The organism is Phascolarctobacterium faecium DSM 14760, assembly GCF_003269275.1.
Lineage (GTDB): Bacteria > Bacillota > Negativicutes > Acidaminococcales > Acidaminococcaceae > Phascolarctobacterium > Phascolarctobacterium faecium.
Genome location: NZ_QLTS01000001.1, coordinates 115,344 through 173,014, shown reverse-complemented (window position 1 = coordinate 173,014; position 57,671 = coordinate 115,344). Strand labels below are relative to the sequence as shown.

Genomic DNA, 57,671 nt, shown 5'->3' with positions numbered 1-57,671 from the left:
AATTTTATGCTGCGGCCGACTATCGCCAACGTCGATCTGATCATCGTCGCATTTGCCTGTATCAACCCCGATTTCAGCTACCTGCTGGCCGATAAGCTGCTGGTACTGGCAGAGCAGGCTGGTATCCCGGCCGTTATCTGCCTTAATAAAATCGACTTGGCACCGGCGGGGCTGGTGGCCGAGATCGAAACTGTTTATAAACGGGCTGGCTACGAGGTCTATGCGATCTCTGCGCAGCAGGGAATCAATGTTGGCAAGCTGAAAGATCGGCTGTACGGTAAAATAACTGTATTTGCCGGACCTTCCGGCGTGGGCAAGTCATCGACTCTCAACGCTATCGAACCCGGTATGCAGCTGGTGACAGGCAGTGTCAGCGAAAAAATAGGGCGGGGCAAACACACCACGCGCTTTGCACACCTGCTGCCTTTTGCCGGCGGTTATCTGGCAGACACTCCCGGTTTTGGCAATTTGAATTTAGAAGAACTGGACGATAAAAAACTGGCGGCATGTTTCCGCGAATTTGCAGGCTTTGAAGATGGATGTAAATTTACGCCCTGCACACATACGCACGAACCGATATGCGGCGTCAAAGATGCGCTGGCAGCCGGAGAGATAGCGCAGTCGCGTTACGAATCGTACCTGACTATTTTAGAAGAAATAAAATCCAAAAAGGAAAAGGACGGAAGAAAATGATCAAAGTAGCGCCTTCAATCTTATCTGCCGATTTTGCTTATCTGGCAGACGAAATCAAAAAAATCGAAACTGCCGGGGCCGACTGGGTGCATATCGACGTGATGGACGGTGCCTTTGTACCGAACCTGACCTTTGGCGCGCCGGTCGTTAAAAAGATCCGTAAGGTCACCGATCTCTTTTTTGACTGTCACCTGATGGTCAACAATCCCGAGCAATATATCGATGATTTTGCCGATGCCGGCGCGGATATGGTAGTAGTACACGCCGAAGCTACCAAACATCTGCACCGCTGTGTGCAATACATCAAAAACAAAGGTATGCAGGCCGGCGTCGCTTTGAATCCGGCTTCGCCACTATGCCTGGTGGAAGAGATTCTGCCGGATGTGGATATGGTGCTTTTGATGAGCGTCAACCCCGGTTTTGGCGGTCAAAGCTTCATTGAAACCACAGTACCAAAGATCGCCCGGCTGCGGAAGATGATCAACGATGCAGGCCTGAACATAGAGATACAGGTAGACGGCGGCATCAACGATAAAAACTCCAAACTGGTACGTGAAGCAGGTGCGACTGTACTGGTTGCAGGTTCGTATGTTTATGGCGCTGCTGATACCAAAGCGGCGATTGCCAGTTTAAAAGCATAATTAAAAAGCTAAAAACAAAAACACTGCAAATTTTGCAGTGTTTTTGTTTTTAGTAAAGTTTTTCCTCCTTTAAAGCAGGAAAAACTGTTTCTGTAAAATAAAATACCCCTAAAGCAGCTTAGAAACCTTACTTTAGGGGTATTAGCTGCTGCCTATAACATATTTTAAGGACGGTAAACCTTACAGGGAGCCATACCCATGTACTTATTGCAGGCTTGGCGTATGAATACGAATTTGGAGGCGAAGCAAAAACAACGGTCAAAGGTCTGAGCACGCCGGCACTCAGTATCAAAGGCAGTAGCGGTATGTTGGAGCTGGGTTATATCATTCAAAATAAAGATGTGAACGTGCCTGCTGTCTACATTGGCTTGCAGGGCAGTCACGGGTAAAAAGCAGGCGTCTGCCAGCAAGTGCAAGGCGGCGTGAACAGCCGGTCGCTGCCATTCCTAAACTGAATGACAGCGATAGTTTTTTGGAAATTCCGAAAACGCATATCCTTGCGAACTAACTGAATTGCTATTAGGAGCAGTCAGTTCTAGTATATAGACAAGGGGTAAACCTTACCAAGTGAAACGATGACAAAGGAGGTCAAAAACATGGCAAAAGTTTACAAAGATTTGAGAGAGTTTTTAAAAACATTAGAAGAAGAGGGGCAGCTGATCCGCGTTAAAGATGAGGTCGATCCGGAACCTGATATTGGCGCTGCCGGACGTGCCTGCGCTAATATGGATAAAAAACCGGCTGTTTTGTTTGAGAAGGTGAAAGGTTATAAATATTCTGTTGTAACCAACGTTCACGGTTCCTGGGCTAATCATGCTTTGATGATGGGAATGCCTAAAGACACTCCTGTAAAGGAACAATTCCATGAATTGAACCGCCGCTGGGACAAATTCCCGGTACCGCCAGTAATTCTTCCACGTGAAAAAGCAATGTGTAAGGAAAATACCATCAGCGAAAATATCAATTTATTTGATGTTTTGCCTCTTTACAGAATCAATGATCAGGACGGTGGTTTCTTCCTGTCTAAAGCAGCCGTTGTTACCGGCGATCCGGCTGAACCTGATAATCTGGATAAGCAGAATGTCGGTATTTACCGTATCCAGGTCAAAGATATCGACCGTATTGGCATCCAGGCTTTGCCTTTTCATGATATCGCCATCCAGCTTGCTAAGGCAGAAGAAGTCAACGAGCCTTTACCGGTAGCTATCGCTCTGGGCAATACTCCGCTTGTAAGCTTTATGGCAAGCACTCCTGTTAATTACGACCAGAATGAATATGAATTCGTCGGCGCCTTGCAGGATGGTGTTCCTACTGAAATTACTAAAGCTGATACTGCTGAGCATTTGTATGTTCCTGCTCATGCTGAAGTTATTCTGGAAGGCTACATTATGCCGCGCGTTCGTACCTGCGAAGGCCCGTTCGGCGAGTTCCCTGGCTCTTATTCCGGCGCCAGGAATCAGTGCGAGATCAAGATAACTCATATCACACATCGTACCAATCCGATATTTGAAAACTTGTATCTTGGTATGCCCTGGACTGAGATCGATTACCTGATGGCTCTTAATACCAGTGTTCCTCTGTACAAACAGCTGAAAGCTACTATGCCTGAAGTGCAGGCAGTCAATGCTATGTATACTCATGGTATCGGCGTTATCATTTCTACGAAGGTCCGTTACGGCGGCTTCGGTAAGGGTGTTGCTTTCCGTCTGCTGTCTACTCCGCATGGTATGCCTTATTCCAAGGTCATTATCGTTGTCGATGAGTTTGTCGATCCGTTTAATCTGGAGCAGGTTATGTGGGCGCTTACTACCCGCGTCAAACCCAGTAAGGATGTTGCGATCATCCCGAATTGTGCAGGTATGCCGCTTGATCCGTCTTCGGTACCGGCAGGTATGCATGACAAGCTGATCATCGATGCAACTACTCCGGTCGCTCCGGAACCGAATCCGCGTTCTGTTGAATTGTTGAAACCGTCTCCGGCTACCCCGAAATGGGAAGCTATTTTCAGAGACTTTATGGCTGCACAAAAAAATCAATGATAATTTGAGGTATAAAGGAGGCAGATTTTTATGAAATGTCCGCGTTGTGATGCTGATACAGTAAGAGTTATGACTAAATCCCCGGTTGGCGATGTTTGGGAAGTTTATGTCTGCGATACCTGCAGTTATTCCTGGCGTTCTACCGAAGAAATCCATGTACATGATGTATTTAAACTAAAACCGGAAGATATTCCTAATTTACAGCCAATTCCGCCGGTTCCACCTTTAAAGAAATAAATGGCTGCTTGGGGCTTGGACAAGTCCTTGATTGGCGGGGGAGTTAGCTCCCCCGCTTTTTTTATATAATTGCGGGGTGAAAAATTATGGCAGAGCTGAAAACACAGCTTGATCTGCAGCAGATACCAAAAATAGTAGGCGAGGATGGGACGCAGCTTTTGGCACGCTGCTACGCGGTGCTTGAGCATACCAGGTGGCCGCTTTATATCGTGGGACCTTCGGGCAGCGGCAAAAGTATTATCGCGATGAACCTGGCCAGGCAGTATGCGCTGGCTAAAAATGTGCCAGCCTATTATGTGCAGCTGAGTCCAGAACAGACGAAAACAAGCCTGATTTTGGGACTAAGGCTGGAAAACGGCAGTCTGGCAGTTAAGAACGGAGTTGTGGCAGATTGTATGGAGCGTGGCGGCATTATCATCGTCGATGAGGCGACACATTCGGTACAGGAGATTTTACTGATGTTCAACAGTATACTGGACCGGACTTCGGTAACGGCGATCGGCGATAAGATGATTTATGCACACGAGGATTTTCGGATCGTATTCTGTTCGAATGACAGCAGATATTCCGGCAACGTTAAGCTGCCGCAGAGCTTTGCTCAGCGTCTGGTTTCATTTTATTTCGATTATCCGACGGCGGAAGATGAGCTTTTGATAGTTGAACAGATAGTAGCGGAGGAGTACCGTGCCAACGATGTTGTACCGGTAAGCCTAAAGCGTTATATTATTGAGTTGATGCGCGAGGTACGCAGCAATACTTATCCACTGTCGGTACGCAATGCGGCTATTGCCGTAGTTCTGTGCAATTTGGAGCTTTTGCGGCGCCCAGAGTGGCGGCAGACGATGATAGATTCTTATTTTTATGATAATCGGAATGTTGAAAGCATCAAGAGGTATCTGGCAAAAAGGGTGTTGGGCTGTGAGGCGGCAAGCGTTACTGATTTGACAGACAGGCGGATCATGGAGCTGGAGCAGGCCTTGAGCGCGATAGGAATCGGAACTTTTAAAGAGATCATTTTGCAGAGCTTTATGTATTATCTGGATGTAGACCTGGGTTTTTATGATTTGCAGATGGTGAAGGAGAAGCTTGAGTCTTCAATTATTTAAGGTGGCTGTTATGGAAAATTTTGCGGTATTATGCCCGGAACTGGCTTTTAAAATAGAATATTATGCTGATGCAGCTGCATATCAAGACTCTGTTGGCACAGAATGCGGACAGCTGTGCTGCTGTACTGGAAGTCGTGAGGACGGGTATGTGCTGGCTGTCAACTGCGAATGTTTGCTGGAGGCATGGCAGCATTCAGCTTTGCATGGGCTACTGTCGTCAGAGAGTTTTACTGATGCATTTGTTATAAGTGAACTGAGTGTTTTGCGGTATGAAAATACGGCGTTGTTTACGGGGGCGGAGGGGTACAGGCACTTGGAGCGACTTAAGAAGGATATTTTATACCGATGCATCTATAGAAGTCTGTTTAGGACGTTCTGTGAGTATAAGCTGGCGCGTGAGCTGCCTGAGTTTGGCAAGCTGCTGACACTGCTGAATATGACGACACAGGATGTGGAGTTGGAGCAGCTTGTGAAGTATTTGCCGCAGCGTGGTCAGCTGGAAGCTTTACAGGTGTTTTTGAAGTACGGTATCATCGAGCCGCAGGGTGACAGTAGTTTTTATGATTTTATGGTACCTCTGGCCTTGACTGCGGTACGGACGGAGCTGCAGAATTTGATCGTGGTGACAGATTTGCTGACAGAATGGCTGCAGGGATTGCGGATGACGTCAGAAATCACACCTGTGTGGGAGCAGAAAGCTGCTGCGGCAGGAACTGCCGGCTCTATGTCGGTGCTGAAGGTGTTCAGCGAAGAAGAATTATACGAGATTGTACGGAAAGAGCATATCCGTGAACTGAAAGCAAAAATGCAGAATGCCGCATCACAGACAGGTAAGCTGGCAGGCGTAGGGCGTATGGTAAGCAGGTCGGGCGACACTTCACAGTTCTTTTTGGATACAGTACGGAAATACAGGCGCGAGATCGGCGAGCTGGAATATATTTTTAAGCAGAGCTTTACGTCGATGAAGATCATTGGTGCTTATGACGGCGACGTTAACCTGAAAAAGCAGCAGGAAGCGTATCTGGCCTCTAAAACAGCGGAGGAAAGCAGGGTTTATCAGTATTACTTGCGGCGTAAGGTATCGGTAGATATTATGATCATACGCGATGTTTCGGGCAGTACGTACCGATTTGAACGTGAATATGCAGAAGCGCTGATCGAGATTTTGGCGGCAGTTAATAATTTTGACGGTATCAGAACACTGATAATAGATTTTGAGGGCGGGGGCAAAGTACGTAAAAGTTTTATTGATAAAGCCGAGCAGACTTCGATCGTACCGTTGTCTGGAGGGGGGACTAATCTGCTGCCGGCGGTGCGGTTGCTGCAGGAACAGGTGCTGAAGGGGAAGCGGAGATTGTTGTTTCTATTATCGGATGGAGAGATCAACGACCGTGAGCAGGCCGAAAGGGAGTTGAACGATTATTGCCGCAGGAATCAGATTGAGATGGTGAAGATAACTTTTGACGAAGAGGATAAATATGGCTATGAGCATACGACAATCATAAATCTGCACAGGTTTCTTGCCCGCAGGATTATCGAAAAGGGGGCGACATACTGATATGGAAGGTTTGTTGAAGTGCCCGCATGGCCTGGTTACAGGCTGCGAGGAGCGGCAGGGGTTGAAAATCTATCGACATCTGCAGGACGGTGAGGCGTGTGGATTGCTGAATGGGTTACAGTTGACGCCGGAGGAAATTTTGCTGGAAATGGGTCAGACTTTTGTGAGCAGCGGCAATTTCGCAGCTTTAGCACCATATGTGCGTGGTGGTGAACTTGCTGAGGGATATGTACCGCCGCAGTCCAGCACAGCGCTGAACGAATTTCTTTTGTTTTTTCACGCCAGTGCAGCGGTACGGAGTTTGATTTATGAAACAGTACTGACGGCTGCCGTAAGCGGCGACGATATTACTTTTAAGGAGCTGCTGGAGCTGGCGCTGTTTGCTTTGTGTTATGCTCGCTTTCAGGAGGAGACCAGGACGTATAAACGGAAAGTAAAAGAGTTGCTGCCATATTTTGGCGCCGGTTTGTTGGACGTTTTAGCAGCGTTAAAAATAGACTATTCGCGGCAATCTGCTGTCAGCTGTTTTTATGAGGAGTATTTCTTCCAGTTGAAGTATGAATTTTGGGACAGGGAAGTAAGTCCGGAGAGACACAAACAGTGGCAGGCAGTGAAGCTGCTGGCATTAGGTATACAAAAGAAAAATACCTGAAGCATAAATGCTTCAGGTATTTTTCTTTTACTATTATTTTTTGAATAATTCAGGAACCCATTTGGCTGGATCGACTTCTTTAAATTTGCTGCGCTGGAAGTGCTCTTTAAGCCCGAAAGGTACGGTGCAGTCAAAAATAGTTTTGCAGGATATACCTACATCGCGGATCGAAGGCGAAAATTCGGGGGATTGGGAAGGATCGAGCGGATGGCAGCGAACGCCTGGGATAGTGATAACGTCGACATCGCCCTGGAAACGGGTATTCAAAGCCCACAGTACGTCGTCGGTATCAAACAGATCAACATCGTCGTCTACCAGGATAACGTGTTTCAGTTCCGAGAAAGCAGAGAAGGCTAGCAGAGCAGCCTGTCTTTGACGGCCTTCATCAGGCGGAGCTTTTTTGACGAATTGGATAACGGCCATATATTTGCCGCCGCCGGAGCAGTGGGCATATACGTTTTTGACATTGCCTGGCAGTGCTTTTTCCGTCATGCCGAGGATAGATGCTTCAGTCGGTATACCTGCCATATTGACGTGTTCTTCGGAAGGACCGATGCAGGATTGCATGATTGGGTCGCGGCGGTGGGTAACTGCTTTGACTTTGATCAGCGGGATTGCTGGTTTCATAGCGCCGGTATAGCCCGGAAATTCCGGCATTGCTTTACCGGTATTGCTGTTTTGGTCTTCGCGGACGCGGACATCAGGCAGCAGTTCGCCTTCGATAACATATTCTGCACGGGCGATAGCCTTTTCGTTGATAGTTTTGCACTGTACCATTTGCACGCCTTCGCCCCGTATACTGCCGGCTATGCTCAATTCATTGAAGCCGAGTGGAGTTGTAGGTGGTTCGAAGCAGGCGGCGATCTCGATGGCCGGGTCAACGCCGATACTGATGGAGATCGGCATCGGTTTGCCGGCTTTTTCGTATTTTTGACGGAATACGTCTAAGTGACGGCCTGGAACGAAATACATGGATATTTCGTCTTTGCCCTGCAGGCAGAGGCGGTGGATAGTAATATCGGTATCGCCGGTTTCAGGATCGGTGCCGTAGCAAAGCCCCATGGTTACATATGGGCCGGCGTCTTCTTCAGTATTGGTAGGGGCTGGGATCAGCTTGCGGATATCAAAGCCCTCTTCTGTTGCCAGATGCACTACTTCCTGACAGGGTGCCTGGTCAGCACTTACAACTACCGGAGCGATCGGGGTGGATACGGAGTCTTTTAAAAGAAAGCCCAGCTTTTCGGGTTCACATCCCAGCAGGTGCCCGACACGGGCACGGCTTGAAAGTACGCCGATAGCGACTTTAGCGCCGGGATGGCCTTTAACATTATTGAAGATCATGGCAGGTCCTAAGCGAGTCGGGCGTTTAACGGTGCCTTTGGCACCAACATAGCGGTAAATACCGGAGATCTCGGCACGTGGATCGGCCTCGACGTTGGTTTCCACCAACTGTCCGGGGATGGTACGCAGATAGTCGAGTGCGGAACGTAAATCATTGATTTTAGTAGTCATAATAAAGCCTCCTTAAATATACTGTACTGTGAATGGGAAGCTGCTGCCTGCAAGAAAGTAGAATCATTTTTGCGGAGACTGTTTTTTGCAATATCTAACAGTTTTCAGCTGACCGGTTTCAGAGCTGCACCAACTGACACCGGTGTTCAAGCAGCATTTCCTCTTAGGAACATCATAATACGAGTGGGAGTTTGAAGGCTATTCTAAATAGCAAAGCTGTTTTGACATATTGGAAAGATATAACCAATAGTTTGCATTAATAAACTTTTAATTCTATAAAGGCAAGACGTTATGCTCTATTGGAATACGAAAAAGCCTGCTTTTACCGTATAATCGTAGTAGATAAGCAGCTTCAGGCTGGGCAGAGTGAAAGCAGGTGAGAGAAATGAATTTTAATCAGTTGAGATATTTTGTCGCTATTGTCAAGCATGGCAGTTTTTGGTCGGCAGCACTGGAAGAATACATTTCTCAGTCTTCGCTGTCCAAGCAGATCAAAGCTTTGGAAACCGAGCTTGGGGTAGTGTTGTTTAACAGGACCGGTAATAAGATTACTCTGACGGAAGCAGGCCAGTGTTTTTATGATTATGCGCTGCAGCTGCTGGAGACAAAAAACGAAATGCACCAGGAGCTGATGGCTTTTGAAGATACGCCGATCGAAGAAGTGAAATTCGCTTCGATTCCAATCGTCAGTTCCTATAAGATATCAACGCTGCTTTCTGAGTTTCAGAAAGTCAATAAAAATCGCAGGCAGGTCGTTAATTATAATATTCTGGAAGAAGAACAGAAAGACGTACTGATGCTTTTAAAAAACGATAAGGTGGATTTTGCTTTTGTGCGCGACGGTTTTGACCAGCTGCCCGAATATGAGCATCGGCTGTTTATGACAGACGAGATCGGCCTGATTTGTTCGCAGGAAAGTGAGCTGGCACAGCTGCAGGAATTTGATTTTTCGATGCTGCGGGATGAAAAAATCATTCTGATTTCTCCTAAATCGGAAATTTACCGGATTTTAATGGAAAAGCTGCGTAAAGTGAACAAGGAATGTAATGTGGCGGCAACGATGACACGGCATAGGAATGTGTTTTCGATGGTGGCCAATAATGTTGGTATTACTTTTTTTACAAAACGGATGCTGGAGGAAGGACACAGCATTGAAGGGCTGAAATATGTCCCTCTGACGATGCCAATCTACAGTAATGTTTACATCGTTAAACGTAAGGAAAAAACTTTGAATGCGACGACAGAAAAATTTTGGAAGTTCCTTTGCGGTAAATATCAGGAATATCAGCAATAAAAAACCACTGCTGAGCAGTGGTTTTTTATTTATTGCATTTGAAAATATTTTTGCCAATAGATCCAAAAATCCTTGGTAATTTTATTGAGGCGGCGTTTTTTGAGTTTTATCAGCGCCACATCGCTTGTGAGTTCTTCAACTAGAGGAACGGTACAGAGATGAGGGAAAAGTGTCAGGTCAACGAGACTGAGCGGCAGCAGCGAAATATTTGGCGCCGTCTGCAGGATCTCCATAAGGATCTTGTGCCTTGTTGTCAGACATTTTGTTTTTTTCTCGATGCCGTGGCGTTCAAATGCTTTTATAACGATCGTATAAATGACCGATGAGGTATCTAAAAGTGAAAGTGGGTATTTTATCAGGTCATTCAGGGAAACAGCTTCTTTTGTACTTAAAGGATGATTTTGATTGCAGACCAGAACAAAAATATCTTTCTTATATGGAATACAGTCAAAGACATCTACTTCATCAAGATAATCAGTACGTATCAGCGCAATGTCGATGGCTCCGTCAAACAGCTCTTTCATAACTTCCTGCTGGTTGGTCTCGTGCATATCGATAACGACGTTAACATCGGGTTTATAGTTGGTTGTAAATTGGGCTATCTGAGCGCTGATACCATAGGAGGATACTACAGGTATTGACCCAAAACGAATAGTATTAGACTTCTTGGTAGCAAATTCATCTAAATAAAGCAGCATATCGTTGTGTTGTTTGATGGTCATTTCAGCATATTTGGCAAATTCCGCACCTATTTCAGTCAGATAGACCTTGGAATGTTCGCGTTTGAAGAGATCGACACCCAGTTCTGTTTCCAGGGCTTTTATCTGTTTGGACATTGACGATTGGGAGATATACATATCATCGGCAGCATTTGAAAAGCTACCTGTTTTGACAATGGCCAGAAAGTATTTCAATTGATTAAGATTCATAAATTCAATCCGCCCTTCTGTGCAAATTAAAACACGATAGCAAATAGTAAAAAAATGAGATTTGTTTTAAAATCTTTACCTTCTTCATTTAAATTATATTCGATTTTGCTATATACACATATTCGAGAATGGAATACAAGCTTTCACCTTTGGAAATTCCTAACAAGAATGACGTGTTTATTTAACTGAATTGCCTTTTAGACGGGCTGGTTCTATGATGAAAAGCAAGAAAGAGAATTGCTGGAGACGAAAGGGAAGGAGGGGAAAAAGATTTTTAGGAGCTGTCAAAAAGCTCTTGCTCATTAGCATAAGGATACTCCATAACTTAATAAATTACAATAATTAAATTTGCTGCACATAAACTTAATTGTTAAAATAGATATTTTATTGGTTGTGGATGTTCAAAAGTTGTAAGAGATAGGAGGTTTTATTTGTGGGAATGAATAAAGCGAGAATAGGGTTTATTTTAGGCATTATCGTAGCACTGTTGATCGGCACGGCCGATATCCCAGGACTTGCAAGAAATGGTCAGATATGTATGGCGCTTTCTTTTATGACCGTAATTTTCTGGGGCTTTCAAATCACTCAGCCGGGTTATACTTCCGGTCTTTATCTATTACTCCTCGCAGTTTTTGGGGTTGAAAAACCTGCTCTCATTTTTTCGACCTGGACTGGTCCAATGATGTTTTTGATTGTAGGCGCTTATTTGATTGCCGGTGCAGTTAAAGAATCTGGACTTGGCGAACGTATCGCTTATAAATTTATCATTTCTTATGTAACTTCATTTAAGAGTATTATCGTGGCGATTTTTATTCTGACTTTTATCCTCAGTCTTTTGATTCCGCATCCCTGGCCGCGTGCTTTCCTGATTATGTCAGTTATGGCGGTCGTTATTAAAAGTGCGAATATTCCTCGTGTGGATGCAGTTAAAATAGGCTTTACTGTTTTTGCCGCTTCTGTTCCGGTTTCCCTGATCTTTTTGACTGGCGATGCTACTATCAGTCCGCTGGCAGTACAATCATCCGGTGTTTCTCTAGGTTGGCTTGGCTGGTTTAAATTGATGGGACCACCCAGTATTATCGTAAGTATTATTACCTGCTTTATGATTTTGTTCCTATTTAAGCCAACTCAGGAAGTACAGGTCAACAAAGAGGAAATGCGTGCTAAATTAGCAGCTATGGGTCCAATGAGTGGGAAAGAGCTTCGGACTGCCTTTTGGGTAACTTTAGCGATCATTCTTTGGATGACTGATACTCTGCATGGCGTCGATATCGGTTGGGTAACCTTGTTTATCGCAATGGCAATGAGCCTGCCTTTGGTTGGCGAAATTCTGACGCCGGCAAGCTGGAGCGGTGTTCCTCTGCATGTACTGATTTTTTTGACTGCTGCTGTTGCTATCGGACGTGTTGGCGGCGCTACCGGTATGAATGCATGGATAGCCCAGACAGTATTGCCTGGTACAGTTCCGTCTGATCCATATATCCTGGCAGCGTTTATCGCAACTATTTCAATTATTATACATATGCTTTTGGGCAGCGTTATCGCAGTTATGGGTATCATTATCCCAGCTATGATCACCTTTACCAGCCAGATGGGTATTACGCCGCTTGTTCCGGCGCTGCTCGCTTATTCGGCAGTTGCTTCTCACTATGTGCTGCCTTTCCAGCATTTGAACATGCTGGTCGGTTTGGGTGAAGATAACGGTATGTATTCACAGAAGGAAACGATCCGTTTGGGTATTCCGTTCATTATCGTTATCTATGTTATGACTGTACTGATTGAAGTTCCGTACTGGTCGATGTTAGGCTTGTTTGATAAATAATCTGCTGAAGGAGGGCTGGAGATGCGTCTGATCGTTGGTATTTCCGGAGCCAGCGGGGTCATTTTGGGCTATGAGATGTTGAAAGCTTTAAAATTGCTCCCAGATTGTGAAGTTCACTTAGTTGTAACTGAAGGTGCAGTTAAAAATTTTGAGTGCGAAACGGATCTTACCGTACAGGATGTATGCGCTCTGGCCGATGTTGTGCACAGCAATAAAAATATGGCTGCCAGTATTTCCAGCGGCTCGTTTAAAACTGATGGAATGATCGTAATACCCTGCAGTATGAAAACAGTCGCCGGGATAGCAGCCGGCTATACAGATAATCTGCTGCTGCGTTCCGCTGACGTTTGTCTAAAGGAGGGCAGGAAGGTAGTTATCGTACCGCGCGAAATGCCTTTGAGCAGGCTGCATCTGCGTAATATCAAGGAAGCTGCTGATTACGGCTGCGTCGTTGTGCCGCCGATGCTGACTTTTTACAATGGGTCAAATTCGGTGGAAAAGCAAATGCAGCATATCATCGGTAAGGTCCTGATGCAGTTTGGTATTGATTATAAGCATTTTGTGGCCTGGAAAGGGGAGGAGTAAAATGCAGGCAAAGTCTTTTTCCTTGGGAGCGCAGGAATATTTGCTGGAAGCTGTGGCAGTACGCTGTGGTGATGATCTGACGGTCGTTATCGGCGGCGGTGAAAAGCAGCATATCGGTGCTGTCGCCGTAGGCGTACCGCGCCCCAGCTTAAAAGATAAAAATATAGTTTCTTCTTCGGCATCGGTACTGTGCCTGACAGGGCATAAGGAAGACCTGCTGGCACGCAAAGCCGCCTTAGAACTGGCCAGGATGCTTGGACATACTGTTACAGTGACCGTAGGCCTGCATATCGATGATGCGTCGGCTGAGGCGATAGCGATGCTGGAAGCTAATTTTCAAGAGCTGTTACGGCAGATTTGCCTTTGGGCTGCTGCCTGACAATAAGACGAGTTTACACTCATTCCTCCATCTTTGGAAGCGGGCGGGAAGAGCAAGTCCGCCTGCTTCCAAAAAAATAGTTGGTGCCAGAAGGCATACTGTTTGTTCACAGGAAGTTCGCTTTTAAGAAATTGACGCTTTGAATATTTTGTGCTATATTTAGAAAGTAATTAAATACGGTAGCCTTTGGGGCAGGGTGTGATTCCCTACCGGCGGTTATAGTCCGCGAGCTTCTTTGTGAGCATGATCCGGTGTGATTCCGGTACCGACAGTATAGTCTGGATGAGAAAAGGCGGCTATGAGTTTGTTTACTGAGCCATAGACAAAACCCCAAAAGGTTTTGCCTGTGGTTTTTCTAATTTCAGGGCATATCGTAAGCTTACTTGAAGAAGGTGACTTGATGGACGATGAATTATATATGCGGCAGGCGCTGGCTTTAGCCTGTCTGGCTGAAGGTGATACCAGCCCCAATCCTATGGTAGGTGCAGTTATCGTCAGTGCTGATGGAGAAGTTGTAGGCGAAGGCTATCATCATAAGGCAGGGCAGCCTCATTCCGAGATCAATGCGTTGAAGGAAGCAAAAAAGCTGGCCCGTGGCGGAACGATATATGTAACACTGGAGCCCTGTTCGCATTTTGGACGTACCGGACCCTGTTGCGAGGCGATTATTGCTGCCGGACTGAAACGTGTGGTTGCGGCGGTCGAAGACCCGAACCCCAAGGTTGCCGGCAACGGTTTTAAGCGTTTACGCGATGCGGGGATCGAGGTTACTGTGGGCGTGTGCGCAGAAGAGGCACGTCTGCTTAACGAGAAGTTTTTCCACTGGATCGTAACCGGCAGACCCTTTGTTTCGATGAAATATGCAATGACTTTAGACGGTAAGATAGCTACAAGGACCGGCGATTCGAAATGGATCACCGGCGAGGACGCCAGAGCTTATGGGCACTATTTGCGCAAGGCTCACGATTGTATCCTGGTCGGTAAGAATACGGTGCTGGCAGATGATCCGGAGCTTACTACCAGGTTGGTAGAGGGGCGAAACCCGCTGCGGATAGTGTTGGACAGTAACTGTGAAATACCCATGACTGCGAAGATTTTTGACGGCGAGGCTGAAACATTGCTGGTCACAGGCACTTGTTTACCGGGCGCCAAGCAGGCCAAAGCAGAAGCGCTGCAGGCGCTGCCGAAGGTAGAAGTGCTTCAGCTGCCTGCGGTCAATGGCAAGCTGCCTGTAGCGTTGCTGCTGCAGGAGCTGGCTGGGCGTAATCTGACCAGTATTTTGGTTGAAGGAGGCAGTACAGTGCACGGTGACTTTTTAGAAGCCGGCTTGGTGGATCGTATTTATGCGTTTATCGCACCGAAACTGATCGGCGGCAAAGAGGCGTTGACTCCGGTCGGCGGCAAAGGTTTTGCACTGATGGAGGATTGTTATGTTTTGAAGGAGATAGAAACACTGCCTTTGGGAGCAGATATTTTGCTGACTGGCAGAGTGGAAAGGAATAAATGCTGATATGTTTACTGGATTAGTTGCAGAGCTTGGCACTGTGCGAGGGTTGAAGAGAGTGCAGAACAGTTATCATCTGACTGTAGCCGCTAGAAAAGTGCTGGATAATTTAAAAATAGGCGACAGCGTTGCAGTGAACGGCGTTTGCCTGACAGTAGTTGTTTTGGGCAGCGGTGAGTTTACGGCTGACGTGATGCCGGAAACTGTGCGTTTGAGCAATCTGCGTGATCTGCGCAGCGGCGACCGGGTCAATCTGGAAAGGACGCTGCGGTTGATGGATGGCCTGGACGGACATATCGTCAGCGGTCATGTGGAGGGGATCGGTGTGATCGCGAAATGCCGGCAGGACGGCATAGCTAATGTGGTAACGGTAAAAACGCCGCCGGAGTTGATGCGTTACATCCTGCATAAGGGTTCTATTGCTATCGATGGTATCAGTCTGACGGTAACGGATGTCACCGAGGATACTTTTTCAGTATCGCTGATCCCGCATACCTCGAAGGAAACTACTTTAGGCTTTAAGACCGTTGGCGACGAGGTCAATCTGGAGACAGACATTATCGGTAAATATGTTGAACAGATGCTGAAGTTTGGCAATAAGGCAGAGAAAAAGGATGAAACCAGCGTTTTGAGTAAAGCTACTTTATTCGAAAACGGTTTTATGTAAATAAGGAGGCTATGAAAATGGAAGAGTTCAAATTTAATACAGTTGAAGAAGCGATAGCAGCTATCAAAGCCGGTAAAATGGTTTTGGTAACTGATGACGAGGATAGGGAAAACGAAGGTGATCTGATTATGGCTGCCGAGCTGTGTACGCCTGAGGCAGTAAACTTTATGGCAAAATACGCACGCGGTCTGATCTGTATGCCGGCAGCTCCGGAGATCATGGATAAGTTGCAATTTGGCGCGATGGTAGCTAAAAATACTGATAATCACGAAACTGCGTTCTCCGTATCTATCGATCACGTCGATACTACTACGGGTATTTCGGCGCACGAACGCGCATATACGATGAAAAAATGTGCTGATGATAACGCGCAGCCTGATGATTTCCGTCGTCCGGGACATGTTTTTCCGCTGCGTGCACGTGAAGGCGGCGTACTGCGCCGCACAGGGCACACCGAGGCGACTGTAGATCTGTGTAAGCTGGCTGGATTGAAGCCAGTCGGTATCTGCTGCGAGATCATGAGCGAAGACGGCAATATGGCTCGTACTCCTGAATTGAAAGAATTTGCTAAAGAACACGGGTTGGTTTTTATTACCGTTGCTGCTTTGGTCGCTTACCGCAAGGCGCACGAAAAAATGGTGCATCGTGCGGCTGAAGCCGCGCTGCCGAGTAAATACGGCAATTTCCGCGCTGTAGCTTACGAAAATGATCTGGATGATCTTTGCCATGTTGCCATCGTTAAAGGTGAGGTGTCCGGTAAAAAAGATGTCTTGGTACGCGTACATTCAGAATGTCTGACCGGCGACGCTTTCGGTTCCCTGCGCTGTGATTGCGGCGATCAGCTGGCAACAGCGCTGCGAATGATAGAAAAAGAAGGGTGCGGTGTAGTACTGTATATGCGTCAGGAAGGACGTGGTATCGGTCTGGCGAATAAAATCAGGGCTTATGCGCTGCAGGATCAGGGTTATGATACCGTTGAAGCCAATGTTAAGCTGGGCTTTGCTCCGGATCTGCGTGATTATGGTATCGGAGCTCAGATCCTTTCCGACATGGGCTTGACCAGCATTCGTCTGATCACTAATAATCCTGCCAAACGTGTGGGGCTTTCCGGCTATGGCATCACCGTAAGCGAAAGAGTGCCTATCGTTATCGACGCTAACCCTTTTAACGAGTTCTATCTGGAAGTCAAAGAGGAAAAAATGGGGCATGAGCTGCACGAAGGTCATGAGCATAAACACTGCAACTGCTGCAGCTGATATAAAAATCAAATTAACTTAAAATGGAGGCAATGAATATGAAAACTTTAGAAGGTCAATTAACAGCACAAGGTATGAAAGTGGCTATTGTTGTAGCCCGTTTTAATGAATTTATCACCAGCAAGCTTTTGAGCGGTGCTATCGACTGCCTGGAACGTCATGGGATGGACAATGAAGATATTACTGCAGTTTGGGTCCCAGGAGCATTCGAGATCCCTTTGGCAGCGCAGAAGCTTGCAGTGAGTGGCAAATATGATGCTGTTATCTGTTTGGGTGCGGTTATCCGCGGTTCTACTCCTCATTTTGACTATGTTTGTGCCGAAGCTTCTAAAGGCGTGGCGCATGTTGGTCTGGAAACAGGTGTTCCGGTAGCTTTCGGCGTTCTGACTACCGAAAATATTGAGCAGGCTGTTGAACGTGCCGGTACTAAAGCTGGCAACAAAGGTGTTGATGCTGCAATGACTGCTATCGAAATGGTCAATCTGTTGAAAAACATCTGATTTTTAAACGTACGTTAATCGTAGATTCTAAGAGGTATATATAATGAAAGATATTTTGACTAAAGGCACGGCTGAAGGTGTACGAATTTATGCGCTGTGTACTACTAATCTGGTACAGGAGGCTGCTACCAGGCATCATACTTCCCATTTGGCTAGTGCCGCTTTGGGCAGGGCGATGAACGGAGCCCTGCTTTTAGCAGCTACTATGAAAGATAATGAACGCATTGCCCTGCGTTTAAAGGGTGACGGGCCGATCGGCGAAGTCGTTGCCGATGCAGAAGGCACGCATGTGCGTGGTTATGTAGGTGATCCGGATGTATTTTTGCCGCTGAAAAACGGCAAGCTGGATGTTGGCGGCGCTATTGGAGCCGGCAATATTATTGTGACCCGTTATCTGCAGAACGCTGAACCTTTTACCGGCTATGCCGAACTGGTTGACGGCGAGATCGCCAGTGACCTTACTAATTATCTATACACGTCTGAACAGACACCGTCTTCTGTGGCGTTAGGCGTATTGGTCAATAAAGAGGGGCAGGTCATAGCTTCAGGCGGGTACTTTATTCAGGCAATGCCAGGCTGCGCAGAGGAAACGCTGGCACAGCTGGAGGAAAACATCAGTTTAACTCCTTATGTTACGCAGCTGCTGGAGCTGGGTTATACTCCAGAAAAGATGATCGAAACTATTGCCCGCGGTCTAGATGTAACAATTCAGGAGAGCATAGAGCTGAGTTATAAATGCCGCTGCAGTAGAGAAAAGATATTGGGAGCATTGGCGACTTTAGGGCAGGAAGATATCTCGGCCATGAGTCAGGATGAGGAAACAGAGGTGCATTGCCAGTTCTGCAACGAAACCTATAAATTCAGCGGGGAAGAAATTGCCCGGTTGCTGAAAAAATAAATAAATCTTGACACCTCGAACAGTTGTTTGTATACTATTTGTAGATAGTAATTGACAGCAACGAAACAGGAGGCTTGATCAAATGAGTACGGAAAAACTGAACGCTGAAAAAACAAAAGCGTTGGAAAATGCAATGCGCCAAATCGAAAAAGATTTCGGTAAAGGTTCGATCATGAAATTGGGCGAAGCCAGCGCTAAAATGAACATAGAGGTTATTCCTACAGGCGCTTTGTCTTTAGATATAGCTTTGGGAGTAGGTGGCATTCCACGCGGCAGGGTCATCGAGATCTATGGTCCGGAATCTTCCGGTAAAACTACAGTTGCCCTGCATATGATCGCTGAAACACAGAAAATCGGTGGTTATGCGGCGTTTATCGACGCTGAGCATGCTTTGGACCCTGAATACGCACGTAAGCTGGGCGTCGATGTCGACAATCTGCTGATTTCGCAGCCTGATAACGGCGAACAGGCATTGGAGATCGCTGATGCTTTAGTACGCAGCGGCGCTATCGATATCATCGTTATCGACTCCGTAGCGGCTTTGGTACCGCGTGCAGAGATCGAAGGCGAGATGGGTGATTCTCACGTTGGCCTGCAGGCCAGGTTGATGAGTCAGGCTCTGCGTAAGCTGACCGGTATCATTTCCAAGTCTAAATGTGCTACTGTTTTCATCAATCAGATCCGCGAAAAAGTCGGAGTTATGTTCGGAAATCCAGAAACAACTACCGGCGGCAGAGCGTTGAAATTTTATTCCACTGTCCGCATGGATGTACGACGGATTGAAACTCTGAAAAACGGCAACGATATGATAGGCAACCGTACCCGCGTGAAAATCGTTAAAAATAAAATCGCTCCGCCTTTCAAACAGGCAGAATTTGATATTATGTACGGTGAAGGCATTTCCCATGAAGGCTGCATCGTAGATCTGGGTGCAGAGTTTGACATCATCAATAAAAGCGGCGCCTGGTATTCCTACGGCGAGGTTCGTTTGGGACAGGGCAAAGAAAAGGTCAAAGATTTTCTCAAAGAAAATCCGGAAATGGCTGCTGAGATCGAAGCCAAGATCCGCGAGCATACTATTGCCAAATTAGTAAGCGCAGAAAGCGGTGTAAGCGATGCTGAACCGGTCGTCCAAGAACTTAACGACTGAGCAGGAAGCGTATGATTATGCTTTAGATATTCTGAGCTATCGTGATTACAGCCGTAAGGATATGGAACTGAAGCTGAAACGTAAAGGCGCAGATACTGGCATCATCAAGAGTACTATCCAAAAACTGCTGGAATATGGTTTCTTAGATGAAAAACGTTATGGACAGAGGGTTTTTGAAGCCTGGCTTTCTAAAAAATACTATGGCAGATGTCACCTTCGGCTGGAGCTGCAGAAAAAAAATGTGGCCGAACGTTATATAAACGGTATTTTAGCGCAGTTTTCTGAAGCTGAGGAACAGGAACGGGCGGAGAAGGCTCTGCAGTCTTGTTTAAAACGTAATCCTAAAAAATATGATCCTGCTACGCAGGAAGGCCGGGCCGCTATTGGCAGGTACCTGTATGCGCGTGGCTTTGCAAGTAAATATATTCAAAAAAGCATTAATAATATACATGGTTCTGTGATATTAATGGATGACTGCTAACTTGACTTTTATATAAAATCCATTTAAAATTATAGTATCCAATCGTGTTAATAATTAATGAATGAATGTTATCCACGAGGCGACAATAGTTTGTTGCCTCATTTTTTTTAAAAATTAATAAGGAGGTGAAAATCATTTTAGAACTTATCGGTATTACTATCGGTGCTGGTGCCGTTGGTGGTGCGATCGGTTATTTAGTACGTAAAAATGTTGCTGAAAACAAAATTGCTACTGCTGAAGAAACCGCTATTCGTATCATTCAGGAGGCGGAACAGACCGGTGAAGCTAAACGCAAAGAAGCGTTAGTAGAAGCTAAAGAAGAAATCCACCGCATGCGCAGTGAGATGGAACGAGAAAATAAAGAGCGTCGCAGTGATATCCAACGTCAGGAAAGACGTCTTTTGCAAAAAGAAGAAAATCTTGACCGTAAGATAGAGTCTTTTGAGAAAAAAGAGGAACACTTAGCTGTTAGAGAGACTTTCCTCAGTGACAGTCAGGCTAAAGTCGATGCATTATATCAAAAACAATTGGGTGAACTGGAACGTTTGTCCGGTTTATCTACCGAAGATGCTAAAAAAGAACTTCTTCAATCTGTTGAAGAAGAAGTGAAACACGAAACCGCAATGCTCATTAAAGATTTGGAGCAGCAGGCGAAAGAGGAAGCAGACAAGAAGGCCAGAGAGATCATTTCTCTGGCGATTCAGCGTTGTGCGGCCGACCACGTAGCAGAAACTACTGTTTCTGTAGTAGCCCTGCCTAATGATGAAATGAAAGGCCGTATCATTGGCCGTGAGGGCAGAAATATCCGGACACTGGAAACTTTGACCGGTATTGACCTGATCATTGACGATACGCCGGAGGCGGTAATTATTTCCGGTTTTGACCCCGTACGCCGTGAGGTTGCCCGCGTTGCTCTGGAAAAACTGATCAACGACGGTCGTATCCATCCGTCCCGTATCGAGGAAATGGTTGAAAAAGCACAAAAAGAGGTCGAACAAAAGATCAAAGAAGCAGGCGAGCAGGCTACTTTTGCGGTAGGTGTGCATGGTTTGCATCCTGAACTGATAAAATTACTGGGCCGCTTGAAATATCGTACCAGCTATGGTCAAAATGTCCTGAATCATTCTGTTGAGGTTGCTCATCTAGCAGGCTTGATGGCCTCAGAATTGGGCGTTGACGTAGTTTTAGCCAAACGTGCTGGTTTACTGCATGATATTGGTAAAGCTATCGATCACGAGATGGAAGGTTCCCACGTTGAGATCGGCATGGAAATTGCTAAGAAATATCGTGAATCTGAATTGGTACTCAATGCTATCATGGCCCATCATGGCGATGTAGAGCCTAAGAGTGTTGAAGCAGTTCTGGTAGCTGCAGCTGATGCTGTTTCTGCCGCAAGACCTGGCGCGAGACGCGAAACATTGGAAAGCTATTTGAAACGGTTAACTCGATTGGAAGAGATTTCTGAATCTTTTGAAGGCGTTGAAAAATGCTTTGCTGTCCAAGCAGGACGCGAAATTCGCATAATGGTAAAACCTGACCAGATCGATGATGCTACATCTATTTTGTTAGCGCGCGATATTGCTAAAAAGATTGAAGCCGAGATGGAATATCCCGGTCAGATCAAAGTCGTCATCATTCGTGAAACACGCGCTGTTGACTACGCAAAATAATAAGGTTGAAAATAAATCCCCAAGCCGTCAGGTTTGGGGATTTTTTACATAATTGTTACGATTTATTCGTTTAAAGCACTGCGATTGGCGTTTATTTTATGTTATAATATGAGTATTAATTTATTATCTAAAATTTTCTGGAGGTCAGCTAATGAGAATTGATGGTGCCGGCGGTTGTTTTGATAACCGTATTTACGAAATAAACAATAAAAGCGCTTGGAATCTGTTATTGCTTACAGTCAATGAAATGGGTGTGACGGTTGATTCCCGTGATGATGAAAATGGCATTCTTGAATGCCATAATGATAAAAAGGTTATGCGTTTTTCGGCACAGGCGATGGACGAAGAAACTACTCAGGTTTTTGCTGATGTTCATGGTAAGAGGATTCAGGTTTATAACTGGAAGCCACAGGATAAAGAAGTCAATCTTTTTTACGACTTATTTGAAAACAAGCTGCGTGAATACCGGGCCTTTATCCTTTGTCCCAGCTGTAAGGCCAAAATCAGTTCGCTTGTAAAATTTTGTCCGGAATGCGGTGTACCGGTAAAATAAAAATAAACCAAATACCGTTAGGTATTTGGTTTATTTTTAATAATCATAAATTAGATAGCGCGGGTAACTTTACCGGAACGCAAGCAACGAGTGCAAACATTAACGCGTTTTACAGATTCGTTAACAATAGCCCTTACTTGTTGAATGTTCGGTTTCCAAGCACGTTTAGTATGTCTATTGGAATGGCTGACGTTATTGCCAGCGAGAGTACCTTTGCCGCAGACTTCGCAAATGGATGCCATGAGTCCCACCTCCTTAACGTATTACGAGCATTAGTTACAAATTTAACAAAAGTATCATACCATAGACTGTAGGTAAAAGCAAGTAAATTTTATAGATTGGCAGTGATTTTATGTGGTGGCGTGAGCCTGTTACCAGTTTAAAAGGTATAGGGATAAAAAAAGCTTTAGAATTTCAGAAATTGAATATAGAAACGGTCGGTGATCTACTCAACCGGTTCCCGAGAATGGACAGTTATCTTGATTATTCTAAAGTGAAACGTATCGGAGAGCTGACTACTGATAACGAAAAACAGCTTTTTACAGGGGAAGTGTTTCGAGTTTCAGATAAATATTCAGGCAGAGGGAAACGCTATACTGTTATCACAGTTCAGGACGATGGCAGTTACGCCGATATTTTTCTGTTTGCAGCGCAGCGGTATCAGGCCCGTAAATACAAATCAGGTATGCGTCTGATTGTTATTGGTAAAGTACGCCGCGGTACAACGGCAAAATTTGTTTCCGAAGCGTTTATTCAAATTGCCGACAGTAATGAAAGTATCAATGCTTTAGGAATTTTACCTGTTTATAGTCTGACAGGCTCTTTGACACAGGTAGCGGTACGCACAGCAGTCAAACAGGCACTGGCAAAGGCAGAACAATATTTGCCGGAAACATTGCCGGCAAGTATTATAACGGAAAGGCAGCTGCCGGATCGTTATACTGCATTGAAGAATATTCATTTTCCTGGCAGTTTTGCTAAACTGGCAGAAGCTAAAAAAAGATTCATTTTTGAAGAATTGTTTCTACTGCAATGCGGGCTGCTCTATTATCGCGATCGCATTAAAGAGGTGAGGCAGGGCATCAAGCACGGCGTGGACGGCAAGCTTGTTACAGCGGTGAAAAACTCACTGCCGTTTGAACTTACTGAAGCGCAGCAGAAGGCCTGGCAGGAAATATCACTTGATATGCAGGATAACAAGCCGATGCACAGGTTGCTGCAGGGTGATGTAGGCTCTGGCAAGACTGTTGTTTCGGCTCTGGCGCTGGCTAAAACGGCTGAAAACGGATATCAGGGCTGTATTATGGTGCCGACAGAAATTTTGGCACAGCAGCATTTTGAAACCCTGACAGAATATTTGGGCAAACAGGGGTTAAGAGTCGAGCTTTTGACAAGCAGTGTCAAAAAAGCTAAACGTCGGGAAATTTTAGAAAATCTGGAGCTGGGAGAGATTGATGTACTGGTTGGCACGCATGCCCTGATCCAGGACGATGTTGTTTTTGCCAGATTAGCGCTGGTGGTTACTGATGAACAGCATCGTTTTGGTGTAGATCAGAGGGCGAAATTATCCAATAAATCACAGTTTGCCCCAGATATTTTAGTTATGACTGCTACTCCGATCCCGCGAACCTTAGCTTTAACTATTTATGGTGATCTTGATACTTCCATGATGCAGGGAAAACCTGTTGGACGTAAACCGATTGAGACTTTGTGCTACACCGGTGAGAAGCGTAATGCCGTATATGCTGGACTGGTGCGTCAGGTACAGGCCGGACATCAGGCTTATGTTGTCTGCGCTCTGATCGATGAATCTGAAGGTGTAGAAGCGCGCTCGGCAACAGAAGTTTATACGGAACTGCAGGCAACGTATTTAAAAAATATTCCCTGCGCTCTGCTGCACGGACGTTTGAAAAACCAGGAAAAAGAAGAAATTATGAGCCTCTTTGCCGCAGGAGAAATCAAAGTGCTGATTACGACGACAGTTATTGAAGTTGGTGTCAATGTTCCCAATGCAACGCTGATGATCATCGAAAATGCTGACAGATTCGGGTTGGCCCAGATGCATCAGCTGCGCGGCAGGGTAGGGCGCGGCAAGGATCAGTCGTACTGTGTGCTGCTTACGGATAATGACAATAAGGAAACACTGGAACGACTGCAGGTATTGCGCGACAGTGATAACGGGTTCTTTCTGGCAGAAAAAGATCTGGAGCTGCGCGGTGCCGGGCAATTATTCGGTTTGCGTCAGCACGGCTTGCCTGATTTATATATTGCTGATATACTGCAAGATATAGGCGTTTTGATAGAAGCACGTGAATTAGCGAAAAAAGCGTTCAAGAACCCGCAGATGCTGCGAGAGATCGAAGATGCTCTTAGCAGTCAATTTGACGAACGGTTCCAGCGTATTTTTTATTCGTAATATTAAGGGAGTTTTAATGGAGAATAAAACTAAATGGTATCGTGCCCCTGATGTCATAACTAAAATCATTGCGGTGGCTTTTTTGGTGCTGCTGGGATGCTGTATACATTTTTTTGCTCAGGATTTTTTTGATAAAACTCTTAAACTGGCTATCAGCGGTAACGTCAATGCTTTGGCTGAATATCTGCGGTCTTTTGGGCCCTGGGCAATTGTAATCAGTTTTTTACTGGATGTGTTCATCAATGCGGCCAGTATTTTTCCTTCAATTTTTCTTTCGACGGCTAATGGTTTGATTTTCGGTCTGCCACTGGGAATACTGATTTCCTGGCTGGCGGAAACTGTCGGTGTTGTGATCAGCTTTCTGCTGATGCGTTATTTATTCAGAGGTACTGCTGAAAAGATCATTGCTACAAGTAACAGCCTGAAAAATATCGACGAAGCCAGCGGTAAGAACGGTTTGCAGTGGATGGCATTTGCCAGAGCGCTGCCTTATTTTCCTTCGGGAATTTTAACTGCCATCGGGGCTTTGAGCAAAATCAGCGTCAGAGATTATATTATTGCCAACCTGATCGGTAAATTTCCTTCGACGGCATTAGAAGTTGTTATTGGGCATGATATTGTAAATTTTAAGCAAAACAGTATGCGTTTGACAGTATTGGTTATTGTTACGGGCATCGTGTTTTTTGCTTATAAACGTTATAAAAAATAGCAGTGTGCTTTATTTACTCATATCTAATGCGGCAGTGGCGATGAGTTTTATACTTTTGAATAAATTTATATGGACAGATAAAATAACTGCGTTACGGCAGTTATTTTTTTATCTGCAATTAGGATAATAATTTTCTTTTAGTATCTATTGCAAGAATAATTGAGAGCAGTTATAATAAAGGCAGTGATAAAAGAGGAGGGTCTTTTATATGAGTAAACATCAATTTACAGATATCCGTGTTGCTATTGAACCGGATAATCCTGCTGTACAAAGGTTGGAATTCAAATGCATCAAATGCGGTTCCTGTAAAGCAGTCTGCACCGATTATATCGGTGTCTGCGGTACCTACGATCTCAAGGCGACCGGAGATGTGCCTATCTGTATAAACTGCGGGCAGTGCGCTAATGTGTGCCCGGCAGACAGTATTACTGAAAAGGTTGAGGCTTATGAAGTAGCAGCAGCAATGCGCGATCCTGAAAAGATCGTTATTTTCAGCACTTCTCCTTCTGTGCGCATTGCTTTAGGTGAAGAATTTGCTATGGCAGACGGTAGCTTTGTTGAAGGAAAAATGGTAGCGCTGCTGAAAAAACTGGGGGCAGATTATGTGTTGGATACTAATTTTGCTGCTGACCTTACGATCATGGAAGAAGCCAGTGAGTTGGTGGAACGTATCACAAAAGGCGAAAAACCGCTGCCACAGTTTACCAGTTGCTGTCCGGCCTGGGTCAAATTTGCTGAAACCTATTATCCGGAAATGCTTCCGCATATTTCCAGTGCTAAAAGCCCGATAGGAATGCAGGGGCCAACAATCAAAACTTATTTTGCAAAAAAAATGGGACTTGATCCCCGAAAAATAGTTAATGTGGCTGTTACTCCCTGTACAGCTAAAAAATATGAAATCCGCCGTGATGAAATGAATGCTGCTGCAAGGCATTTAGGTATTAACGGTATGCGTGATATGGATTATGTTATTACTACGCGTGAACTGGCTATGCTGGCCAAAGATGAAAATATTGATTTCACAGCATTGGAAGACAAGGCATATGATGACTTTATGGGACTGGGGTCAGGTGCCGGCGTGATTTTCGGTAATACCGGTGGCGTTATGGAAGCTGCAGTACGCAGTGCTTACACTTTTGTAACGAAAAAAACTGTTCCGGCAGCACTATATGATCTGAAGCCCGTACGCGGCCTGGAAGGTATCAAAGAAGCTTCCGTAGACATTGACGGCTTGAAAGTAAAGGTTGCTATCGTCTATGGTACTGCTAATGTCCGTAAATTGATCGAAAAAATCAAAAGCGGCGAAAAAAGCTATCATTTTGTCGAAGTAATGACTTGTCCGGGCGGATGCATCGGTGGGGGCGGTCAGCCTAAAGACAGGGAATATAAAGGTGATGCGCTGCGTGCCAAGCGTATCGAAGGCCTTTATAAACGTGACGATTCGATGCAGCTGCGGTTAAGCCACGAAAATCCTGAAATCATTAAATTATACGAAGAATTTTACGGTGAACCCTTAAGTGAGCTGGCAGAACAGATGCTGCATACGGTGTATTTTGACAGAAGTGCTGATTTGGGAGGAGTTTATATCGCTCCGACAGAAGTTCAGTCTGCAGCAGGTTTAAAACAATTTCGCTGCAAGGTTTGCGGCTATATTTATGAAGGTGCAAGCCTGCCCGAAGATTATATCTGTCCTACCTGCGGTGTGGGTGCGGAAATGTTTGAAGAAGTGCGCTAAAGTCTAAATAAAAAGCTGAAACCAAAAGGTTTCAGCTTTTTATTATTTATCCAGTAATTTATAAATCTGTGGGAAGGGTTCAACTGTGCGTTTTAAAATACCGTTGATATAGGCGATTGTGATACCGTAATTGGTGAAAGGTATGTTTTGGTCCGCAGCACATTTGATGCGGTACTGCATTTCACGTTCGTTCAGCATACAGGCGCCGCAGTGGATAATAATTTTATACGGCGATAAGTCCAGGGGAAATTCCGTGCCGCTGGTAAAAATAAATTCTGGATTTTTACCGGTATATTCTTTGATCCAGCGTGGCAGCTTAACGGTGCCGATATCATCGCATTGGCGGTGATGTGTGCAGCCTTCGCCGACAAGAATTTTATCTCCGTCCTCAAGGCTTTCAAGTGCGGTAACGCCTTGAACGGCAGTCTGCAGATTACCTTTATAGCGTGCAAACAGGATCGAAAAAGAGGTCAGAAGAATATCAGCCGGCGTTTCAGCAGCAACTTTTTTAAAGACCTGACTGTCGGTGATAACCAGTTTGGGTCGTTTACCTAAATTTTGCAGTGTGTTGGTCAGTTCGTTTTCTTTAACTACAATAGCGGCAGCATCTGCTTCCAGAATATCGCGGATCGTTTGCTGCTGCGGCAGAATCAGTCTTCCTTTAGGGGCGGCAGAATCGATGGGCACTACTAAGACAACGAAGTCCGAAGGCGACAGCAGATCAGCAACTATCTGTGCTTTATTTTCATCTGCAGGTACGGTTTGGGTGATTGCTTCTTTAAGCTCAAAAATATTGAGCTTCTGTTCAGCACTGACAAATAAAAGTTTCCTATTTGGCAGCAGAGCTTGATAAGCAGTTTTTTTATCTTCATTTATGGTTTCACATTTGTTGATAACGATGAGCAGGGGGATTTTTTTTGCATTGATCCGTTTTATCAAACGCAGATCTTCAGCAGAAGGGCCAACTGCAGCGTCAATAATTACAAGCGCGATATCGGTTTTGTTGAGTACCTGATATGCTTTTTGAATGCGCAGGCTGCCCAAAACGCCTTCATCGTCGATACCCGGAGTATCAATGATCATTACTGGTCCCAGCGGCAGCAGTTCCATAGCTTTATAAACAGGATCTGTGGTTGTACCTTTGGCTTCAGAAACGATTGCTAAATTTTGCCCGGTGATCGCGTTGATAAGGCTTGATTTGCCGGCGTTACGTTTACCGAAGATACCGATATGAACGCGTTCAGAAGAAGGGGTAGCATTTAAACTCATAAAATCACTTCCTTTTATATAAATTATATACTAAAATAGTGCGATTATAGTACAGATAAGTTTTCTGAAAAATATACAATATCACACTTGTATACAAAAGTGCTAAATTTATGTAACAGTTATTGACGATGTTGTTAGTTTTAAAGTATATTATATATGCGTGTGGAATAATTCACAACCAAACCAAAATAAAGGAGGCGTATGAATGAGTACTAATAATGATTCAACGCAGCATGTTCAAATCGCAGTAGCCGACCCTACACCCTTGGGACTATTTGGTCTGGCCGTCGTAACAATGGTGGCTTCTGCACAAAAATTAGGTATCGTTGAAGGAGTATCCTGGGTTTTGCCGTGGGCTCTTTTCTGCGGATCCTTCGCCCAGCTGTTGGCTGGTTATTTTGACTATTGCCATCGCAATATTTTTGGCGCAACAATTTTCAGTGCTTTCGGCTTTTTCTGGTCTGCAGTAGGTATGAGCTGGATGATTAAAGCAGGAACCTTTGGTCCTGGTCTTGCTGCCGGTGTGGATCCTAAAGCTATTGGTTTTGCATTTTTGGCCTATTTTATATTTGCCTGCATTGGTACCATTGCTGCGTCCTCTGCAAGTCTGTTCTTATTCGTAGATATGGTTTTCATTGATATCTTACTTTTAGGTTTAGCTTTAGACGGACTTGGTATCGGCGGTCATTTCCCGCACACCATGGCTGCTTATGCTGAAATGGCAGTAGCGCTTATTTCCTTATATGGCGCCGGAGCCGGGTTCCTTAATAATTTCTATGGTCGTCAGTTCTGGCCTGTAGGAGCTCCGCTTGGTATCTGGAAAAAATAATCTTGTTTGATAAAAAAGCACTGTGAGAATCTCACAGTGCTTTTACTTTTTTCAAAATTACTTAACAAGTTCCAGCCGTGGGTTGGGAAGATGTACTCGTCCTGCTTTAGCGCATTCTTTGCCGTCTACCATAACGATATCCGCTGTAAAGTTGATATTACCGTCAAAAAGGCTGGATCCTACTGCATAAGTATCTACAGGAACCTTTAATGCTTCAAACTCTTTGATACGTTCGGCGTCAAATCCGCCGGAAACGATAATTTTTACATAATCGAAACCTTCTGCATCAAGTGCTGTGCGTACATTATGTACTAGTTCCTTGCAGACGCCTGTCGGTTTGAACATACCCATTTGGCTGAGCAGGCTTTTATCTACCATAGTGCCGGAGGTATCCAAGCGGACTCCTGCTAATTTGCGGCCAAGTTTGCGTGCTACCTGTAAAGTCGTACCAACACAGTCATTATCAAAGTCGACCAGGGCAATACGCGCGATATCAGGCGCTACATATTTATCAAAGGCGCTGGTTGCTGCCAGCGTGTCGCCGTTATATGCTGCGATCAGGGCGTGGGGAATAGTTCCCAGACCTTTGCCATTGCTGGCTAAGGCGTTGGCATCAGTAGAGAAACCTTTGATACCGCCAATCATAGCAGCATAGCCGTCAGATTCCTGGGTTTGATAGGTATCATACCGGGCAGGGAAAAAGAGGACCGGTTTGCCGTTTGCTGCTTTGACAACACGGCGTACATTAGTAGCGATACGGCTTTGCCGCGCCAGAAAACCAAGATAGATAGTTTCCAGATGGGCAAAGTCTGCCAGATCACCTTCGATCGTCATTAGTGTTTCCCAGGGGGCAACCTCATCTCCGTCATGTAAAGCATGGATCGTAATATTTTCAGGATTATGTGCGCAGGTTTTGATCAGGGCGATAGTTTCATCGATGCCGCAAACAACTACCGGTTCACGGGTAAAAAGCTGCATAATTACTCTAGGATGGTGATTATCGCCATTCAGTATCTCCTCGGTACGCAGAAAATAAGCGTCGGTGTAATAACCGGCTTTGATTTTTTCTACCGGAAAATGAAAATGTTCAACTGGTAAACGATTTTTCATGATAACCTCCATCATTAATATAGAATAAATTAGCTCTTGATATTGTGCTAATTACATTTTATGATACAATAATAGCGCTACAGGTTCAAGTTTTTTGATAAATTTTTCTTAAATGGAGTTTATAAATGGCATCTTGTGAAAAAAAATATACAATATTATTATTGTCGGCTCCGATAGGTTCAGGGCATAAGCTGGCCGCTCAGGCTCTGGAACAGTCTTTTGCACTGTCAGATAATGTGCAGGTAGTGCACGGAAGTATTTTTGACTTTTTTCCGGGCAGTATCGGCAATGCTTTTTTACGTTTTTATTTATGGGTACTCTCATATTGTCCCTGGCTGTATGAGCTGGCTTATAAATGGGGAAACCGTCAGAGCGGGTCGCTATGGCTGCGTAACTTTATTAATGGTACCTTAGCAGGTTTGGCACAGGATTTTATCGTCAGGACCAACCCCGATGCTGTAATTGCCACACATGCTACACCGGCAGGTATCATGGCTATCTATAAAAAAAAATTCAAGCCGGATTTGCTGTTGGGAGCGGTGGTTACTGATTATACTGTACATAAATGGTGGCTTTGCGAAGGCGTTGATGTGTATTTTGCAGCATCAGAAAATCTGCGTGCACAGTTTGATGGGACTGATGCTGAGGTTTTACCGACGGGAATACCGGTTCGGCGGCAATTTTACCAGGCATATGATCGTCAGGAGCTGCGTCGTAAATTTAATTGGTCTGAGCAGGATATAGTATGTCTGTTGATGGGCGGCGGCGAAGGCTTGTTACCGATGGAGAGCATAGTTAAAGCTTTCCACGGTTATTTGCCACAGCGTTTGAAAATAATTGCGGTCGCAGGACATAATGAAATTTTGCAGCACCGCCTGGAAATTTTTAAAGAAATACCACTGACTGTTTATGGATTTACGGATGATGTACCGGAGTTATTGCTGGCTGCTGATATTGTCGTAACTAAAGCCGGTGGTTTAACGGCGGCTGAAACATTGATTGCGGGCTGCAATTATATTATTTATAAGCCGCTGCCTGGTCAGGAAACAGGTAATGCTGTTTATTTAGAGCAGTATTGCGGTGCACAGGTAGCCGGTTCACCTCAGGAAGTAAAAACGATGGTCTGCCGATATGCGGATGTCGACTCCCAAGTACGCTTGCTTCAGAAGCAGCAGCGCAGCTTGAAATATGGTAAACCTGGAGCTGCAGAAGAAATAAGCAATTATATTTTAAAAAAACTTGAAAAATAAGTAAAAGCTTGACCGTTGACTAAATCAACTCTATAATGAAATGGATTTGGGAAAAATAATATTTTGCGACACCCGGTTTTCGTGTGGATGCCTGCAATTTATCGGAGGCATTGCTGTGGAGCGTTATTATTGGGGTGCTTTAAGCGCTGCTGTCGGATTGGGCAACAGTAAGCTTGAAGCTTTAGTTGCGGTGTTTGGCAGTGCGCGTAGTGCGTATCTTGCTGATAGACAAGAGCTTTTGGCTGCCCGTGTTTATAAAGAGGCGGCCATTGATAAGTTCTTAAAATTTAGAAATCTTGCGTTACCTGAACAGCTGCAGAATTTTTGCGAGCGGCAGCAGGTGCGGCTGATGATAAGCAGTGATGCGGACTATCCGGTCTCATTAAGGCATATCGCATTACCGCCGAAGGTTTTATATATCAAGGGTAATTTGCCCAGGCTTGATTGCAGTATCGGTATCGTTGGTTCACGTCGAGCTTCTACTTATGGGTTAAAGGCGGCGGGTGACTTTGCTGCTGATCTTGCTTCAGCGGGGCTGGTTATTGTAAGCGGTGGAGCTAAGGGTATTGATAGTGCTGCTCACAAAGGTGCTTTACAGGCTGGGGGAAGTACGATTGCCGTACTTGGCTGCGGTATAGATGTTGTTTATCCGCGTGAAAATACGGCGCTTTTCGAGCAGATATGTTCAAATGGGGCGATGGTAACAGAATTTGCACCTGGAACAGAACCTCTTGCTGCTAACTTCCCGTCGCGCAACAGAATCATCAACGGAATGACGAAAGGTATACTGGTAGTTGAGGCAGCTAAAAAGAGCGGTGCTATGATAACGGCTGAATTTGCCGCAGATGAAGGGCATGAGGTATATTGTATTCCAGGAAGTATTTATCTGCCTAACAGTATTGGCTGCCATAGTCTGATAAAATCTGGAGCACAGCTTGTAGATAGGCCGGAAGATATTTTGAATGATCTGGAATTGAACTTCGGCAGTAAGCAGAAAATAGAGAATTTATCGTTGTTTGCCAGTGAAGGAGCAGAGGCCGTTTCAGAACTGGCTAAACAATTGATGGATATAATGACACAGGAACCGGTTACGTTAGAGGAACTGGTAGAATTAAGCGGTCGCTCTCTGGCAGAGATCAGCGGGGAACTGCTGGATCTGCAAATGCAAGGTAAACTTGGCCTGGCAGATGGGCGCAGGTATTACCGAATTTAGGAGGACTTATTATTATGACGAAAAATTTAGTAATCGTGGAATCACCTACTAAGTCAAAAACTATTGAAAAATTTTTAGGGCGCAATTATACTGTCCGCGCTTCAATGGGACATTTGCGCGATTTGCCAAAAAGTTTGTTTGGCGTTGATATCGAACATGATTTTGAGCCTAAATATATTAATATTCGCGGTAAAGGCGAATTGATTAAAGAATTGAAAACTTTGGCCAAAAAAGCTGATAAAATTTATCTGGCAACTGACCCTGATCGCGAAGGCGAAGCTATTGGCTGGCATTTAGCGCATATCCTTGGTGTTGATCCGGAAGCAAACTGTCGGATTGAGTTTCATGAAATCACTTCTGGTGCCATAAAAGATGCTTTGAAGAATCCGCGCCCGATTGATTTGGATAAAGTTGATGCTCAACAGGCACGTCGTATTATTGATCGTATCGTAGGCTATCAGCTTAGTCCTTTGTTATGGCGTAAAATAAGAAAAGGCTTGAGTGCCGGACGTGTACAATCGGTAGCAGTAAAAATCATTGCTGACCGTGAAAAAGAAATCGCTGATTTCATTCCTAAAGAATATTGGACTTTGAATGCTAAACTGCGTGAAAAAGCTAAAGCTCCTATTTTTGAAGCAGAGGTTATCAAACATCTGGGCAAAAAACTGGAAATACATACTGCTGAGGAAGCGGATATTGTAGAAAAAGCTTTGGCTAAAGCTGCTTATATCATTGAAGAAGCAACAAAAAAAGAGCGTAAACGTAATCCGCTGCCTCCGTTTACTACCAGCAGCCTGCAGCAGGAGGCTGTTAAACGTCTGAATTTTACTACCAAAAAGACGATGATGGTAGCTCAACAGCTGTACGAAGGTGTTGCTGTGGGCAAAGAAGGTTCTGTCGGTTTGATTACTTATATGAGAACCGACTCAGTACGTATTGCTGATGTTGCTGCTGCTGATATCCGCAGTTATATTGAAAGTGAGTTTGGCAAAGAATTCAGGCCTTCACATGCAAACAGCTATTCAAGTAAAAAAAATGCCCAGGACGCACATGAGGCGATCCGCCCCACAAGTGTACATCGTACACCGCTGGAAATGGCAAAACATCTGAATAAAGATCAGCTTAAGCTCTATTCTTTGATTTGGAACCGTGCTGTTGCAAGTCAGATGGCATCGGCTGTTTTTGATGTTACTACTTTGCTGATCGGCGCCGGCGATTACCAATTGCGTGCAACGGGCTCTGTTTTGAAGTTTGAAGGCTTTTTAAAGCTAAGCGATAAAAAAGACCTGCTCGAGGATAAGGATAAAACCGTTCCTTATCTGGAGGCTAAAACGCCTGTAGAATTATATAAACTTTTACCGGCTGAACAGCACTTCACCGAACCACCGGCGCACTTTACTGAGGCGACACTGGTAAAAGAGCTGGAAGACAAAGGTATTGGACGGCCGAGTACTTATTCGCCTACTATCCAGACTATTCTGGACCGCGGTTATATTGCTAAGGAAGGCAAAAAACTGATGATTACCGAGCTGGGGCTCATGATCGTCGATATGCTGACTAATTATTTCAAAGATATTATTGATATTCCTTTTTCTGCTGAATTAGAAACAGAGCTTGATGAGATTGCTGAGCATAAAGCTGATAAGACTAAAATACTGGAAAAATTCTATGTGCCGTTTTCAAAATTGATGGAAAAAGCCGACAAAGAAATTGAGGCAGTAGAAGCTCCTGTAGAAGTCAGTGATGTGAAATGCGAAAAATGCGGACGTATGATGGTAATAAAGCAGGGGCGTTTTGGTAAGTTCCTGGCATGTCCCGGTTTTCCGGAATGCCGCAACACGAAGCCGATTTTGCATAAGATCGGTGTTAAGTGCCCTGAATGCAGCGGTGAAGTTATCGAGCGCAAGACAAAAACGCGCCGTATTTTTTATGGCTGTGCCAATTATCCGGAATGTAAATTTACATCATGGGACAGGCCAACAGAAGAAAAATGTCCGAAATGCGGTAAAGTGATGCTGGAACGAATTGAAAAGAACGGCAATAAGAAACTGTACTGTTCTAATGAAACCTGTGAAAATGGCTTGCATATAAAAAAAGGAAAGGCAGGACGCAAAAGTGCTAAAAGCAAATAAACCGATTCATGTTATCGGCGCAGGTTTAGCCGGCTGTGAAGCAGCATATCAAATAATTAGATATGGCATTCCTGTAATTTTGCATGAAATGCGTCCGGTAAAGTCTGACGAAGCGCATAAAACTGCAGACTTTGCGGAACTTGTTTGCAGCAATTCTCTGCGTGCCAATAATTTGGAAAATGCTGTCGGTCTTCTTAAAGAAGAGATGCGCCGCCTTGATTCTCTGATCATGCAGCAGGCTGATAAACATCAGATTCCAGCCGGCGGAGCCTTAGCTGTCGACAGGGAAGGTTTTGCTCAGGGAATTACGGAAATTATTAAAAATCACCCTTTAATTACTGTGGTTTATGAAGAAGTAACAGATTTGCAGCAGTTGGAAGGTTATGTTGTAGTTGCCAGCGGGCCTTTGACGTCAGCAGTATTGGCTGAAAATATCAAAAAGCTGGTAGAAGCAGATTATTTTCATTTTTTTGATGCCGCTGCGCCTATTGTGACCGCAGAGTCCTTGAATTATGAAAAAGTATATCGTGCCTCACGTTATGATAAAGGTGATGCAGATTATTTGAATTGCCCGTTTGAAACCAAAGAAGAATATCTGGCGTTTTGGGAAGCTTTACGAACAGCAGAGCTGGCTCCGGTCAAAGAATTTGAAAAAGAAGTTTTTTTTGAAGCCTGTATGCCTATTGAAGAAATGGCTCGCCGCGGTGAAGATACCATGCGCTTCGGTCCACTAAAGCCTGTTGGACTGGTAGATCAGAGAACTGGTAAACAGGCCTACGCCGTGGTCCAGCTGCGTCAGGATAATGCTGCTGCTTCGCTGTATAATCTGGTCGGATTTCAGACTCATTTAAAATGGCCTGAGCAAAAACGTGTTTTTGGTATGATTCCGGGGCTGGAAAATGCAGAATTTGTCCGGTATGGTGTAATGCACAAAAACTCTTATATCAATTCGCCTAAATTATTGAATGATAAGTTTAATTTTAAAGCGATGCCGAGATTTTACTTTGCCGGGCAAATGACAGGTGTAGAAGGCTATGTGGAATCGGCTGCTTCTGGTTTGATGGCTGGTATTCATACCGCTCGGGCTTATTTAGAGCTTCCCGATATTACCTTCCCTAAAGAAACAGCTCACGGTGCATTAGCACATTATATAAGCAATCCTGAAATCAGGGATTTTCAGCCGATGAATGTTAATTTTGGACTGCTGCCGTCTTTAGGTAAAAAGATACGTAATAAAAAAGAGAAAAACGCTCTGATTGCAGAGCGCTCATTGAATGCTTTGCAGGATGTACTGCAAATAATCAAGTAAGCTGTGATGAACTGGAAAGACAAACATAACTTGTTTTTTAAACTGCTGCGGCTGCACTTTGGTCTGGCACTGTATTCCATTGGTTTGACCCTTGGCATCCAGGCTAATATCGGCTTGGCGCCATGGGAAGCCTTTGGTATCGGTGTTTCCTATGTTACAGGATTGACCTATGGGACGATCAATGTTTTGAGTGGGCTTTTGATTTTAGTAGTGACAGTTGCTATGGGTGAGCGGTTTGGATTAGGTACGATTCTTAATGCTGTATTGATCGGTTTTGGTGTTGATGTTCTTCAGTACTATCATGCTGTACCTTTAATAGAAAATTATTGGCTGGGAATCATCGTAATGTTTTTAGGGCAGTTTTCCATCAGTCTGGGCACTTATTTTTATATCAGTGCCGGACTTGGCTCTGGTCCGCGCGATTCTTTGATGATCGGGTTAAAACGTCGGCTGCCGAAAGTTCCGATTGGTATGATCAGAGGCCTTATAGAAGGCAGTGTTTTGCTGGCTGGCTGGCTGCTGGGAGCGAAGGTTGGTTTAGGTACTATAATAGCTGCGTTTGGCATCAGTACTATTTTGCAGTTGACTTTTAATTGGCTGCACTTTGATGCAAAATCAGTTCAGCACGAAGGCATCTGGCAGACTTTAGGCATAAAAAATTAAAATATTAAGAGTAGCGGCACATTAAATTGGCCGCTATTTTTGTTTATATTCAGATTTTTACACATTTTTGTGTATTCAATAAAAAATTCAAAAAATTTAGTACTTGGTTATTGAAATAGCTTCCTGGTTTGTGATACTATAAGTCTACATAAGAAGAAGGGATTTATTATGGCAGAGTCAATATCGCAATATCCTATGGTTGATAAGTTTCTCAGGTATCTGCAGGTTGAAAAAAACACGTCGCCGCTGACTGTTAAAAATTATGCCGCTGATATAAGTTTATTCAGTAATTTTTTAGCAGAACGGCTGGGGAAAGATTTTCAATGGCAGAAGATCGGAGTTTTGGATATTCGTGCCTATTTAGCGCTGCTCAATAAAGAAAAGTATGCGCGTACGACGATTGCCAGGCGGATTTCTTCGCTGCGTTCTTTTTATAAGTTTTTAATGCGAGAAAATTATGTGGAGCAAAATCCTTTTATTAAGGTAAGAACGCCAAAGCTGGAAAAAAGATTACCTGTATTTTTGGAAGAACTGGAAATCAATGAGATATTAACCTTACCGGATAAAGATACGCTGGGATTAAGAGATCAGGCGATATTAGAATTACTCTATGCCACAGGTTGCCGTGTTTCCGAATTGGTGGGACTTATGGTGACTAATATAGATCTTGGCAGCCAATATGTTTTGCTGCTGGGCAAAGGCAATAAAGAACGTATCGTACCGATAGGGCATACCTGCTGCCAGGCTGTACGGCAGTATTTGCAAGTTACACGCGGAGCTTTGATGGAAAAGAATAAAACAGAGGCGCATGACAAGGTTTTTGTTAATAGCAGGGGAGGTCCGCTGACGGATCGCAGTGTCCGTAGGATCTTAGATAAATATATAACCCAACTGGCTATGCAGAAAAAAGTCAGTCCTCACACGATCAGGCATACTTTTGCCACACATCTTTTAGATCATGGTGCTGATTTAAGAGCTGTTCAGGAATTGCTTGGACATGCTAATCTGTCCACAACGCAGATTTATACTCACATTACGACTGAACGTATTACTTCTGTATATCAGAAAAATCATCCGCGTGCTTAAAATTTGAGGGAGGAATCATCATGGAACTTTTGGAGAAAACAAGAAAAATCAACAAATTGCTGCAAAGAGGGGAAAAAGTAGAATATAACGCTATCGCACGTCTGCTGCGTGATGTTATTGGCGCTAACATTTATATCGTTGGGCGTAAGGGCGGCGTTAAAGGCAGCGCTCTTCAGGATGATTTCGAATGTGATATCATGCGCGAACAGGTTTTGGATGTCAAAAACTTCCCGCAAAAATATCTGGATTTTATTATGGACGCGAAAGAAACAGTTTCAAATATTGAACATAAAAATCAGGAATGTTCCTTTGTTAAAGGTACAAAATGCTTTTTTGATCAGAAAAAAACTACTATCGTGCCTATTTACGGTAACGGCGAACGTATTGGTACTTTGATCGTAGCTAAATATGATAAACCCTTCGACGATGAAGACCTGCTGCTGGCAGAATATGCTGCGACTGTTATCGGCGTTGAGATTCTGCACGAGCGCGCAGCTAAAGTAGAAGAAGAAGTGCGTAAGAAAGCAATGGTTCAGATTGCTTTTTCAACGCTTTCTTATTCCGAACTGGAAGCTATTGTCAATATTCTCGGCGAACTGAAAGGCATGGAAGGCTTGCTTGTAGCTTCTAAAATTGCTGATCGTGTCGGGATTACACGTTCTGTAATCGTTAATGCTCTGCGTAAATTCGAAAGTGCCGGTTTAATCGAAACGAAATCGCTTGGGATGAAGGGAACATATATACGGATTAAAAATGAGTTCCTGCTGGAAGAACTGCGTAAAAATAATTCTTAAATAAAAAATGACCGGATTGCTGTAATGTTGCAGTAAATCGGTCATTTTTAGTATCTTTTAAGGTTCCTAAACAAGATATTGTAAAAAAAATTACAGAAACTACTTGATTTTGTGTAATCACTGTGCTAGTATAGTAAAAATATTTCAAAGAAGAAGGGAGTTTTATAATGCGTACAGACAAATTTGCAAAAGAAGGTTTAACTTTTGATGATGTGCTTTTGGTTCCGGCAGAATCTGATGTTTTGCCGCGTGATGTAGATGTTTCCACTTATTTGACTAAAAACATTAAATTGAATATTCCTCTGATCAGTTCTGGTATGGATACTGTTACAGAATCAAAAATGGCGATTGCCATTGCCCGTGAAGGCGGTTTAGGTGTTATCCACAAAAATTTAACGATTGAAGAACAGGCAGGAGAGGTTGCCAAAGTAAAGCGCAGCGAGCATGGTATTATCGTTGATCCTTTATTTCTGGCTCCTGATAATATTCTTGCAGATGCCGTAAAAATGATGGAGCATTATCATATTTCCGGTGTTCCTATTTGTGATCCTGATGGTAAGCTGCAGGGAATTATTACTAATCGTGACCTGCGTTTTGAAACTAATCTTAATAAACAGATTAAAGAATGTATGATTGGTGAAGGTTTGGTAACTGCTCCTGTTGGTACGAGTCTTGAAGAAGCTAAAAAATTACTGCGCGAACACCGTATTGAGAAATTGCCGTTGGTCGATAGCGAAGGTTATCTTAAAGGGCTGATCACAATCAGTGATATTGAAAAAGCTAAAATGTATCCTAATGCCTGCAAAGACAGTGATGGGCGTCTGCGTGTAGCCGCTGCTGTAGGCGTTGGTGCTGATATGATGGAACGAGCTTCCGCTTTAGTTAATGCTAAGGTAGATGTTATAGTTATTGATACTGCTCATGGACATTCGCACGGAGTCCTGAATTCAGTGCGTCAATTGCGCGAAGCTTTCCCGGAATTGAATATTATTGCCGGAAATGTAGCAACAGGCGCTGCAACTGAAGCATTAATCAAATGTGGCGTTGATGCCGTTAAAGTTGGCATCGGGCCAGGATCTATTTGTACGACCCGTGTTGTAGCCGGTATCGGCGTCCCGCAGATTACTGCTATCAATGATTGCGCATTAGTTGCACGTCAATATGGTATTCCTATTATTGCCGATGGCGGTATCAAATATTCCGGTGATATTGCTAAAGCTATCGCCGCAGGTGCCAATGTTGTTATGATTGGCGGTTTGTTAGCAGGAACTGAAGAGTCCCCTGGCGAAACTATTATTTATCAAGGCCGTTCTTATAAAGTATATCGTGGGATGGGCTCTTTAGGTGCTATGGAACGCGGTTCTAAAGACCGTTATTTCCAGGAGAACGCCGATAAATTGGTACCAGAAGGAATTGAAGGACGCGTACCTTTCAAAGGCCTGGCTGCAGAAACAATCTTCCAGTTGGTTGGTGGTTTGCGTGCAGGTATGGGCTACTGCGGTGCTAAGGATATCGAAGAAATGATTACAAAAACTCAATTTATTCGTATGACTGGCGCCGGTTTGAAAGAAAGCCATCCGCATGATGTCATCATTACGAAAGAAGCTCCTAACTACAGCCTGTAATAAAATTTAGAGGAGGTTTTTCGAGTATGGAAGATGCAGTTTTATTTTCACTTAAAGGTCAGGTTGCTATAATTACTATGAACAGACCGCATAGCTTGAATTCAATGAATGAAGCATTGATTGACGGGTTGCATGAAGCTCTGACAAAGGTAGAAAAAGACCCGGCAATAAAATGTGCTGTGCTGACAGGTAATGGAAAAGCTTTTTGTGCCGGCGGAGATCTGCCGTTTTTGGAGACTCTTGCAGATACTGCTGTAAAAAAGGCTTTCATTACCAAAGTAGGGCAAGTTGCAAAACGTATTACTACAATCGAGAAGCCAATTATTGCCATGGTCAATGGTGTTACCGCTGGTGCCGGTGTTAATCTGATGCTGGCCTGTGACCTTATTTATGCAGTAGATACAGCTAAATTTGCTCAAAGCTTTGCGAAAGTAGGGTTGATACCTGATTGTGGTGGTTTATATTTCCTGCCGAAAGCTGTCGGCGTTCATAAAGCTAAAGAGCTGATGTTTACAGCTGATTTGATTGATGCAGCAACTGCTGAAAAAATGGCGTTGGTAAATCATATCTTTCCTGCAGCAGAGCTTGAGGACGCGGTTATGCAAATGGCTGAACGACTTGCAGCTTCAGCACCTTTAGCGATAGGGCTCATCAAAAAATATCTGAATAATACTGCGATGACTTTAGACGAAGTGCTGGAAATGGAAGCAGTTGCCCAGCCTTTATGTATGGGCACGGACGATAGTGCAGAAGGAATAACTGCCTTTAAAGAAAAACGTACTCCTAAATTTACAGGTAAATAAGAATTCACAAAAAAGACGGAATCGCTGTCAGCGGTTCCGTTTTCTTTTCACGTAAAATACTGTATAATATTACTATTGACGATTATGGAGGTTTGTATGTTAGATTTTGATTTTTCATCAATGTTATATAGGATTCCGGCGCTTTTGATAGCTATCACTATCCACGAGTATGCACACGCGCAGACTGCGGAAGCCATGGGCGATCCTACACCGCGGTTCATGGGACGTTTAACTTTTAATCCTTTAGCACATCTTGACCCTATTGGTGCCTTGATGCTTATTGTGGCCGGTTTCGGCTGGGCTAAGCCTGTAGGTATCAATCCCAATAATTTCAGAAATCGCCGCGAAGGTATTTTAAAAGTTTCTTTTGCAGGCCCTGCGGCAAATTTGTTTTTATGCTTTCTTGCAGCATTGATTGTTGCTTTAATGACCAAATTTGGTGTTATGACCAAAGGCGTTTATTCGTTTTTACTTTGGACACAGCTTTATAATGTTTGGTTTGCTTTTTTTAATCTTATCCCAATCCCGCCTCTGGACGGTTCAAAGATTTTAGGAGAACTGCTGCCGCCGCGGACTGCTTATCAGTATGAAAATATGGTTGGCCAATATGGCTTTTATATCTTGCTGGCTTTGGTCTTTACCGGTATCGTTGGTATGATCATAAGGCCTTTGGCAAGCACGTATATGTCTTTGGTAAACAGTATTTTGGGGATAGTATTTTAATTAAAACGGCTTGTTGAATTATGATTAATGAAGGGACTTGATGTTGATGACTAAAGGTAGAATTTTCAGTGGAATGCAGCCATCTGGACGTTTTCACTTGGGTAATTATATGGGAGCGCTGGAGAATTGGGTTCGTTTGCAGCACGAATATGAATGTTTTTTCTCCATTGTTGATCTGCATGCGCTGACTTCGTCTTATAGCGATACTTCAAAATTACAGGAAAATGTTATGGAAATGGCGATTGACTGGCTCAGTGCTGGTCTTGACCCTGAAAAAAATGTCATTTTTGTACAATCTCATGTTAAAGAGCACGCTGAATTAGCGCTGCTTTTAGGTATGAGCACTCCGTTGTCGTGGCTGGAACGTGTGCCAACCTATAAGGATAAACTGCAGAATTGGTCTGCTCAGGGCAAGGATAATAATACCTATGGTTTTTTGGGATATCCTGTGCTTATGGCAGCGGATATCATGCTTTATAAAGCAACCTGTGTTCCTGTAGGTGAAGACCAGTCTGCTCATTTGGAGCTGACCCGGGAAATAGTACGCCGTTTTAACTATCTTTATAATAGAGAAGTGTTCCCCGAGCCACAGGCAGTATTTTCCAAAGCTAAGGTTTTACCGGGTATTGACGGCCGTAAAATGTCAAAATCCTATGGCAATACCATTCCTTTCGGCGCTGGACCGGAAGAAATGTGGGAACGTATACGTATGATGACTACTGACCCGCAGCGTATAAAAAAGACTGACCCGGGACATCCGGAAGTTTGTATTGTCTACGCTTTTCATAAGGTATTCAATCCTGAGGAATATGAAGAGATTGAGGCAAGATGCCGTGCCGGCGAGATTGGCTGTGTAGAATGTAAAAAACGTTTGGCAGAAAAGATGAATGCGTTGCTGGCAGATATCCATACTAAACGGGAAGAATTATCAAAGAAACCTGAATATATTAAAGAAGTACTTGATTATGGAGCACAGCGTGCCCGCAAGGAAGCTGAAAAAACTATGGCTGAAGTTAAGACCGCCATGAATGTGCTGTAATATATGGCTAACCTGTCAATCAAGGTTCAGGATTTTGAAGGTCCACTGGATCTGTTGATACATTTAATAGAAAAAGAAAAAATTGATATTTATGATATTCCTATTGTGGCAGTGACTGAGCAATATATTGAATATTTACAGGCAATGACGGAGTTTGATATTGAGATTGCCAGTGAATTTTTGCTGATGGCTGCCACGCTGCTGCAAATCAAATCGCGTATGCTTTTGCCAAAACAAACTGCTGAAGGCGAGGAAGATGAAACTGACCCTCGTCAACTGCTGGTGGAAATGCTGGTAGAATACAGACGTATTAAGGTCTGTGCCTCAAATCTAGCTGAACTAAAGCTTCAGGCAGAACGTTGCCGTTACCGACTGCCGCTTTTGTCTGGTTTTGTTGAACGCAGCTTGAAACAATATGAGGCAGAAGAGTTGATTAGTGCTATGCTGACCCTGCTTTCAGTGAAAACTGAGAATACGGCTTATATTGAGCGCCAGGAATTTAATGTACAGGATAAAATGAATGAGATTGTTCATATGCTTTCTCAACATCTCAACGGTGTAGAATTTGCCAAAGTATTTTCACGTACTGGTTCCCGCAGTGAGAAAGTCGCGTCTTTTTTAGCTGTTTTGGAACTTTTAAAGCTTGGTGTTGTAACTATCAACCAGACAGTGGCTTTTGCTCCAATCTATATATTCCTGCGACAGGGGGAACGATAAATGTTTCACGATTACTTAAGGGGTTCTTTAGAAGCTTTGTTGTTTGCTGCCGGTGAACCGTTATCTGTTGCCAAGCTAGCTGAAATAATGCAGCTTGATAAACCTCAGGTATGGGAACTTTTATCGCTTTTAGAGCGGGATTATGAAGATGAAAAGCGCGGCCTGTATTTAAGAAAAGTGGCAGAAGGTTATCAATTATGTACAAAAGAACAGCATTATGAATTGATAAAACAGCTGGCGCGTTCTCAGGAAATGAAATTATCTAATGCCGCTATGGAAACATTGGCTATTATTGCTTTTAAACAGCCTGTTACCAGAAGTGAAATGGAAGCTATTCGCGGTGTTAAGGTCGACGGTGTCGTTAATACGCTTTTAGAATATGGATTGATTAGTGAGACCGGACGTAAGGATTCTATTGGTCATCCTATTTTGTATGGAACTACAGATAAATTTTTGATTACTTTTGGTCTGAATTCTTTAAAAGACTTACCGGAGTTTCCTGATATTTTGTCAGAGCATGAAAACGAACCGGAACAAATGTCACTAATGGCTGAATTTAATGAAGAGCTTAATAAAACAGAAGAAACAGAGGATTTATAATCTATGGAAGAACGTTTGCAGAAAGTTTTAGCTTCTGCTGGGGTAGCCTCCAGACGCGAAGCTGAAAAATATATTTTAGCCGGGCGTGTAAAGGTAAATGGTAAGATTGTTAAAGAATTAGGAACTAAAGTAGGAGAAAAAGCTTTTATTTTAGTTGATGGTAAACCGATTAAACGTGAGAAGAAAGCCTATTATTTATTTTATAAACCTCGCGGAGTTGTTACTACTATGACGGATCCGCAGGGGCGCAGAACTGTTGCTGATTTTGCCAAAGATTTGCCGGAACGGGTTTTTCCGGTAGGCCGGTTGGACTATAATACAGAAGGTCTGCTGCTTCTGACTAATGATGGCGATCTGGCCCAAAAACTCACTCATCCAAAACATGAAGTAAATAAAACATATAGAGTGACTGTTCCGGGACTGGTTCCGCAGGACAAGCTTGATCTGCTGAGGATCGGTGTAAAATTAGAGGATGGAATGACAGCGCCTGCTATTGTTACTCTGATTGGGTATGATAACGAAAAAAGTAATACAACTTTTGATATCGTTATTCATGAAGGCCGTAACCGTCAAGTGCGCAGAATGTGTGATTTTATTGGGTTTCCTGTAAGACAATTAAAACGTATAAAGTTAGGTAATCTGACACTGCAGGGATTAAAACGCGGCGGTTATAGAATTTTGAATGAAGACGAAATTAATGCTTTAATCAAGGCGGCTGCGATCAATGAATAAAGTTATCGTCGTAGGCGGAGGTGCAGCGGGTTTATTGGCAGCAGCAGCTGCTGCTGAACATGGGGCACAAGTAACAGTTTTGGAAAAGATGTTTAAACCTGGAAAGAAACTTTTAATTACAGGTAAAGGTCGTTGTAATATCACCAACGATTGTGACTTGCAGGAAATAATCAAAAATATTCCTGGAAACGGACGCTTTTTAAACAGTGCTCTACGTCAGTTTACTAATGAAGATGTTGTAAAACTTTTAAATGATAATGGTTTGGAAACTAAGGTTGAACGTGGTGGTCGGGTTTTCCCCGTAAGTGATCAGGCCAAAGATGTAGTAGATACATTGTTAAAAATTCTGCATGATTTAGGTGTAGAATTGGTTACTGATATTTGTGTGACTGAAGTTTTAACTGATACTGAAAAAGTTATCGGCGTCAAAACTAAAAGCGGTAAAGTATTTAAAGCAGATGCAGTTATTGTTGCAGCAGGCGGGGCGTCTTATCCAGGAACCGGATCTGACGGGAGTGGATTTAAACTTGCCGAAAAATTGGGACATGCGATAATACCACTTAAACCTTCGCTGGTACCACTAACTAGTGATTCACCTTATATTCCTGATTTGCAGGGGTTGTCCCTGCGTAATGTACAGGCTACTGTTTATTCTTCAGGAAGTAAAGCTGCTTCGGAATTTGGAGAAATGTTATTTACGCATTTTGGTGTATCAGGTCCAATTATTTTATCACTCAGTAAAACAGTTGCAGCACTTTTAAAAGCTAATAAAACTAATATCGATTTGCTGATAGATTTAAAACCTGCTTTGACTTTTGAAAAGCTTGAAGCAAGAGTTCAGCGTGATTTTGAGCAATACAGCCGGAAGCAGCTGCTGAATGGGATGAAAGACCTTCTACCGCAGCGTCTGATCCCCGTAGTTTTAGATCAGGCTTATCTTGATGAAGAAAAGCCTGTCAATCAGATATCAAAAGAAGAACGTAAGCGTTTAGTAGAAGTGTTAAAAGGGTTATCAGTTTCGATTACGGGAACGAGGCCTTTATCAGAGGCTATTGTAACAGCTGGGGGCGTATCCATAAAAGAAATAGAGCCTAAAACATTGCGTTCCAAGTTGTGGCAAGGATTGTATTTTGCAGGAGAAGTCATTGATATAGACGGTTATACTGGCGGCTATAATTTACAGGCGGCATTTTCAACAGGATATGCTGCAGGGACAGCGGCTGCATATCAATAAATAGGCAGGGTGGTAAATGATGGAGAAGAAATTAGTAGTTGCCATCGACGGTCCGGCAGGAGCAGGAAAAAGTACCATTGCTAAACTGGCGGCTGAAGAATTGGACTATATTTATATTGATACAGGTGCAATGTATCGTTCTGTAGCTTGGAAGTTTTTACAAAGTAAGCAGGATTTTTCACCTGAATTAGTAAGTAAACTTGCTGCTGAAATGACTATTACTTTTAAACAGGAAGCAAAATTGAACCGTGTTTTTGTGGATGGACTGGAAGTAACAGATGAAATCAGAACTCCGGAAGTAACAGAAATTGTTTCTAAAGTATCTGCTGTAGGAGCTGTACGCGAAGCTATGGTAGCTCAGCAGCGCCGCATGGGAGAAGCCGGTGGAGTAGTGATGGACGGGCGTGACATCGGAACAGTGGTATTTCCGCATGCTGATTTAAAGATTTTTTTGACGGCTTCTGCTGAGGAGCGGGCATCGCGGCGATACAAAGAAATGCTTGCCAAAGGAATGCAGGTTGATCTGAAGCAGCTGCAGTCTGATATTGAGGCTCGTGATAAGCAGGACTGTGAACGTAAAATTGCGCCGCTTTGCTGTGCAGAAGATGCGATTTTTTTGGATAGTTCTAATATGTCTATTCAGGAAGTTGCTTCTCAAATTTTAACTTTGGTGCAGGAGCATTAAGCTATGTTTTATTCAGTCTTAAAGATTATTTTAAGAATTTTATTCAAAATATTTTTGCGGCTGGAAGTAAAAGGTGCAGAAAATATTCCAGCGACAGGTCCTTTGGTAATTGCCAGCAATCATTTAAGTTTGCTGGATCCGCCTGTAATCGGTGTAGCATCTACAAGAAAAGTGCACTTTATGGCAAAACAGGAGTTGTTTGTACCTGTTTTGGGTGATATTTATAAACTTTTGGGCGCATTTCCTGTAAAACGTGGTGGGGCCGATAGAACAGCAATAAAACATGGTATTGACTTGATGCTGGATGGTGGTGTGTTAGCTATTTTCCCTGAAGGGACTCGCAGTAAAACAGGGGCGTTAGGTAAGGCTGAGCCAGGTGCTTTGATGATGGCAGGAAAAGCTAAAGCAGTCATTGTTCCAACATGCGTAAAAGGTACCGATATCAAACGGCAGGGGAAATTATGGCCGCAAGTAAACGTCAAATTTGGAAAACCTATTTTTTTCCCTCAGGATGTACCGATCAGCAAAGAACTACTGCATGAACTTACAGAAGCTTTGATGCTGGAAATAAAACGCTTACAAGAAGCGGAGTGATAGTATGAAAATCAGAATTGCTGAATATTGCGGTTTTTGTTACGGCGTCAAACGTGCTGTAGATATGGCATATAAATTGGCTGAAGCAAATGAAGCATCTGGAACATTAGGCCCTTTGATACATAATCCGCAGCTTATCGAAGATTTAAATACCAAAGGAGTGCCTTGCCGTGAAAGCCTGGACGAATTTCAAGCTGGAGAAACTGTTGTTTTTCGCTCGCATGGAGTTGGCCCTGACGTTTACGAAGCTGCTCATGCAAAAAATCTGACTATTCTTGATGCAACCTGTCCAAATGTTAAAGCTGCACAGAAAAAAGGACAAGCTTTGGCTGAGGCTGGTTATTTACCTGTAATTATTGGTGAAAAAAATCATCCTGAAGTAAAAAGTATTGTACAATGGGCAGGAAAACATGCTATAGTTATAGAATGTATAAAAGATATAGGTAATGTACCTTTAGCAGATAAATATGGCGTTTTGATTCAAACTACCTTTGAATTGGCAAAGTTTGAAGAAATTCTGGCAGCACTTCAGAAGGAACGTTCCGGTGAATATAAAATAGAAAAAACTATTTGCCTGGCAACGTCTAAACGACAAAAGGCTGCTCTGAAGTTAGCTGATGAAGTAGACGCCTTTGTTGTAATAGGCGGCAGAAACAGTGCCAACACAAGACACTTGTATGAGCTTGTTGCAGAACACTGTAAGCGTGCTTACCATATCGAAACAGCCTCGGAATTAAACGAGGAGATGTTTAAAAACTGTCAAAATATAGGAATAACGGCAGGCGCATCAACGCCGGACCGTATAATTAAGGAGGCTATACGTGTAATGGAAAACATGGAATCTTTTGAAAGTATGCTGGAACAAAGCCTGGAGGACGCACATGTCTACCCTGGTAAGATTGTTAAAGCTACAGTCATCCAAATAGGCAAAGATGAGGTATATGTTGACTTCGGCTATATGAAAGAAGGCGCTATTGCTTTTTCACAATGGTCTAATGAAGCTCCGGAAATTTTGGCTCAAACTATTAAAATTGGTGATGAAGTGGAGGCCAAAGTTATTCCCGGTACTTCGAAAGACGATTTTATCCGTCTTTCGAAAATCAAAGCTGAACAGGATGCTGCATGGAATTATGTAGCAGATTTGGCAGAAGGTGAAAAACGCCGTGCTACTGTAAAAGTTCTGCGGATTATTAAAAACAAAATGAAAAATATTGTCGGCTTAGCTGTTGCAGTCGAAGGCGTTGAAGGTTTTATGCCTGCTTCTCATGTGGAATTACGCCGCGTAGAAGATTTTTCTGATTATATTGGTAAAGAATTGGAAGCGGAAGTTATTGAAGTTGATACGGCAAAAAAACGTTTAGTTGTTTCACGTCGTGATTTGCTTAGAAGTGAAAAAGAAGCAAAAGCCCAGGCTTGGCGTGATGCCAAAGAAGCCAGGATCCAAGCTGCTAAAGAAGCTCGTACTGCCGCAGAAGAAGCCGCTTATGCTTCTGTTGAAGAAGGACAGACAGTTACAGGCAAAGTTGTAAGAATTGCTGATTTTGGCTTGTTTGTTGAAGTTGGACAGGGGTTGGTCGGTTTAGTTCATAATACCGAGTTATCCTGGGATCGTAATGTAAAAGCAGAAGATGCTGCTAAAGTTGATGATGAAGTAACTGTACTTGTGAAAAAAATTGACCGTGAAAACAGACGCGTAGCTCTCAGTATAAAAGCTACTCAGGAAGATCCGTGGCTGACTGAAGCAGCTGCTTTTAAAGAAGGTATGGTTGTAGAAGGTACTGTAGAGAGGTTCCTGCCGTTTGGCGCTATCGTAAAACTTGCCGATAAAGTTGAAGGATTGGTCCATGTTTCTGAAATTGCTGAAACCCGTGTTGAAAAACCGGAAGACATTTTGGAAATCGGTCAAAATGTAAAAGTAAAAGTTATCAAAGTTGATTTGAAACATAAGAAGATCGGCTTAAGTATCGTTAAAGCTGTTAAAGAAGCAGAAAAAGCAGAATACAGCTCTTTTATCAATGACAAACCGGAGCTGACTCTTGATTTAAAAGAACAGCTGGAAGGTTTGAACAATTAATTAAACGGATGGTAGATATGTCGCGAGAGCAAAGAAAATTGGATCATATCAGATATGCATTGGAACTTGGAGATGGACCGCTTCCTAACGGTTTTACCGATATGCATTTTCTGCATAATTGCTTACCTGAGCTTGCTCCTGCTGATATTGATATTACAACGACGCTGGGCGGTATTAAGCTCAGCGTTCCCTTTTTGATAAATGCGATAACCGGCGGTACGGATAATGTTATCGATATCAACCGCAAGCTTGCGCAAACAGCAAAGTCAGTTGGAGCAGCTATAGCGGTCGGTTCACAATATGGAGCTGTAAAAAGTAAAAGCAGCTATCGTAGTTTTAAAGTAGTACGCGAAGTTTATCCTAATGGAGTCGTTTTTGCTAACGTCAGCGCTCTGGCAACACCGGACGAAGCAGCTGAAGCTGTTAAAATGCTTGATGCTGATGCTTTGCAGGTTCATTTGAATCCTGCCCAGGAGCTTGTGATGCCGGAAGGAGACAGAAATTTTAAAGGTCTTTTCGATAATATGCGTCGCATTTTAGAACATAGCGAAGTCCCTGTTATTGTCAAGGAAACCGGTTGCGGTATGGCAGCAGAACAAATCAAACAGATGCTTGTTTTTGGCTTTACCTGGTTTGATATCGGTGGAGCGGGAGGCACGAATTTCCCTGCAATAGAAGCAAAACGGTTTACTTCACAAAAGTCTGTTTTAGCTGAGTGGGGTATAAACACCGCTAAAACTCTTACTGAGGCTTTTTCTGTTTGCGGCCGCAATGATATTATTATAGCCAGTGGAGGAATAAGGGATGGACTGACGGCTGCGAAAGCGTTTGCTTTAAGTGCTGATGTTGTGGGGATGTCAGGGAATATTCTGCGTTATATTATAGAAAAAGACATTGAAGAAGCTCAAAGGGCATTAACAGATATCATCAATGATTTAAAAATGGTAATGCTGCTTACAGGTTCCAGTGATCTGAAAGCTTTGCGTAACGCCCCAATATATTTTACAGGTGAATTACGTGAATTTTTACTTGGCCGTAATTATGATATTTCAAAAATAAGTGCCGCCAGAAAAAGATAGTATGTTTATCCCGTTCTTCAAATAAGAACGGGATTTTTGTGTGTTTTGTCAAATTTGAAATTATAATGTATAATATTAAGATACCAAACTGTGCTTTTAGAAAGGAAAACTATGCAGGGAATCATTAGTGCCGTACGCCGTAACAGTTTAGCTGAAAATGCCGGAATCAAAGCCGGTGAAAAACTGTGTGCTGTTAATGGTGTGTCAGTACACGATATTATAGAATTAAGCTATTTAGTTGCAGACGAACAGATTGTATTGACGATTGAAGATTCGGAATGCCGACAGCGCCAGATAGTTATTGAAAAATATACTGATGAAGAATTAGGACTGGAATTTGAAGCGGCTGTTTTTGACGGGGTTACTACTTGTTATAACAATTGTGTATTCTGCTTTGTAGATCAGATGATTCCTGGTATGAGAGAATCATTATATGTACGTGATGACGATTATCGTTTATCTTTCTTATATGGTAACTTTATTACTCTTACAAATATGAAGGAAGAAGATTTTGAACAGATCATAAAGACGCATATGTCACCGCTCTATATTTCCGTACATGCAACAAGACCAGAAGTACGCTGCCAAATGATGAATAACCGTTTTGCAGGTGAATTGATGTCAAAAATCAATAGACTGGTGGAAGCTGGAATTTCCATCCATACACAAATTGTTTGCTGTCCTGGTTATAATGATGGAGAAGTGTTGGAACAAACCTATCGTGATTTGGAAGCCTTAGCGCCTATGGTGGAAACAATGGCTGTAGTTCCGGTTGGGATTACAAAGCATAGAGAACATTTGACACCGATGCGCTTGTTTTCTAAACCTGAAGCTGCCGCTATAGTTGATAAAGTTACTGTATGGCAGCAGGAATGCCGCAAAAAATTTGGAAAATCCTTCGTTTATCTGGGAGATGAGTTTTATTTATTAGCAGAAAAACAACTCCCTGATGCATCATGGTATGATGGATTTCCACAAATCGAAAATGGCATTGGTCTGAGTCGTAGTTTTATTGACGAATGGCAGCAGATCGCTGCCAAAACTGATGTTTGCAATCATAGTGTTGATGCAGTGATACCGGTTGGTACCAGTGCTTATAAAATTTTGCAGCCACTGCTGGATAATTTTAATAATAAAACTGGTTCAAAACACAGTTTTATCCCGGTAAATAACGAATTTTTCGGTGAAACTATCAATGTTACCGGATTATTAGTTGGTAAAGATATTTTAAATGCTGCCCAAGGCATGAAGAGAATTATTTTGCCTGCTGTTGTTTTGAATCAGGATAATTTGTTCTTAGATGATATGTCCTTTGATGACTTTAAAAAAGCTTTTGACGGCAAAGTAGAGCGCGCCGTTAATGCACGCGAGTTGGTTATGCTGCTTAGCAGGTAGGAGGCCGATTATGAAAGGTTATGGTTTACTGCAGGTTTATACAGGCTCAGGGAAAGGAAAAACTACTGCGGCATTGGGTGTGGCTTTGCGTGCAGCAGGCAGGGGTGCCAGAACGGTCATGCTGTCATTTCTCAAAGATGATCCTGATTATGGTGAAGCTATGGCAGCACAATACCTTCCACATTTTTTACTGAGGCAGGTTGGACGCGATGCTTTCGTAAATTTTCATAATCCAGATCCTATTGACCTTAAAATGGTTCGTAAAGGATGGGAAGAAGCAAAAAAAATTCTTATTGAAGATACTGCAGATTTACTGATTTTAGATGAACTGAATATTGTTTTGGCAACAGGAATGCTGCCATTAGAGGAAGTTATTGATTTTTTGAAAAAATATAAAGGTAAGACAGAGATCATTACAACAGGACGTAGTGCGCCTGAAGAATTGATTGATATAGCCGATTTGGTTACGGATATGCAGGAAATAAAACATTATTTCCATAAGGGCGTCAGCTCCCGTGACGGAATCGACCATTAGAGAGTGAGGATGAGAATGTTATGGGAAAACCGATAGTCGCTATCGTAGGTCGGCCAAATGTAGGTAAGTCGACATTATTTAATATTTTTGCTAACAGCAGGATTTCAATAGTTGAAGATACTCCTGGTGTAACTCGTGACCGATTGTATGCGGATACTGAATGGCTTGATAATGAATTCATGATGGTAGATACCGGCGGTATCGAAATTATGAATACTGATAAAATAGCTGTTTCTATTCGTCAGCAGGCACAGATAGCAATTGCTGAAGCAGATGTCATTTTGTTTGTTTGTGATGCGCGTGCTGGTATTACTCATGAAGACGCAGAAGTAGCTAAAATGCTGCGTCAATCGAAGAAACCAATAGTTCTTGCTATCAATAAAGCTGATTCTCCGAAACAGGAAATGGAAATTTTTGAGTTTTATAATCTTGGTATAGGTGAACCGATTCCAGTTTCAGCTGCAAATCATCTTGGACTGGGTGATTTACTGGATGCAGTTGTGGAAAAATTTCCTGAAACCTCAGCTTATGGTGAAGACGGCAATGAGGATGAAATCAAAGTGGCTTTGATTGGTCGTCCTAACGTTGGCAAATCTTCAATTTTTAATACTTTAGTAGGCGAAGAACGTTCTATCGTAAGTGACGTTGCTGGAACCACACGCGATGCTATTGATACTCCCGTAATTAGAGAAGGTCAGAAATTCCTTTTTATTGATACGGCAGGTATGCGCCGTAAAGCACGTATAGACGAGCCTATTGAGAAATACAGTATAATTCGTTCATTAAGGGCTGTAGACCGCTCAGATGTCGTTTTAATGGTTATAGATGCTATCGACGGTGTTACGGAACAGGACAAAAAAATTGCCGGATATGCGCATGAGGCTGGTAAAGGGATTGTTTTAGTAGTAAATAAATGGGATTTGTACGATAAAGATAATACGTCTACCTTACGTTATACAGAAAATCTGCGCAGGGAATTGGTATTTATGCAGTATGCTCCTGTAGTCTTTGTTTCAGCAATGACTAAACAGCGTATACACAGACTGCCGGAGGTTATTCATTATGTAGCGGAGCAGAATGCTATGCGTATTTCTACTAGCGTGCTTAACCAGGTTGTTGAAGACGCTATTGCAATCAATCCGCCGCCTACCGAAAAAGGTCAGCGATTAAAAATATTGTATGCCACACAGGTTAAAATCAAACCGCCGACATTTGTTATTTTTGTTAATGAGCCGGAAATCATGCATTTTTCGTATCAACGTTATTTAGAAAATAAATTACGCGAAGCTTTTGGTTTTGAAGGAACACCGCTGCAAATGATCATTCGCGGTAAAAACGAAGAAGAATAAGGTGGGGGAGAAATGGCAGAAGGCTTAGTATGGCTTGTTTGCTTCATTGTCGGTCACGTATTTGGTTCGATACCATGCGGGTTATGGTTAGTAAAAGCTGCTCATGGTATTGATATCAGAGAATATGGCAGTAAAAATATAGGAACAACTAACGTTTTTCGTACTGTAGGTGGTAAAACAGCTTTTTTTGTACTCTTATGCGATATGATGAAGGGGATTCTTGCTGTAGCGTTAGTGGCTTATTTTACCAATAACGCAATGGGAGGAATGGTTGCTGCCGGTATCGGAGCTTTGCTCGGACATAATTATTCTATCTTTTTAGGATTTAAGGGTGGACGCGGTGTTGCTACCGGTTTGGGACTGATTCTTTATTTTATGCCTAAAGTTTGCATTGCTAGCTTTGGAGTCTGGTTGATTTTGGTTTTACTTACGCGCTATGTTTCGCTGGGGTCTGTTGTAGCTGCCATTTGCACACCGATTTTTGCTTATTATTTTGGTTACTCTCAGCCGTTAGTAATTTTTGCTGTCGTAGCAGGAGGATTTGTTGTTATACGTCATGCAGAAAATATTAAAAGACTTTTGAATGGTACAGAAAGTAAAATAAAACAAGGTAATGCAAAAGATCTACAAAAAAAATAATAATATTGATTACAGCCGTATTTATGTACTAAAAACGGCTGTTTTTCTATTTTTATAAGAAAATCTTAAAACATATGGCTTTTACCACGAAACAATGATATAATAAAACACATGTAAAAACCATATGGACATTTAATAAAAGGGAGGACGATATCAATGTCTGACAAATCTACTTTTTACTTAGTGCGTGAAGAAATTTTACCGGAAGCAATCAAAAAAACTATTAAAGTAAAAGAAATTTTAAAACGCGGTGAAATCAAAACTATTAATGAAGCTGTTGAAAGAATGGGCTTAAGCCGCAGTGCTTATTACAAATATAAAGATTATGTATTCCCATTTTATGAAGCCAGCAAAGAGAAAATTATTACCTTATCCTTGTTGCTTGAACATAAAGCTGGTGTCCTTTCCAGAGTTTTAAACACTGTTGCCAGTGATTCCGGCAGCATTATGACTATTAACCAGGGTATCCCTTTGCAGGGTGTTGCAAATACCACTATTTCTATTGAAACAAAAGACCTTACAATTGATTTGGAAGCCTTATTAGATAAATTGCGTATGATCGACGGAGTGAAACGTTTGGAAGTTTTAGGCCAAGTTTAAGTTATATCCGTTGATGCGCTTTTAACCTTGGAGGGGATATTGTGAAAGAGTGCATTAAAGTCGGGCTTTTAGGTGCAGGAACAGTGGGCAGCGGTGTATTGACTGTTTTAGAAGAAAATACTGCTGAGATAGAAAAAAAAGTCGGTGTTCCAATCCATGTATCTAAAATTTTAGTCCGTGATATGAAAAAAGCTAAAGAATTATCAGAAAAATATCAGTTAACAGACAAAATCGAAGATATTGTTGAAGATCCTGAAATTGATATCGTAGTTGAGCTTATAGGCCGTGAGCATCCGGCGAAGGAATACATTGCCGCTGCTTTAGAACATAAAAAGAATGTTGTAACGGCTAATAAAGATGTTTTAGCAAAATACGGTAAGGAATTATTTCCATTAGCAGAAGAAAATAAAGTGGATTTTATGTTTGAAGCAAGTGTAGGCGGCGGTATTCCTATTATCAGACCCTTAAAATCCTGTTTAGCCGCTAATAAAGTTACTTCTGTAATGGGTATTGTTAATGGTACTACCAATTATATGCTGACAAAAATGTCGCAGGAAAATATGGATTATGCTGATGTTTTGCGTGAAGCGCAGGAAAAGGGGTATGCAGAATCTGATCCTACCGCAGATGTTGGTGGCTTGGATGCAGCCAGAAAACTTGTTATTCTTGCGTCAATAGCATTTAATACGCGTATTGATTTAAGTGACGTTTTAGTAGAAGGTATTGACGGGCTGGATCTATGCGATATTGAACATGGTAAAGAGCTCGGTTATGCAATTAAGCTTTTAGCTATTGCTAAAAATAATGCTGAACATGGTATTAGCGTTTGTGTGCGTCCGACGATGCTGCCGGTATCTCATCCTTTAGCTGGTGTAAATGATGTATTCAATGCCATTTTTGTTACAGGTGATGCTATCGGAGATGCGATGTTCATGGGCCGTGGAGCTGGTAAAATGCCTACAGCAAGTGCGGTCTGCGGCGATATAATTGATGTTGCACGTAATATTATTCATAAATCGAACGGACGTATTAATTGTACCTGCTTTGATGAAAAACATCTCTGCAGTTTGGAGAATATGATGTCTCCCTGTTATATACGGTTACATGTACAGGATAAGCCAGGTGTTTTAGCTGCTATTGCTGCTGCTTTTGGAGCGCAGAATGTAAGCTTAAAGAATGTTGTACAAAAGAGTAAAGTCAAGGGTGTTGCGGAATTAGTCGTTATTACTTATGATGTCTCTGAATTAAATTTACAAATGGCGGTACAAACATTGAAAGCTCTGCCGATCGTTGAAAAGGTTTGCAGTGTTATTCGTGTTGAAGATCACGACCTGGAGTAATTTTGATATGAAAAATAAAATAACTGTTATTGTTCCTGCTACATCAGCTAATTGCGGACCGGGATATGATTCCCTGGGTTTAGCCTGCAACTTGTATAACGATTTTACTTTTGAAATTTTAGATACTCCTGGGTTTGCTTTAGAGGTTATTGGCGAAGGCGAAGATCGATTGCGGGCCGGTGGCAGAAATTTAGCATTTCTGTCATTTTTGAAGGTTTGGAATGAAGTTAGAGGTACTAGAATTGGCCTTAAAGTAACGATGCAGAACCGAATCCCCTTATCACGAGGTTTGGGCAGCAGTTCTACTGCCATAGTTGCCGGACTTGTAGCGGCTAATCTGCTTACTGGATCAACTTTACCTAAAGAGCGGCTTTTAAATTATGCTACAGAAATCGAAGGACATCCTGATAATGTGGCCCCGGCACTTTTAGGCGGTATTACAATCAGTTATATGGATAGATCAGGGGCACATTCACTGCGTTTTCTGCCGCAAAAAGAGCTGCGTTTTATAGCCGTTGTACCAGACCAGCCTCTTTCCACGCATAAGGCACGTCAGGCAATACCACAGCACATTCCTCATCAGGATGCTGTTTTCAACGCCAGTCGTACTGCACTTTATGTTGGCGCGTTGATGAGCGGCAATTATCAATATCTTAATGCTGCTTTAGAAGATCGTCTGCATCAGCCTTATAGAATTCCCTTAATTACAGGTACAGAGGCAGTTTTTGAGGCAGCCAAAGCGAACGGTGCTTATGGAGCTATTATTAGTGGAGCTGGATCTACTTTGATGGCCTATGCTGATCCAGAAAAAGATTGTGATATAATTGCTGCAGCAATGACCGACGCTTTTGAAAAATATGGACAGCGTAGTACTGCTCATATTCTTAAGTTAGATTTTAATGGTGCCCGGGAAAAAGAACATAGCTGAAATTAAAATATTGCTTGACTTTTATATGCAGGATGGGTATAATACTCATTGTGATTCGGGGCGTGGCTCAGCTTGGTAGAGCGCTTCCTTGGGGTGGAAGAGGTCGTGGGTTCGAATCCCGCCGCTCCGACCATTTCGGATCGCCAGCCTTTACGGGTAACCCCCGTAAAGGCTTATTTTTTTGTCTGTGGGTAAGGAGGTTCACACCTATGATTCGTACGCTGCCTTTGGTTTGCAGTAATTGTGATAATAAATTCGTTCCTGCTGAAGAATTATATTATCGTGACAATTTTATGAGTAACAGTATTAGAGATGTGCATTTTATCTGCCCTGATTGTA

The 57,671-nt window shown here is 43.2% G+C and carries 57 protein-coding genes, 1 tRNA gene and 1 riboswitch (2 of these 59 cut by a window edge); of the genes, 53 read left to right on the top strand and 5 right to left on the bottom strand.

Annotation, left to right across the window (positions count from 1 at the left end):
* From rsgA to C8D73_RS00760, 8 genes are all read left to right on the top strand, one after another.
* Positions 1–693 carry the 3' portion of a ribosome small subunit-dependent GTPase A gene (gene rsgA, locus C8D73_RS00790; RefSeq protein WP_113077013.1) on the top strand. The gene continues 198 nt to the left of window position 1, outside the view, so only the last 693 of its 891 coding nucleotides appear in the window; its start codon lies off the left edge, out of view; it ends in the stop codon at positions 691–693.
* Positions 690–1,334, top strand: a complete 645-nt coding sequence (gene rpe / locus C8D73_RS00785) for a ribulose-phosphate 3-epimerase (RefSeq protein ID WP_113077012.1) — start codon at positions 690–692, stop codon at positions 1,332–1,334. Before rsgA ends, rpe begins: the two co-directional genes overlap by 4 nt.
* Before the next feature lie 215 nt (positions 1,335–1,549).
* On the top strand, positions 1,550–1,723 hold the full coding sequence (locus tag C8D73_RS11185) for a hypothetical protein (RefSeq protein ID WP_170123142.1): 174 nt from the start codon (positions 1,550–1,552) through the stop codon (positions 1,721–1,723).
* 207 nt (positions 1,724–1,930) lie between these two features.
* The gene (locus C8D73_RS00780) at positions 1,931–3,373 is read left to right on the top strand and encodes a non-oxidative hydroxyarylic acid decarboxylases subunit C (protein ID WP_021718425.1); all 1,443 of its coding nucleotides are present in this window, start codon (positions 1,931–1,933) and stop codon (positions 3,371–3,373) included.
* A gap of 30 nt (positions 3,374–3,403) precedes the next feature.
* Positions 3,404–3,610, top strand: a complete 207-nt coding sequence (locus C8D73_RS00775) for a non-oxidative hydroxyarylic acid decarboxylases subunit D (RefSeq protein WP_113077011.1) — start codon at positions 3,404–3,406, stop codon at positions 3,608–3,610.
* Between the two features lie 86 nt (positions 3,611–3,696).
* Complete coding sequence (locus C8D73_RS00770; RefSeq protein ID WP_113077010.1) at positions 3,697–4,716, top strand: AAA family ATPase; 1,020 nt, start codon at positions 3,697–3,699, stop codon at positions 4,714–4,716.
* A 10-nt stretch (positions 4,717–4,726) separates the two neighbouring features.
* A complete protein-coding gene (locus tag C8D73_RS00765; RefSeq protein WP_113077009.1) occupies positions 4,727–6,274 on the top strand; it encodes a vWA domain-containing protein in 1,548 nt (515 codons plus the stop codon).
* Between the two features lies 1 nt (position 6,275).
* A complete protein-coding gene (locus tag C8D73_RS00760) occupies positions 6,276–6,926 on the top strand; it encodes a hypothetical protein (protein ID WP_113077008.1) in 651 nt (216 codons plus the stop codon).
* 33 nt (positions 6,927–6,959) lie between these two features.
* Here C8D73_RS00760 and C8D73_RS00755 read toward each other — a convergent pair whose 3' ends face one another.
* Positions 6,960–8,438 carry a UbiD family decarboxylase gene (locus C8D73_RS00755; protein ID WP_113077007.1) on the bottom strand — a complete coding sequence of 493 codons (1,479 nt, stop codon included), beginning with the start codon at positions 8,436–8,438 and terminating at the stop codon, positions 6,960–6,962.
* A 385-nt stretch (positions 8,439–8,823) separates the two neighbouring features.
* Here C8D73_RS00755 and C8D73_RS00750 point away from each other — a divergent pair, with 385 nt between their 5' ends.
* Positions 8,824–9,732, top strand: a complete 909-nt coding sequence (locus tag C8D73_RS00750; RefSeq protein WP_113077006.1) for a LysR family transcriptional regulator — start codon at positions 8,824–8,826, stop codon at positions 9,730–9,732.
* A gap of 29 nt (positions 9,733–9,761) precedes the next feature.
* On the opposite strand, the gene C8D73_RS00745 is transcribed toward C8D73_RS00750, so the two are convergent.
* Positions 9,762–10,661, bottom strand: a complete 900-nt coding sequence (locus C8D73_RS00745) for a LysR family transcriptional regulator (RefSeq protein ID WP_113077005.1) — start codon at positions 10,659–10,661, stop codon at positions 9,762–9,764.
* A gap of 439 nt (positions 10,662–11,100) precedes the next feature.
* Between C8D73_RS00745 and C8D73_RS00740 the strand changes: the two genes are divergently transcribed.
* From C8D73_RS00740 to C8D73_RS00685, 12 genes are all read left to right on the top strand, one after another.
* Positions 11,101–12,483 carry an SLC13 family permease gene (locus C8D73_RS00740; RefSeq protein ID WP_113077349.1) on the top strand — a complete coding sequence of 461 codons (1,383 nt, stop codon included), beginning with the start codon at positions 11,101–11,103 and terminating at the stop codon, positions 12,481–12,483.
* A 21-nt stretch (positions 12,484–12,504) separates the two neighbouring features.
* The gene (locus C8D73_RS00735) at positions 12,505–13,068 is read left to right on the top strand and encodes a UbiX family flavin prenyltransferase (RefSeq protein ID WP_113077004.1); all 564 of its coding nucleotides are present in this window, start codon (positions 12,505–12,507) and stop codon (positions 13,066–13,068) included.
* Between the two features lies 1 nt (position 13,069).
* A complete protein-coding gene (lpdD, locus tag C8D73_RS00730) occupies positions 13,070–13,447 on the top strand; it encodes a prenylated flavin chaperone LpdD (RefSeq protein WP_113077003.1) in 378 nt (125 codons plus the stop codon).
* Between the two features lie 178 nt (positions 13,448–13,625).
* Positions 13,626–13,745, top strand: a riboswitch (FMN riboswitch).
* A gap of 102 nt (positions 13,746–13,847) precedes the next feature.
* Entirely contained in the window at positions 13,848–14,957 is a 1,110-nt protein-coding gene (gene ribD, locus C8D73_RS00725; RefSeq protein ID WP_113077002.1) for a bifunctional diaminohydroxyphosphoribosylaminopyrimidine deaminase/5-amino-6-(5-phosphoribosylamino)uracil reductase RibD, read from the top strand.
* Between the two features lies 1 nt (position 14,958).
* Entirely contained in the window at positions 14,959–15,618 is a 660-nt protein-coding gene (locus C8D73_RS00720; RefSeq protein WP_113077001.1) for a riboflavin synthase, read from the top strand.
* Positions 15,619–15,635: 17 nt separating this feature from the next.
* Positions 15,636–16,874: a bifunctional 3,4-dihydroxy-2-butanone-4-phosphate synthase/GTP cyclohydrolase II gene (locus tag C8D73_RS00715; protein ID WP_021718438.1), complete on the top strand. Its 1,239-nt coding sequence runs from the start codon at positions 15,636–15,638 to the stop codon at positions 16,872–16,874.
* Between the two features lie 32 nt (positions 16,875–16,906).
* A complete protein-coding gene (gene ribH / locus C8D73_RS00710; RefSeq protein ID WP_206672090.1) occupies positions 16,907–17,374 on the top strand; it encodes a 6,7-dimethyl-8-ribityllumazine synthase in 468 nt (155 codons plus the stop codon).
* A gap of 43 nt (positions 17,375–17,417) precedes the next feature.
* Positions 17,418–18,272: an Hsp33 family molecular chaperone HslO gene (gene hslO, locus C8D73_RS00705; protein ID WP_113077000.1), complete on the top strand. Its 855-nt coding sequence runs from the start codon at positions 17,418–17,420 to the stop codon at positions 18,270–18,272.
* A gap of 82 nt (positions 18,273–18,354) precedes the next feature.
* Entirely contained in the window at positions 18,355–19,422 is a 1,068-nt protein-coding gene (recA, locus tag C8D73_RS00700) for a recombinase RecA (protein ID WP_021718441.1), read from the top strand.
* Positions 19,388–19,903: a regulatory protein RecX gene (locus C8D73_RS00695; protein WP_113076999.1), complete on the top strand. Its 516-nt coding sequence runs from the start codon at positions 19,388–19,390 to the stop codon at positions 19,901–19,903. Before recA ends, C8D73_RS00695 begins: the two co-directional genes overlap by 35 nt.
* A gap of 125 nt (positions 19,904–20,028) precedes the next feature.
* A complete protein-coding gene (rny, locus tag C8D73_RS00690) occupies positions 20,029–21,573 on the top strand; it encodes a ribonuclease Y (protein WP_021718443.1) in 1,545 nt (514 codons plus the stop codon).
* A 151-nt stretch (positions 21,574–21,724) separates the two neighbouring features.
* Positions 21,725–22,126 (top strand): zinc ribbon domain-containing protein, encoded by a 402-nt coding sequence (locus C8D73_RS00685; protein ID WP_021718444.1) that lies wholly within the window; start codon positions 21,725–21,727, stop codon positions 22,124–22,126.
* Between the two features lie 50 nt (positions 22,127–22,176).
* On the opposite strand, the gene rpmB is transcribed toward C8D73_RS00685, so the two are convergent.
* On the bottom strand, positions 22,177–22,368 hold the full coding sequence (gene rpmB / locus C8D73_RS00680) for a 50S ribosomal protein L28 (RefSeq protein WP_021718445.1): 192 nt from the start codon (positions 22,366–22,368) through the stop codon (positions 22,177–22,179).
* A 110-nt stretch (positions 22,369–22,478) separates the two neighbouring features.
* On the opposite strand from rpmB, the gene recG reads away from it, so the two are divergent.
* The 3 genes from recG (at position 22,479) to C8D73_RS00665 (ending at position 26,986) form a co-directional block, all read left to right on the top strand.
* Positions 22,479–24,542 carry an ATP-dependent DNA helicase RecG gene (recG, locus tag C8D73_RS00675; RefSeq protein WP_113076998.1) on the top strand — a complete coding sequence of 688 codons (2,064 nt, stop codon included), beginning with the start codon at positions 22,479–22,481 and terminating at the stop codon, positions 24,540–24,542.
* A 16-nt stretch (positions 24,543–24,558) separates the two neighbouring features.
* Positions 24,559–25,251 (top strand): TVP38/TMEM64 family protein, encoded by a 693-nt coding sequence (locus tag C8D73_RS00670; protein WP_113076997.1) that lies wholly within the window; start codon positions 24,559–24,561, stop codon positions 25,249–25,251.
* Between the two features lie 208 nt (positions 25,252–25,459).
* Positions 25,460–26,986: a [FeFe] hydrogenase, group A gene (locus tag C8D73_RS00665; RefSeq protein WP_113076996.1), complete on the top strand. Its 1,527-nt coding sequence runs from the start codon at positions 25,460–25,462 to the stop codon at positions 26,984–26,986.
* 42 nt (positions 26,987–27,028) lie between these two features.
* Here C8D73_RS00665 and hydF read toward each other — a convergent pair whose 3' ends face one another.
* Positions 27,029–28,255 carry a [FeFe] hydrogenase H-cluster maturation GTPase HydF gene (gene hydF / locus C8D73_RS00660; RefSeq protein WP_113076995.1) on the bottom strand — a complete coding sequence of 409 codons (1,227 nt, stop codon included), beginning with the start codon at positions 28,253–28,255 and terminating at the stop codon, positions 27,029–27,031.
* A gap of 205 nt (positions 28,256–28,460) precedes the next feature.
* Between hydF and C8D73_RS00655 the strand changes: the two genes are divergently transcribed.
* The gene (locus C8D73_RS00655; protein WP_113076994.1) at positions 28,461–29,084 is read left to right on the top strand and encodes an acetate uptake transporter; all 624 of its coding nucleotides are present in this window, start codon (positions 28,461–28,463) and stop codon (positions 29,082–29,084) included.
* Positions 29,085–29,141: 57 nt separating this feature from the next.
* Here the strand turns inward: C8D73_RS00655 and C8D73_RS00650 are convergent, their stop codons facing one another.
* The gene (locus C8D73_RS00650) at positions 29,142–30,194 is read right to left on the bottom strand and encodes a nicotinate phosphoribosyltransferase (protein ID WP_113076993.1); all 1,053 of its coding nucleotides are present in this window, start codon (positions 30,192–30,194) and stop codon (positions 29,142–29,144) included.
* A 125-nt stretch (positions 30,195–30,319) separates the two neighbouring features.
* On the opposite strand from C8D73_RS00650, the gene C8D73_RS00645 reads away from it, so the two are divergent.
* From C8D73_RS00645 to C8D73_RS00510, 28 genes are all read left to right on the top strand, one after another.
* Entirely contained in the window at positions 30,320–31,444 is a 1,125-nt protein-coding gene (locus C8D73_RS00645) for an MGDG synthase family glycosyltransferase (protein ID WP_113076992.1), read from the top strand.
* Between the two features lie 115 nt (positions 31,445–31,559).
* Entirely contained in the window at positions 31,560–32,657 is a 1,098-nt protein-coding gene (gene dprA, locus C8D73_RS00640) for a DNA-processing protein DprA (protein ID WP_170123141.1), read from the top strand.
* A 14-nt stretch (positions 32,658–32,671) separates the two neighbouring features.
* Positions 32,672–34,789 (top strand): type I DNA topoisomerase, encoded by a 2,118-nt coding sequence (topA, locus tag C8D73_RS00635; protein ID WP_113076990.1) that lies wholly within the window; start codon positions 32,672–32,674, stop codon positions 34,787–34,789.
* Positions 34,773–36,098 (top strand): methylenetetrahydrofolate--tRNA-(uracil(54)-C(5))-methyltransferase (FADH(2)-oxidizing) TrmFO, encoded by a 1,326-nt coding sequence (gene trmFO / locus C8D73_RS00630; protein WP_021718459.1) that lies wholly within the window; start codon positions 34,773–34,775, stop codon positions 36,096–36,098. The genes topA and trmFO overlap by 17 nt, the downstream gene beginning before the upstream one ends.
* Before the next feature lie 6 nt (positions 36,099–36,104).
* Entirely contained in the window at positions 36,105–36,761 is a 657-nt protein-coding gene (locus C8D73_RS00625; protein WP_021718460.1) for a YczE/YyaS/YitT family protein, read from the top strand.
* 168 nt (positions 36,762–36,929) lie between these two features.
* Positions 36,930–37,847, top strand: coding sequence for a tyrosine recombinase XerC (xerC, locus tag C8D73_RS00620; RefSeq protein ID WP_113076989.1), 918 nt, complete (start codon positions 36,930–36,932; stop codon positions 37,845–37,847).
* 20 nt (positions 37,848–37,867) lie between these two features.
* Positions 37,868–38,641 carry a GTP-sensing pleiotropic transcriptional regulator CodY gene (gene codY, locus C8D73_RS00615; RefSeq protein ID WP_021718462.1) on the top strand — a complete coding sequence of 258 codons (774 nt, stop codon included), beginning with the start codon at positions 37,868–37,870 and terminating at the stop codon, positions 38,639–38,641.
* A gap of 167 nt (positions 38,642–38,808) precedes the next feature.
* Positions 38,809–40,266, top strand: a complete 1,458-nt coding sequence (gene guaB / locus C8D73_RS00610; RefSeq protein ID WP_021718463.1) for an IMP dehydrogenase — start codon at positions 38,809–38,811, stop codon at positions 40,264–40,266.
* A 26-nt stretch (positions 40,267–40,292) separates the two neighbouring features.
* Positions 40,293–41,069 (top strand): enoyl-CoA hydratase/isomerase family protein, encoded by a 777-nt coding sequence (locus C8D73_RS00605; RefSeq protein WP_021718464.1) that lies wholly within the window; start codon positions 40,293–40,295, stop codon positions 41,067–41,069.
* A gap of 96 nt (positions 41,070–41,165) precedes the next feature.
* On the top strand, positions 41,166–41,792 hold the full coding sequence (locus tag C8D73_RS00600) for a site-2 protease family protein (protein ID WP_021718465.1): 627 nt from the start codon (positions 41,166–41,168) through the stop codon (positions 41,790–41,792).
* 46 nt (positions 41,793–41,838) lie between these two features.
* The gene (gene trpS, locus C8D73_RS00595; RefSeq protein WP_113077348.1) at positions 41,839–42,831 is read left to right on the top strand and encodes a tryptophan--tRNA ligase; all 993 of its coding nucleotides are present in this window, start codon (positions 41,839–41,841) and stop codon (positions 42,829–42,831) included.
* Positions 42,832–42,834: 3 nt separating this feature from the next.
* Positions 42,835–43,548 carry a segregation and condensation protein A gene (locus C8D73_RS00590; RefSeq protein WP_021718467.1) on the top strand — a complete coding sequence of 238 codons (714 nt, stop codon included), beginning with the start codon at positions 42,835–42,837 and terminating at the stop codon, positions 43,546–43,548.
* Positions 43,549–44,148 carry an SMC-Scp complex subunit ScpB gene (gene scpB, locus C8D73_RS00585; RefSeq protein ID WP_021718468.1) on the top strand — a complete coding sequence of 200 codons (600 nt, stop codon included), beginning with the start codon at positions 43,549–43,551 and terminating at the stop codon, positions 44,146–44,148.
* A gap of 3 nt (positions 44,149–44,151) precedes the next feature.
* A complete protein-coding gene (locus C8D73_RS00580; protein WP_021718469.1) occupies positions 44,152–44,880 on the top strand; it encodes a pseudouridine synthase in 729 nt (242 codons plus the stop codon).
* Positions 44,873–46,114 (top strand): BaiN/RdsA family NAD(P)/FAD-dependent oxidoreductase, encoded by a 1,242-nt coding sequence (locus C8D73_RS00575; protein ID WP_113076987.1) that lies wholly within the window; start codon positions 44,873–44,875, stop codon positions 46,112–46,114. The genes C8D73_RS00580 and C8D73_RS00575 overlap by 8 nt, the downstream gene beginning before the upstream one ends.
* A gap of 16 nt (positions 46,115–46,130) precedes the next feature.
* Complete coding sequence (gene cmk / locus C8D73_RS00570) at positions 46,131–46,799, top strand: (d)CMP kinase (protein ID WP_044491921.1); 669 nt, start codon at positions 46,131–46,133, stop codon at positions 46,797–46,799.
* A gap of 3 nt (positions 46,800–46,802) precedes the next feature.
* Positions 46,803–47,393: a lysophospholipid acyltransferase family protein gene (locus tag C8D73_RS00565; protein WP_021718472.1), complete on the top strand. Its 591-nt coding sequence runs from the start codon at positions 46,803–46,805 to the stop codon at positions 47,391–47,393.
* A gap of 4 nt (positions 47,394–47,397) precedes the next feature.
* The gene (ispH, locus tag C8D73_RS00560; protein ID WP_113076986.1) at positions 47,398–49,467 is read left to right on the top strand and encodes a 4-hydroxy-3-methylbut-2-enyl diphosphate reductase; all 2,070 of its coding nucleotides are present in this window, start codon (positions 47,398–47,400) and stop codon (positions 49,465–49,467) included.
* 38 nt (positions 49,468–49,505) lie between these two features.
* Positions 49,506–50,546 carry a type 2 isopentenyl-diphosphate Delta-isomerase gene (gene fni / locus C8D73_RS00555; RefSeq protein WP_170123140.1) on the top strand — a complete coding sequence of 347 codons (1,041 nt, stop codon included), beginning with the start codon at positions 49,506–49,508 and terminating at the stop codon, positions 50,544–50,546.
* Positions 50,547–50,657: 111 nt separating this feature from the next.
* On the top strand, positions 50,658–51,941 hold the full coding sequence (locus tag C8D73_RS00550; RefSeq protein ID WP_113076984.1) for a DUF512 domain-containing protein: 1,284 nt from the start codon (positions 50,658–50,660) through the stop codon (positions 51,939–51,941).
* 10 nt (positions 51,942–51,951) lie between these two features.
* Positions 51,952–52,476: a cob(I)yrinic acid a,c-diamide adenosyltransferase gene (locus C8D73_RS00545; protein WP_113076983.1), complete on the top strand. Its 525-nt coding sequence runs from the start codon at positions 51,952–51,954 to the stop codon at positions 52,474–52,476.
* Between the two features lie 20 nt (positions 52,477–52,496).
* Entirely contained in the window at positions 52,497–53,825 is a 1,329-nt protein-coding gene (der, locus tag C8D73_RS00540) for a ribosome biogenesis GTPase Der (RefSeq protein ID WP_021718477.1), read from the top strand.
* A gap of 12 nt (positions 53,826–53,837) precedes the next feature.
* Entirely contained in the window at positions 53,838–54,464 is a 627-nt protein-coding gene (plsY, locus tag C8D73_RS00535; protein WP_021718478.1) for a glycerol-3-phosphate 1-O-acyltransferase PlsY, read from the top strand.
* A 156-nt stretch (positions 54,465–54,620) separates the two neighbouring features.
* Complete coding sequence (locus C8D73_RS00530; RefSeq protein WP_021718479.1) at positions 54,621–55,064, top strand: ACT domain-containing protein; 444 nt, start codon at positions 54,621–54,623, stop codon at positions 55,062–55,064.
* Positions 55,065–55,105: 41 nt separating this feature from the next.
* Positions 55,106–56,404, top strand: a complete 1,299-nt coding sequence (locus C8D73_RS00525; protein ID WP_021718480.1) for a homoserine dehydrogenase — start codon at positions 55,106–55,108, stop codon at positions 56,402–56,404.
* A gap of 7 nt (positions 56,405–56,411) precedes the next feature.
* The gene (gene thrB, locus C8D73_RS00520; protein WP_113076982.1) at positions 56,412–57,332 is read left to right on the top strand and encodes a homoserine kinase; all 921 of its coding nucleotides are present in this window, start codon (positions 56,412–56,414) and stop codon (positions 57,330–57,332) included.
* 56 nt (positions 57,333–57,388) lie between these two features.
* Positions 57,389–57,465: transfer RNA gene (locus C8D73_RS00515), tRNA-Pro, on the top strand.
* Positions 57,466–57,541: 76 nt separating this feature from the next.
* A protein-coding gene (locus tag C8D73_RS00510) for a hypothetical protein (RefSeq protein ID WP_021718482.1) crosses the window boundary here: on the top strand, positions 57,542–57,671 show its beginning. Its footprint extends 422 nt past the window's final position; 130 of the gene's 552 nt are visible here — the first part of the coding sequence; its start codon is at positions 57,542–57,544; its stop codon lies beyond the right edge, outside the window.

Excerpts from the sequence above, each read along its gene's own strand:
- rpe (WP_113077012.1), top strand. The coding sequence starts at position 690 with ATGATCAAAGTAGCGCCTTCAATCTTATCTGCCGATTTTGCTTATCTG.
- C8D73_RS00780 (WP_021718425.1), top strand. The coding sequence starts at position 1,931 with ATGGCAAAAGTTTACAAAGATTTGAGAGAGTTTTTAAAAACATTAGAA.
- C8D73_RS00775 (WP_113077011.1), top strand. The coding sequence starts at position 3,404 with ATGAAATGTCCGCGTTGTGATGCTGATACAGTAAGAGTTATGACTAAA.
- C8D73_RS00770 (WP_113077010.1), top strand. The coding sequence starts at position 3,697 with ATGGCAGAGCTGAAAACACAGCTTGATCTGCAGCAGATACCAAAAATA.
- C8D73_RS00765 (WP_113077009.1), top strand. The coding sequence starts at position 4,727 with ATGGAAAATTTTGCGGTATTATGCCCGGAACTGGCTTTTAAAATAGAA.
- C8D73_RS00760 (WP_113077008.1), top strand. The coding sequence starts at position 6,276 with ATGGAAGGTTTGTTGAAGTGCCCGCATGGCCTGGTTACAGGCTGCGAG.
- C8D73_RS00755 (WP_113077007.1), bottom strand. The coding sequence starts at position 8,438 with ATGACTACTAAAATCAATGATTTACGTTCCGCACTCGACTATCTGCGT.
- C8D73_RS00750 (WP_113077006.1), top strand. The coding sequence starts at position 8,824 with ATGAATTTTAATCAGTTGAGATATTTTGTCGCTATTGTCAAGCATGGC.
- C8D73_RS00745 (WP_113077005.1), bottom strand. The coding sequence starts at position 10,661 with ATGAATCTTAATCAATTGAAATACTTTCTGGCCATTGTCAAAACAGGT.
- C8D73_RS00740 (WP_113077349.1), top strand. The coding sequence starts at position 11,101 with ATGAATAAAGCGAGAATAGGGTTTATTTTAGGCATTATCGTAGCACTG.
- C8D73_RS00735 (WP_113077004.1), top strand. The coding sequence starts at position 12,505 with ATGCGTCTGATCGTTGGTATTTCCGGAGCCAGCGGGGTCATTTTGGGC.
- lpdD (WP_113077003.1), top strand. The coding sequence starts at position 13,070 with ATGCAGGCAAAGTCTTTTTCCTTGGGAGCGCAGGAATATTTGCTGGAA.
- ribD (WP_113077002.1), top strand. The coding sequence starts at position 13,848 with ATGGACGATGAATTATATATGCGGCAGGCGCTGGCTTTAGCCTGTCTG.
- C8D73_RS00720 (WP_113077001.1), top strand. The coding sequence starts at position 14,959 with ATGTTTACTGGATTAGTTGCAGAGCTTGGCACTGTGCGAGGGTTGAAG.
- C8D73_RS00715 (WP_021718438.1), top strand. The coding sequence starts at position 15,636 with ATGGAAGAGTTCAAATTTAATACAGTTGAAGAAGCGATAGCAGCTATC.
- ribH (WP_206672090.1), top strand. The coding sequence starts at position 16,907 with ATGAATATGAAAACTTTAGAAGGTCAATTAACAGCACAAGGTATGAAA.
- hslO (WP_113077000.1), top strand. The coding sequence starts at position 17,418 with ATGAAAGATATTTTGACTAAAGGCACGGCTGAAGGTGTACGAATTTAT.
- recA (WP_021718441.1), top strand. The coding sequence starts at position 18,355 with ATGAGTACGGAAAAACTGAACGCTGAAAAAACAAAAGCGTTGGAAAAT.
- C8D73_RS00695 (WP_113076999.1), top strand. The coding sequence starts at position 19,388 with ATGCTGAACCGGTCGTCCAAGAACTTAACGACTGAGCAGGAAGCGTAT.
- C8D73_RS00685 (WP_021718444.1), top strand. The coding sequence starts at position 21,725 with ATGAGAATTGATGGTGCCGGCGGTTGTTTTGATAACCGTATTTACGAA.
- rpmB (WP_021718445.1), bottom strand. The coding sequence starts at position 22,368 with ATGGCATCCATTTGCGAAGTCTGCGGCAAAGGTACTCTCGCTGGCAAT.
- recG (WP_113076998.1), top strand. The coding sequence starts at position 22,479 with ATGTGGTGGCGTGAGCCTGTTACCAGTTTAAAAGGTATAGGGATAAAA.
- C8D73_RS00670 (WP_113076997.1), top strand. The coding sequence starts at position 24,559 with ATGGAGAATAAAACTAAATGGTATCGTGCCCCTGATGTCATAACTAAA.
- C8D73_RS00665 (WP_113076996.1), top strand. The coding sequence starts at position 25,460 with ATGAGTAAACATCAATTTACAGATATCCGTGTTGCTATTGAACCGGAT.
- hydF (WP_113076995.1), bottom strand. The coding sequence starts at position 28,255 with ATGAGTTTAAATGCTACCCCTTCTTCTGAACGCGTTCATATCGGTATC.
- C8D73_RS00655 (WP_113076994.1), top strand. The coding sequence starts at position 28,461 with ATGAGTACTAATAATGATTCAACGCAGCATGTTCAAATCGCAGTAGCC.
- C8D73_RS00650 (WP_113076993.1), bottom strand. The coding sequence starts at position 30,194 with ATGAAAAATCGTTTACCAGTTGAACATTTTCATTTTCCGGTAGAAAAA.
- C8D73_RS00645 (WP_113076992.1), top strand. The coding sequence starts at position 30,320 with ATGGCATCTTGTGAAAAAAAATATACAATATTATTATTGTCGGCTCCG.
- topA (WP_113076990.1), top strand. The coding sequence starts at position 32,672 with ATGACGAAAAATTTAGTAATCGTGGAATCACCTACTAAGTCAAAAACT.
- C8D73_RS00625 (WP_021718460.1), top strand. The coding sequence starts at position 36,105 with ATGAACTGGAAAGACAAACATAACTTGTTTTTTAAACTGCTGCGGCTG.
- xerC (WP_113076989.1), top strand. The coding sequence starts at position 36,930 with ATGGCAGAGTCAATATCGCAATATCCTATGGTTGATAAGTTTCTCAGG.
- codY (WP_021718462.1), top strand. The coding sequence starts at position 37,868 with ATGGAACTTTTGGAGAAAACAAGAAAAATCAACAAATTGCTGCAAAGA.
- guaB (WP_021718463.1), top strand. The coding sequence starts at position 38,809 with ATGCGTACAGACAAATTTGCAAAAGAAGGTTTAACTTTTGATGATGTG.
- C8D73_RS00605 (WP_021718464.1), top strand. The coding sequence starts at position 40,293 with ATGGAAGATGCAGTTTTATTTTCACTTAAAGGTCAGGTTGCTATAATT.
- C8D73_RS00600 (WP_021718465.1), top strand. The coding sequence starts at position 41,166 with ATGTTAGATTTTGATTTTTCATCAATGTTATATAGGATTCCGGCGCTT.
- trpS (WP_113077348.1), top strand. The coding sequence starts at position 41,839 with ATGACTAAAGGTAGAATTTTCAGTGGAATGCAGCCATCTGGACGTTTT.
- C8D73_RS00590 (WP_021718467.1), top strand. The coding sequence starts at position 42,835 with ATGGCTAACCTGTCAATCAAGGTTCAGGATTTTGAAGGTCCACTGGAT.
- scpB (WP_021718468.1), top strand. The coding sequence starts at position 43,549 with ATGTTTCACGATTACTTAAGGGGTTCTTTAGAAGCTTTGTTGTTTGCT.
- C8D73_RS00580 (WP_021718469.1), top strand. The coding sequence starts at position 44,152 with ATGGAAGAACGTTTGCAGAAAGTTTTAGCTTCTGCTGGGGTAGCCTCC.
- C8D73_RS00575 (WP_113076987.1), top strand. The coding sequence starts at position 44,873 with ATGAATAAAGTTATCGTCGTAGGCGGAGGTGCAGCGGGTTTATTGGCA.
- cmk (WP_044491921.1), top strand. The coding sequence starts at position 46,131 with ATGATGGAGAAGAAATTAGTAGTTGCCATCGACGGTCCGGCAGGAGCA.
- C8D73_RS00565 (WP_021718472.1), top strand. The coding sequence starts at position 46,803 with ATGTTTTATTCAGTCTTAAAGATTATTTTAAGAATTTTATTCAAAATA.
- ispH (WP_113076986.1), top strand. The coding sequence starts at position 47,398 with ATGAAAATCAGAATTGCTGAATATTGCGGTTTTTGTTACGGCGTCAAA.
- C8D73_RS00550 (WP_113076984.1), top strand. The coding sequence starts at position 50,658 with ATGCAGGGAATCATTAGTGCCGTACGCCGTAACAGTTTAGCTGAAAAT.
- C8D73_RS00545 (WP_113076983.1), top strand. The coding sequence starts at position 51,952 with ATGAAAGGTTATGGTTTACTGCAGGTTTATACAGGCTCAGGGAAAGGA.
- der (WP_021718477.1), top strand. The coding sequence starts at position 52,497 with ATGGGAAAACCGATAGTCGCTATCGTAGGTCGGCCAAATGTAGGTAAG.
- plsY (WP_021718478.1), top strand. The coding sequence starts at position 53,838 with ATGGCAGAAGGCTTAGTATGGCTTGTTTGCTTCATTGTCGGTCACGTA.
- C8D73_RS00530 (WP_021718479.1), top strand. The coding sequence starts at position 54,621 with ATGTCTGACAAATCTACTTTTTACTTAGTGCGTGAAGAAATTTTACCG.
- thrB (WP_113076982.1), top strand. The coding sequence starts at position 56,412 with ATGAAAAATAAAATAACTGTTATTGTTCCTGCTACATCAGCTAATTGC.